Below are 57671 nucleotides of genomic sequence, written 5' to 3'. Positions count from 1 at the left end.
CCTCCGGAGTGAGCGGCGCGCTGGCGTACGTCTGGGGGGTCACGGCCAGCCGACTGGCGGACGCGGCGGTGAAGGACGCCGCCCGGGCCGCCGGGAGCGGAGACCGGTTCCCGTGCTGGTAGGTCCCAGTGACGGTGTCCACTTGGGCCACACCGGAGACGTAGGAGAGCCTGCGGGCGTATCCGTCGAGCGCTGCCCGGTCCCGTGAGCCCGCCTCCGCGTTCAAGCCGGGCAGTACGACGGAGGGGGCGCCAGACGCGGCGGAGCCGAACTCGGTGCGCAGGGTCCGGGCGGTCGCGGCGACCGGCGAGGAACCCGGGAGCGTCGCATCGGCGTACACACCGAACCGCACCTGAAGCGCCGGTACGGCGAGGAGGACCAGGAACCCGAACCCCGCGAGGGCGACGGCGGCCGGCCGCCTCACCACCCAGCGTGCCAGCCGGGCCCAGGAGTCGCTCTCCCGGCGCCCGCCGCGCGGTCGGCGCAGCCGGGCGAAGACGTCCCCGCGGTCGATACGGGAGCCGAGCACCACGAGCAGCGCGGGCACGACCACCAACGCCCCCACGGCGGAGGCGACGACGATCGCGGTTCCGCCGAAGGCGAGAGACCGCAGCAGCGGCAGCGGGACGACCAACAGCGTGCACAGAGCCGCCACCACGGTGGCGCCGGAGAACGCCACGGCGCGTCCGGCAGTGCGCAGCGTCACCTTCACCGCCGCGTCCGGGGTGTTGCCCGCGGCGACCTCCTCCCGGTAGCGCGAGACGAGGAGCAGGCTGTAGTCCACGGCCAGCCCAAAACCCAAGGCGGTGGTGACACTGACGCTGAAGGCCGACACCGGCACCACACCGTCCAGCAGCCGCAGGCATGCCCCGGCGATCACCACGGCGAACGCGCCCACCACGACCGGAAGCAGCGCGGCCACGGCACTGGCGAACACCCACAGCAGGATCAAGAGGATCACGGGCGCCGCGATGAACTCGGCCAGGTGCAGACCGTGTTCGCTGAGCCGTTCGCTCTCGGAGAGGACCGCGTCCTCGCCCCCGGCGGAGACCTTCAGCACTGCACCGGGGCCGGTCTTCCCGGTATACCGGGCCATCACATCGTTCGCTGCGGCGCGCACGGCCCGCTCGTCTCCGCGGAAGCGCACCAGTACCAGCGCGCGACGTCCGTCGGCTGTACGGAACTCGGAGAGCCGGAGCGGCCAGTAGCCTCGGACCCACTCGGTGCGCGGATCGGCGGCGAGACCTGCGAGGAGCTTCTGGCCGGCCCGGGTGGCGCGCGGGTCGTCGACCGACCCGGAAGAGGTGGCCACCAGCGCCAGATGAGGTTCACCGGTTGTGAACCGGGAGGCCAGGAATTCGTCGGCGCGCAGGGACTCGGCGGTGGGCGGCGTCCAACTCTCGGGGGAGGGACGGCTGCCGACACCTAGGAGGACCCAGACCGCACAACAAGCGGCCAGGCAGGCGAGGACGAGCACCCCAGCCGCACGACGTTTCGCAAGCCGTGCCGGGACCGTCTGTTCACCGAACTGCAGGACTGTCGTGTGCCCCTCCTGAGGGGCGGTCTTCACCACGCCTGGGGCAACGACGCCACGGTCCAAGGGTCACCGAGCCGGTCACCATTCATGAGGCTGTTTCCGAACTCCGCACCGCCGACGCGGAGGGTCGCGTCGGCGCGGGCCCCGTCAGGTTGTAGATCGTGTCCTGTGCGGTCCAGGCGGTCCATGTGAGTCGCTTAAGCGCAGGTCAGGTCCCTGTGGTCCAGGTGCGTCGACACTGTTGGTGATAGGCAGTGAGAGGTGGTTTACCCTCGTCGGCCGGTGCCGACGGGGGTTCTGCGTGTCGCGGCGGGTCTCGCTGTGGGGCGCTCGATGCGGCCTGTCGGGTTCCGGGGCGTGACGCCATTGCAGAGGCCAGCGCCCGGGCGGCCTCGCTCAGAGCGCCCAGCGCGCTCGCGGTGGACTGCTCGGCGCGCAGCCCGTCCATGGCCCGATACCGAGGTCAGCCGCGTCGGTTGACAGGCGTGATCTTTCCGCGCCGCTTCCACTGGCAGATCACATCAGGCGTGACGCCCGCTGCCCCAGCTGCCTCAGCAGTCGTCCACGTGGTGAGCGCTCCACTGCAGATGCCCAGCGCGGGCCGGACGTCGTCCGGTCCGCGCTGGGCCATCGAAGTCGGGGCGAGCGGGTCCAGCCTCGCCCCCCTCGCCTTCGGTTATCGCGCCAGAGGCGGTGTGCTGCGCGGTGGTTTCCGGGTCTTCGTGGCCTTCTCGTAGGCATGGGCGAGTGAGAGGAGCAGGGGCTCCTCGAATTCACGCCCGAGCAACTCCGCTCCGACCGGCACTCCGATGGGAGCTGTCGAGGTGGGGGAGGAGAATCCGCCGGGGAAGCAGACGGCCGGGAACCCCGTGCCGTTCGACAGGGTGCCGTTGCGCTCCGGCTGCGGCACACCGACCGGGGAGACGAGTACCTTCTGCAGCGGGTACAGGATCGCCTGAATGTCGAGCTCGGCCATCTTGGCCGACACCGCCAGCCGCAGTTTGTCGCGGTTGACGAAGTGGTCCTTGTAGGTCGCGTTGTTCAGGCCGTCGACGATGGCCAGTTCCTGCTCGAGCGCCGCCTGTGCCTCGGGCGTCGCGGTCTTGGAGGCGACCAGCTGGTCGAAGGTGTGCACCGGGGCGTCCGGGCCGAGGGTGGCGAAGTACGCGTCCATGGCCGTGTGCGCCTCCCACGTGGAGGTCACCACGGTGGACTGGAGGGTGTCGTACTCCGGCAGGCTGAACCGGATGATGGTCGCGCCCTGCGCCTGCATGGTGGAGATGACTTCCTCCATCACGCGATTGACCTCCTCGTGGCGCGCCTCCGTGCCGAACAGGTTGGTCATCACGCCGATGCGCGCGCCGCGGAGCGCGTTGCGGTCCAAGTGCTCCGTGTAACTGCGCGGAGCGCGGCCGACGCCGTACCCCGTGACGGGGTCGGTCGGGTCGAAGCCCGCCATGACGTCGAGCATCCGGGCCGCGTCCTCCACGGTGCGGGTGATGGGCCCCAGCTCGTCCTGGGTGATGCTGGCCGGTATGACGCCGCTCCGGCTGATCAGGCCCCTGGTGCAGCGCACTCCCACAAGGCTGTTGGCGGAGGCGGGGGAACGGACCGACTGGCCCGTGTCACTGCCTGTGCCCAGGACGGCGAAGTTCGACGCGATCGCCGCCCCGGTCCCGCCGCTGGATCCGCCAGGGGTACGGGTGAGGTCGTAGGGGTTGAGGACCTGTCCGCCCAGCGAACTGAGCGAGTTGCCGCCCCGGGCGAACTCCTGCAGGTTGGCCTTGGCGAGGATGATGGCCCCCGCCTTGCGCATTTTGGCGACCGTGAACGCGTCGGTGGGCGGCACGGAGGTGCGCATCGCCGTGTTGCCGCCGGTGGTCGGCATGTCGAAGGTGTCGTAGTTGTCCTTGAGGATCACCGGGATGCCGTGCAGTGTGCCGGTCAGGCCGGAACGCCGGTACTGGCGGTCGAGTTCGTCGGCGATCTCGAGGGCGCGCGGATTGATGGTGATGAGCGCCTTCAGGGCCGGGCCCTGCTTGTCGTACGCGGCGATCCGGTCGAGGTACTGCTGCACCAGCTGACGGCAGGTCAGCCGGCCGCGGCGGTAGGCGTCGTGGATGTCGGCGACGGTCGCCTCGATCAGCTCGAAGCCGCCGGAGCCGGACTTCGACCCGGACGTGCCGGCCGCCGCTCTCGGTGCGGCCGCCCCCTGGGCGGAGGCCGTCCCTGCGGTCTCGCCGACGATGCTCAGCGCACCGACCGCGCCCACGGCACCGATGAAACCACGTCTGTTCAGATTGCTGTGCTCGCTCACGCGTCCACTGGTCCTCTCTCGTACCGCCGTTGGGCGGTGGCAAGGAATGTGCATCGTGCTGAGTCCGCGGTGGCAAGCGCCGCGGACGGATGGGCACGGGACGACCGTCAACGGTTCGGCGGTGTCCCGTGTCCCCGGAATGCCGACGAGTGCGTGCTGTCGGCAGGGAAGTGCGGTCTGTGCGCGGCCGGCGCCCTTACGCGCGGTGCCGAGCGGGGAAGTGCGCCTTCTCGATGACGCCGTGTACGCCGACGGTGCGGTCCACGACCTGGGACACCTCGAAATCGGCGGCCGCCGACAGATACGCGTACGCCACGGCCCGGTCCATGCCGAGGTCGTGCTCGAGGAAGTCCAGCGCGTTGACCACCGCGCGCCGCATGGCGATGTTCAGGTCGTTGATCTGGCCGTTCAGGCCGCCGTCGGGGTCCGACAGACCCACGGCCACCCAGGCGTCCGCGGTCTCGGCGAAGGGGTAGTGGAAGGCGACGGACGGGGCGTCGCCGGAGCCCTGCCGGCACACGGTGAGGCGGAAGGTCGTGCGCAGGGAGCCCTCCATGGCCGTGAGGGCCACTTCGCCGTTGCCCATGGCCATGTGCGGGTCGCCGGTGTAGAACAGCGCGCCTTCGGAGAAGACCGGGAGGTAGAGGGTCGAGCCCTGCTGGAGCCGGTTGATGTCGATGTTGCCGCCGCCGAGGGTCGGCGGTATCGAGTTGAGCGCCGGTGCCGTGAGGGCATCCGCGGAGGTGAAGGCGACGCCCATCATGCCCATGTGGGGCTTGAGCGGGAAGGCGACTTCACCCGAAGTACCCAGCGGCACCACGCCGTTGAGGACGCCCGCGTCACCACGGCGGACCGGTGTGAAGACCGAGACATTGCCGTAGTGCTCCGGGTCTCCCGTGGACCGGCCGTCCGTCGCCACCGGAGGCATGACCTCGTCGAGCGTGATCCCCGTCGGGGCCGAGCCGCCGGCCTGGCGGGCAAGGGCGCCCTTGCCGTGGCGGCTCGACACGACGCCGTAGGGCACACGCGGCAGGAGCGAGAGAATCTCGATCTTCAGTACGTCACCGGGGCGCGCCCCCTCGACGTGGATCGGGCCGGTGACCACATGCGGGCCGTCCACGTCGAAGTTCCGGGTGGTACGGGTGTAGTCGCGGGCGATGGCGGCCGCGTCGTCGAGCACCTGATCGGCCGGGACACCGTGGCTCTTGAAGTAGGCGGCGGGGTCGCGCCCCTGATCCTCCAGGAGGCCCTCGTGGGAGACCGTGTCGACGGTCACCGACTCCCCGGATCGCATCCGCAGCACCGGCCGGCTACCGACCGAGGGAACGTACCCCCAGCGGACCTGCTCCGGCAGGGAAGGCACGTAGTGCTTGCCGTGGATGGGTCCCTTGCCGGGCTGGAGGATCTCCTTCGGAAGCGCGGTCGTCGGTTGCGCTGCCTGCGCCCGGCCGCTCGACAACAGTGTCGCCGCGGTGCTCGCCGTGGTCACGGCGGTGGCGGCGCGGAGGAAACCGCGGCGCCCGAGGCCGGAGATGAGCAGTTCCCGGGCGTCACCCGGGTTCAGGTCGGAGGTGTTCATGGGTACTCCAGAGTTCGTGTCGTTGGATCGGGTCTGCCGTCGGGGCCGTTTCCCCGGCATGGCTGGGGAACGCATCACAGCGCCGTGTGGGGGCAGCACGCGAACAGAACCGGTGAGGGACGTGCAGGGGGAATCACGCTGCCCGGGGCGGGGCGCAGCGGTTGAGAAGTGGGCCGGGCTTGTGGGGTGAGCCGTCAGGCCAGGTCGGTGAACGTAGGCAGGGGTGGGCCGAGGGTCAGGCCTGGTCGGCGGAGGATGCGCTGTCGTCGCGCGAGCGCCGGATCAGCTGGTCGACGTCGGCGAGGTGAAGGCTCATGGCGCGGGCTGCCGCCGCCGGGTCACGGGCCTCGATCGCGTCACGGATCGCCCGGTGGCCGGCCAGCGAGGCCCGGCGTCCTTCCGGCGTGCTGTGGGAGTCCTTGCGCACGGGGGTGGTCCAGGAACTGACCATCGTGGTGAGCGCGGTGAGCAACGGGTTGTGACTTGCCCTGGCCAGCGTCAGGTGGAACTGGATGTCGAGCTCGAGCGACTTGGCATCCAACAGGTTCTCGTCCGTGGCGTGCAGGATGTCGTCCATCTGCAGCAGGTCGGCGCTGGTGGCACGCAGTGCCGCGAATTCGGCGATCTTCGGTTCGATGACGGTCCGCAGCTCGGCCACGTTGGCCAGTTCCCGGTCGGTCTCGGCCAACTCGGCCAGATTGGCGTAGAGATCGCCGACCTGGGCGGGCGGGGCCAGCACCACGGTGCCTCTGCCCGGCCGCCGCTCGATGAGGTGCTTGGCCTCCAGCTGGTGCAGTGCTTCCCGCAGCGAGGTCCGCGAGACGGACAGCGACTCGGCCAGTTCGCGCTCCGACGGCAACCTGTCGCCCGGGGCGAGTTCGCCCAGCGCGATCATCTGTTCCAGATGGGCGACCAGCGCGTCACTGACGCTGTGAGCACGGGTGCGCAGCGGCGGAACTTTCGCCACTCCCATGCCCATTACCTCCTCGCCGAATGTGCAGCCAGCGTACCGTGTCCGATCAGCCAGGGCCTGGGCTTCCACCCACGGCCGGGCCCTGCTCCGGCAGTCTTCCACGATCATGTCCACGCGCCGAAGTCGCTTTTGCGGATCAGGCAGTGGACGCCCTTGACGTCGTCCACCACCTGGCTCACCACGAAATCCGCGGCGGCGCTCAGATAGGCGTACCCGATGTCCGTCGGCACCTCGTACAGGTCGGCAAGCACCCGGAGGGCCTCGCGGACCGCTTCGCGGAACGCCTCGTTCAGGTCGCGGTGCAGCCCGAGCGCGATCCAGTGCTCCGGGGTCTCACCGAAGGGCCGGCGCAGCAACCCCAGGAGAGCGCGGCTTTCCGCCGCCGGCAGCACCGTCGCGCGAAGGGTGGCACGCAGTGGGGCCTCCAACGCGGTCAGGGCCACCTCGCCGTGACCCTGGGCATAGTGCGGATCTCCCACGAACAGCCCGGCCCCGTCCACCTGTACCGGCAGATACAGGCTGGTGCCGGCGACGAGGTCCTTGACGTCCATGTTTCCGCCGAACGGGCCGGGCGGCACCGAGTGGAGCGGAGTGGTACTGGCGTGCGTCACCCCGACGAGCCCGAGGAACGGCGCGAGGGGGAAGTGCAACTCCCGGCCCCCCGGCACCGACATGCTCCCTGTACCGTCCGCCGATGCCCGGCAGAACGTGGAGACGGAGCCCGCCTTCTGCGGGTCGCCCGGATCGGGCACGAAGTCGGGGTGCGGCAGGGGTGGGAGCTCCCCGGCCAGGGCGCCGTAGCCGTGCCTGCTGGAGATGACGCCGTACGGGGCGCGCGGCACGAGTTCCAGGAAGTCGACCCGCAGTACGTCTCCAGGTCTCGCCCCGCTGACCGCGATGGGCCCGGTGGTGACGTGCGGTCCATCACCGGCGGCGTCGCGGGCGGGGTGACCGGCGGCGATGTCGACGGCGTCGCGCAGCACGTTCGCGGGGTCGATCCCGAACCGTCCGAAGAAGGCCACGGGGTCCCTGCCCTGGTCTTCCATGATGCCCTCGTGGGACACGGTGTCCACGGTGATCGTCTCCCCGGAGCCGATCCGGGCGACCGGTGCGGCCCCTTCGGCGGGAAGCCATCCCCAGGTGACCGTGTCACCGGTCGACGGCAGGTAGTGGCGGCCCGGGATGGGCCCCTCGTGGGGCTGAAGGAGGGGCAGGCTCATGAGTGGTTCCTCTCCGGGATGCCGGCGATGAGGTCGATCTCGATGGCGGCCCCCACGGCGAGGCCGGAGACGCCGACACAGGTGCGGCTCGGCAGGGGGCCGTCGAACCAGGTCGCGTAGGCCGTGTTGAAGTCGTCGAAGTCGTCGAAGTCGGTCAGATAGACCCGGACCATCAGCACGTCGTCGAGCGTGAGGCCGAGCTGTCGGAGCACGGCCACCAGATTGCGGCGTACCTGCTCCGCCTGGGCGAGCACGCCGCCCTCCACCAACCGGTCGGTCGCCGGGTCGGTGGGCATCTGGCCGGTGACGAAGACCAGCGATCCGAAGCGGGTCGCGTGCGCGAAGGGGCCGACCTGCGGAGGCACGCCGTCCTCGGCCGAGAAGACGAAGGTCTCCTTCCCCGCCGGGGCATCGAGCGGGAGTGTCATGCGGCCCCTCCGATGGTCTGCGCTGCCATGACCCGCAGGAACCGGGCGGTTGCCGGATGCCTGGGGCGGGTGAGGAGTTCCTCGGCGGGCCCCTCTTCGGTCACCGAGCCGTTGCTGATGAACACCACCCGGTCGGCGACCTCCTGGGCGAAGCGCAGCTGGTGGGTGGCGATGAGCATCGTCAGCCCGTCCTCTCGGGCAAGTCTGCGGATCACCTCGAGTACTTCGTGGACGAGTTCCGGATCCAGGGCCGAGGTCGGCTCGTCGAGCAGCAGCACCCGGGGACTGGGCGCGAGCGCGCGGGCGATGGCCACACGCTGCTGCTGCCCACCCGACAGATGCCGGGGCAGCGCGCCCGCCCGATGGGCGAGACCAACTCGTTCCAGCAGCTCGCGCGCCCTGCGTTCGGCGTCCGCGGCCGGCATCCGGTGCACCCATCGCAGCGGTCCCGCCACATTCTCCAGGGCGGTGAGGTGGCTGAAGAGATTGAAGTGCTGGAAGACCATGCCCACACCGGCCTCCGCGCGGGCCTGTGCGATCTTCGCGGGAGAGAGCGGCTTGCCGTCGTCGCGGTAGCCGATGCGGCGGCCGCCGATCAGGACAGACCCCGAGTCCGTCTCCTCCAGATGGTTGATGCTGCGCAGCAGGGTGCTCTTGCCGGACCCGCTGGGGCCCAGCAGAGCCACGACTTCGCCGGTGCGGACGGTCGTGTCCAGCCCGTCGAGTACGACGTGCTCTCCGTAGCTCTTGTGCAGAGCGTGGACCTCGACCGCGGCCGGTGCTCCGTCGAGTGCGGCCACGCGGGCCTCCCGCTCCCACGGCTCGGGCGGGGCCGGAGGCACCCACGGTTCGTCGTCGGCGACGGCGCCCTTCACCGCTGCCGCCACCGGCACGGGTGCGGCGGCGGGCCGACGGACCGGCAGCAGCCGGTGCACCCACGACCTGGAGGCGGGGCGGTCCAGATCGAGCGCGCGCTCGGCTGCCAGCTGGATGGCGCTGATGCCTCCGGTGAGGACGAGATACATGACGCCGGACGCGAAGAAGACGGAGAAGAAGTCGAAGGTGGACGAGGCGAGTTGAGTGCTGCGCAGGGTCAGTTCCTGGACGGCGATGAACGAGGCGAGCGAGGAGTTCTTGAGCGTCGTCACGGCCTCGTTGCCGAGAGCCGGGACCATGAGGCGTATCGCCTGCGGAGCGACGACACGCCTCATGGTCACGAGCGGAGTCATGCCGAGCGCCTGGCCGGCGACGACCTGGCCCTTGTCCACCCCGACGACGCCGGACCGGAAGACCTCCGCGATGAAGGTGGCCTCGTTGGCCGCGAGTGCGAGCCCGGCCGCCGTCAGGGGGCTGAGCGTCAGACCGGCGTGCGGCAGGGCGTCGTAGGCGAAGACCAGTTGGAGGATCAGCGGGGTGCCGCGGAAGATGATCGTGTATCCGCGCGCCACCGCGGACAGCGACCGGTGCCGGGACAGCTGCATGCTCGCCAGGACGAAGCCGAGTACCAGACCGCCGAGCAGCCCCAGCGCGGTCAGCTCCAGAGTGATGAGGATGCCCTGCAGCAGATACGGCAGTTCCACGTAGTGGAGGAACTGGGACATCAGCCGGTCACCAGCCGCGGTGCCTCCAAGGTGCCCGTCTCGAGCGACCAGTTCTTGAGCAGCTTCGTCTGTGTGCCGTCCTTCTGGATCTCCACGAGAGCGGCCTTGATGGCATCCCGGAACTGGGTCTTGCTCTTCGGTACGGCGATGCCGATGGAGTACGGCAGCGTCACGGCGGTCGCCTTGCCCAGCTCGTTCGGGTGCGCCTTGACCGCCTGGGTCACCGTGTTGACGTCGTTGATGTAGGTGTCCGCGCGACCGGCGAGGATCGCCTGGATGCACTGGGCGTTGTTGTCGTACAGCTGCACCTGCGGGGCGGGACGGCCGGCGGCCTTGCACGCGCCGGCCAGGTTCTGGACGAGGGGCACCTCGACGAACCCGGTGTTGAGTGCGGCGGTGGACCCGCAGAGGGACGTGTTGATACCTGTGAGCTTCTTCGGGTTCCCCTTCCGCACCAGCACCCCGTCGTAGACCTTCGAATAGGTGACGAAGTCCGCCGCCTTGGCGCGGTCCTTGGTGGCGTAGATGTCCGAGATCACGAGGTCGGCCTGGCCGCTCTGCAGCGTGGGCAGCAGCGCCGGGAAGGCCACCGGCTTGTAGGCGAGCTTGAAGCCCAGACACTCGCCCAGAGCCGTGCCGAGATCGATGTCGAACCCGACGTATCTGCTCGGATCCTTGGGGTCGAGCGCCTCGTAGCCGGGCGTGTGCGGATTGATCGCGTTGGTGAATGTCTTGCCGGCGAGATCCGGATGGGCGGTCTGCAGTTGCTTGCAGGCGGGCGAAGCCGTGGAGGTCGAGGCCGCGGAGTTCGACGTCGACCCGGCGCCGCAGGCCGTCAGGAAGGCGACTGAGGCGGCAGTCGTCGCTGCTATGGGCAGAATGTGGCGCATGGAGCGCATTCCTCTCGGTCACGGATCGGGGCGAAACGAGCTGGTCGGATGGTCCGACCAAGTTCGCGTCACCTTACGAGCGCCCCCATGCGCGCGTCAGTAGCCGCACCTAAACGTCATGGCGTTCTTACGGGGACGCAACAAACCCCGGCCGGCCCCGAGCCCCGGACATGCAGGAGAAATCGGAATGCCACGGGCGGTGGAGTTCAGGAATGCTGGAGGTCGTCCGGGGCAGCGTTGCCCAGGCCGAAGGGGGAGCCGACACCGTTCGGCGAAGACCCGCGGTGCATGGCGGAACTGGAGGGCGGCGTGCTCGCCCGACGCTGCGGCGCCCGTGAGCCGCGATGTGGCGGCCGCAGGGCCTGGCCTGGCGGGCGGCGTCGCTGGAGGGACCCCCGCGCCCCGCGCCTCATGGGGAAACGGCGGCGCGGTGTCCCACGCCCCGAACCATGCTCGCGGAGGGTGTGCGGAGAGCACCCTCACGGAGTGATGGACCTTCTCGGACTACGAGTTGCGGCACAGGACGTCCCTGAACCACGGAGAATCACCGGAGGTCAGACATCCTGTTCAGCCCAGATGACCTTGCCGTCGGTGGTGTGTGGCGCAGGAAACATCGGGGTTGCTGAGATGTTTCAGTTGAACCGTTGACCTCCGTCGATTCGGCACTTACTGTCCTCCTCAAGTCCTCTGACGTCTGAGGTGTAAGGAGCTGGGAATGGTTGAGCGACGGGATCTTGTCGACACGGTGGCTGACGCGCTGATCCGCGACATCACCTCGGGCACGTACCCCGCCGGTTCCACCCTTCCCAATGAGCAGGACCTCGCCAGTCGCCTGGGCGTGAGTCGACCGACCCTGCGTGGGGCCATCAAGAGCCTGGTCAGCAAGTCGGTTGTCCAGGTGCACCACGGCAGGGGAATGTTCGTCAATCCGGTGTCACAGTGGTCTGCGTTGGACCCGCAGTTGCTCGCCCACCGGGTCGGTTCCGACCCCTCGTTGCCCAAGCGCCTGATCGAGGCGCGACGGTTCATCGAGGCCGCCGCCTGCGAACTCGCGGCCACCCGATGCTCGGAGGAGGACCTCGCGGCTCTGGAGGCAAGCCTTTCCGACATGATCGCCGCGGCCAAGGCCGCGGATGTCGAGGGTTTCGTCCGCGCCGATCTCGGGTTTCACCAGATCATCCTGACCGCGTCGCACAACCCCTTTATCGCGGCGCTGTTCGACCCCATCAGTCAGCTGCTCCATGTCACGCGGACCCAGACCTCCTCTCACGCGGAGATCAGGGACCACGCCATCGAACAGCACCGGCACGTCCTGGCAGCGCTGAGCAGCCGGGATCCCGAAGCCGCCCGGCTGGCCATGATCGATCACATGTGCCAGACCGAAGACGACTTCGATCACTATGTCGCCTCCTCCGGCTGAGTGCCGACCGTCGACGCGACTGAATAACATGCACAACTGATACATACCTGTACGAGCCACGGCTTCCCACCCTGAAGCCACCTCGCACACACTCTTGAACACCGTTCCGTCCACACCGGTATAGCCATGCCTGGACCCCGGCACGTCGCCTCGCGACGCCCCCGGTCGGCGTGACGCTCCGGAAGTGGACCGTGCCCACCCGGCCATGCCGGGCGGCAAGCTCCCGCCGTCAGTGCGGGGCCCGTCTCTCCTTCTCTGCCCGCGCCGCTGCGGTGCGTGCCCCGCTGTGCCTGCCTGTCCTCGAGCCGATCCGGCACGGGGGCCGATGTCCCACACCCCGAAGGAGGCCCCGGTGTCCACCGGATCCTCGATTGCTGTGCTGCACACCAGCTTCGTGTTCGTCAACGTCGAACCAATGATCAACAACTATCTCGCGGAGCTGGCGCCCGACGCCAAGGTCATGCACTTCGTCGACAGTGACGTGCTCGCGACCGTGATGAGCGACGGGTTCATCTCGCCCGCCAGTGCCCACCGCATGGTGCACCTGGCCCAGGCCGCGGAAGCCGCCGGCGCCGAGGTCATCTTCTCCGCCTGTTCCTCGCTGGGGCCCGCCATCGACGAGGCCCGGCGAGTGGTGTCCGTGCCGATCATCAAGATCGACGATGCCATGACCGCTGCCGCGGTCGACGCCGGCGACGTCATCGGTGTCATGGCGACTGTCCCCACCACGCTGCCGCCCACCCGCGCACTGGTCGAGGAGAAGGCCCAGGCAGCGGGCCGTTCCATCACCGTCATCGAGCATCTGTGTGAAGGCGCCTTCGGTGTGCTGATGTCCGGTGACCGCGACCGTCACGACGCCTTGGTGCTGGAGGGGGCGCGCAAGCTGGCCGCCCAGGTCGACGCGATCGTGCTGGCCCAGGCGTCCATGGCACGGCTGGCCCCGGCCATCGCCGAGGCGGTCGGCAAACCCGTGCTCTCCAGCCCGCGCAGCGGTGTGGAGAACGCGGTGCGCGTACTGAAAGGGCAGTCGGCATGAGCCTGACCGCACCTCACCATCACGCCGAGCGGGGCCGGGCGCGCCGCGCGGACGTGCTGGCCGGCCTGCCCGGGCCGGCCGCCGCCGGCGTCTGGCAGGCGTCCTTGGAGGCGGCCTTCGCGGTGGACGGTCGGCGGATCGTGGTGCTGGACGACGACCCCACCGGGACGCAGACCGTTCACAACGTGCCGGTGGTGACCCGGTGGAGGGTGGAGGACCTGCGCTGGGTGCTGACCCGCGAGAGCCGGGTGGCCTACGTCCTGACCAACACCCGCAGCCTGGACGAGGCGGAGGCGACGGCCGTCAACTGTGAGGTCGTGGCGAACCTGCTGGTGGCCGCAGATGCCGAGGGTGTGCCCGTGAGCGTGGTCAGCCGTGGCGACTCGACGCTGCGAGGTCACTTCGCAGCTGAAACCTCAGCGATCATCGAGACGCTCGGGGCGGGAGGGCAGCGTGTCGACGGCGTGATCTTCTGCCCGTCGTACCTGGAAGCCGGCCGGGTGACCGTGGGCGACGAGCACTGGATCGTCGAGGACGACTGGCTCCGACCGGTCGCCGACTCGCACTACGCCACCGACGCGACGTTCTCCTTCTCCACCTCCCACCTGCCGACCTACGTCGAGGAGGTAACCGGTGGAGGGATCAGGGCGCAGGACGTGCTCAGCATCGGCCTCGATGACATCCGCTCCGGCGGCCCCGACCGGATCGCCGCACTGCTGCGTGAGCTGAGCGACGGACGGGTCGCCGTGGTGAACGCGCTCGACGCCACCGACCTGGACGCGGTCGTCCTGGCGGTCCTCCAGGTGGAGGCGGAGGGACGGCACTTCCTGTACCGCACCGGCCCGTCGTTCGTCAGGGCCCGGGGCGGCATCAGCGAACGCACGCCGCTGCGGGGCGAGGAGATTTACCCGGGCGGACCGCGTAGCGGGCATGGCCTGGTGGTGGTCGGTTCGCACGTCGCGCTGACCACCCTGCAGGTCACGACACTGCAGGACAGCGGCGACGTGGAGCGCGTCGAGCTCGACGTCCGCTCGCTGCTCGATCCGGCGGAAGCCGACCGCGCCGTCCAAGCGGCGGTGCGGCAGGTGCTGTCCGCACTGGAACGCCGAGACGTACTGCTGGTCACCAGCAGGGAGTTGGTCACCGGCGGCGACGGGCAGGAGAGCCTGGCCATCGCCCGGGCGGTATCCGAGGCGCTGGTCACCACCGTCAACCAGGTCGTCAGGGCCCGATCCCCGCGCTACCTGCTTGCCAAGGGCGGCATCACGTCCAGCGACGTGTTCACCCACGGCCTGTCCGGCAGCCGGGCCAAGGTGCTCGGCTCGCTGCTGCCGGGGATGGTCTCGGTCTGGCAGGCCGAGGACGGCATCGACGTCGGCCTCCCATACGTGGTGTTCGCCGGGAACGTCGGTGGCGGCGACGACCTGCTCGCCGCCGTCCGCATACTGAATGGAGACACCTCGTGCTGAGCGTCGACGCGGGCGAACTGATCGCCGCGCGCAAGGAGCGCCGCGCGGTCGGCGCGTTCACCACCTACAACCTGGAGACCACGATCGCGCTGTGCCGGGCCGCCGAGGCCGCCGGCCGGCCGGCCGTCCTCCAGCTCGGAGCGGGTGCCTTCCGCCACGTCGACCTCGGGGTGCTCACCCGCCTGGTCGTCGACGTCGCGGGCCTGTCGCCGGCCTCCCTGGGCGTCCACCTCGACCACAGCCGCGACCTCGCGGAGATCCAGGCGTGCCTGGACCTGGGGTGCTCCTCGGTCATGGTCGACGGCTCCCACCTGCCCTTCGAGGAGAACGTCGAGCTCACCAGGGCCGCCGTGTCCGCCGGACACAAAGCCGGGGTGTGGGTGGAGGGCGAGCTGGGTGCCATACCCGGCGAGGAGGACCGCTCGGTGTCCGCCCGGCCGGAGGCGCTGCTGACCGATCCGGCTCAGGCGGCTCAATTCGTGGAGCGCACCGGAGTGGACGCGCTGGCGGTGCAGATCGGCAACGTGCACGGATTCAGCGCCGCCGGCGGCCGACTCGACCTCGACCGGCTGGCCGCCATCGCCGCGGTCGTCCAGGTCCCGCTCGTCCTGCACGGCGCCTCGGGGATCGACGACGACGTACTGCGCGCGGCGATCCGCTGCGGCGTCGCGAAGATCAATGTCAATGCCGAACTGCGACGGGCCTGTTTCGGCGCCCTCGACCGGACCCTGGCCCCTGCCCGGGACGACGGCTACCACCTGCAGCGCGTGCTGAACGCCGCCCGGGACTCCGTCGCGGCCGCAGCCGAGGACCGCATCCGGCTGTTCGCCGGGCTGCCACAAGGAGGGCAGGAAACATGAGCAGCGTCACCACTCGAGAAGCCACCCGCTCCGGACGCGTTGCCGCCATTCCCGCGCCCGACCACGCGCTCCAGCAGGAGTACCTGGCCGAGCACGTGAGCAAGGCGTTCTCCGGCGTCACCGTCCTCGCCGACCTCTCACTCGCCTTCCGCCCCGGCGAGGTGCACACCCTGATGGGCGAGAACGGGGCGGGCAAGTCGACTCTGCTGAAGATCCTCTCCGGCATCTATCGGGCCGACTCGGGGCAGTTCAGCATGGACGGCACCTCGGTGCCGCTGGGGAGCCCGCGCGCCGCGCTGGAACAGGGCGTCTACCTGGTCCCGCAGGAACCCTCGCTGCTCCCGCATCTGTCCGTGGCCGAGAACCTCTACCTCGGCATCAGCCCGAAGCGCGGCCGCGGGTTGCGGGTCCTGGACTGGACACAGATGTGGCGGGGGGCGGAGGAAGTCCTGCCCCTGGTCGGCCTGTCGGTGGACGTCAAGACCCCGGTCGGCACCCTCACCATCGCCCAGCAGCAACTGCTCGAATGCGCACGGGCGTTGGTGCGCAAGTCCCGAGTGATCTTCTTCGACGAACCCACCTCCCCGCTGACCAGCCACGAGGTGGAGCGCCTTTTCGAGGTCATCGGCGAGCTGAAGCGACAGGGCTACGTGCTTGGCTTCATCAGCCACCGCATGGACGAAGTGCTCCAGATCAGCGACCGCATCTCCGTGCTGCGCGACGGACACCTGGTCGGCAGCGTCGAAGGTCCCGGGGCCGATCCCGCGGACCTGGTGCACAAGATGGTCGGCCGCGCCATCGACCTGGGCCGCCGCAAGGAGACCAGCCATGCCACCGACGAGACGGTCATCGAGGTCTCCGCGCTGAGCAGCCCTCCGGCGTTCTCCGAGGTCTCCTTCACGGTCCGGCGCGGCGAGGTGCTCGGCTTCGCCGGCCTGGTGGGCAGCGGACGCACCGAGATCGCCGAGACCATGGTCAACCTGCGGGGCCGCACCACCGGAACCGTGACGATCGACGGCACCGACCTGTCCTCTCTGCCGTTGCACCAGATCATCGACGCCGGCCTGGTCTACCTGCCGGAGGACCGGGCCAAGAACGGCGCCTTCCTGGACATGACGGTCACCCAGAACGTGTCGGCGAGCGTCGTCAACCGCCTTCGGTCATCGAAGTTCGGGCTCCTCGACCTCGGCCGCGAGCAGCGCGAGACGGCTGAGATGGCACAGAGGCTGAAAGTTCGCGCGGCCTCGCTCGACCTGCCCATCCGATCGCTGTCCGGCGGTAACCAGCAGCGCTGCCTGTTCGGCAAAGCGCTCCTGACCTCCCCGAAAGCCGCCGTCTTCGACGAGCCCACCCGCGGTGTCGACGCCGGCGCCAAGGAAGACCTCTACGAAGTCATCGACGGCCTGGCCCAAGAGGGTCTTGCGGTCGTGGTCATCTCCTCCGAGCTGGAGGAACTGGTCCGGCTCTGCGACCGCGTCCTGGCCGTCTACGAAGGCCGGATCGTCGGAGAGCTGACAGGCCAGGAGATCTCCATGGCGAACATCGGCCGGCTCATCCTCGGATCTGCTGATCCCGAAGCCTGACCCGCAGCGAGACCCAACTCCCCGTACCCGCAGCCCACCCGCGCCAGGAGCGCTCATGCAAGCAACAGCAACGCATCTCTCACCAGTGGCTCCGCCTCTGCGCCGGCAGTCGGCCCGGGCCATCCTGCGCAACCGCTCGGCGCAGCTCGTCGTGGCGCTCCTCGTCATCAGTGCCCTCGTCGGATCCGTCCACCCCGGGTTCCTCACCCGCGGCAACATCGAGTTCATCATGCTGAACTCGGTCGTCCTCGGGCTGATCGCGCTCGGCCAGACATTCGTCATCATCAGCCGGGGCATCGACCTGTCTGTGGCCCCCATCATGGGGCTCACCGCGGTGGTCACCGGCCTGATGTCGACACGCAACGGACTTGGACTGTGGCCCGCCGTCCTGCTTGCGCTGGCGATCGGACTGGTGCTCGGCGCGGTCAATGGCCTCCTGGTCAGCGTGGTCCGCATTCCGCCGATCATCGTCACCCTCGGGACCCTCGGGCTCTTCGGCGGCTTCCAGTTCCTCTACACCAACGGCGACCAGGTCACGAGCGTGCCCGCGTCGTACGCGGCATTCGGCAACAACACCCTCGTACCCGGTCTGCCCCGGCCCGTGCTGCTCCTCGTCGTCCTCACCGTGGTGTGCTGGGCGGTCCTGCGGTACACGGCCTTCGGGCGCAACGTCTTCGCGGTGGGCAACAACGAACGGGCAGCGAGGGCGGTCGGCATCCCCGTCCGGCTCACTGTCTTCAGCACCTACCTGGTCAGCGGACTCCTGGCGGGTCTCGCGGGGCTCGTCTACATCGCGCATACCGCCGCGGCGACCGCCACCACCGGCACCGCGGAGAGCATGCAACTGCAGTCCATCGCCGCGGTCCTGATCGGCGGAACCATGATCAGCGGAGGGCGCGGTGGCGTGCTGGGCGGTGTGCTCGGCAGCCTGTTCCTCTCACTGGTGCTCACCGCCCTCGTCTTCTCCGGCGTGCCGGCGATCTGGAACACCGCCGGCCAGGGCGTCCTCATCCTGATCGCCGTCCTGCTCGACGCCCGACTCTCCCGCCCTGCAACCGGCGCGGAAGGAAGAACATCATGACCGACCTGTCCACAGCCCCCAAGCCACCCGCGGACAGCGCAGGCGTCAGGCACCGGCGACCCGCCCGCGCCAGAGGCGTGATCAGCAGCTTCGGCGGCTGGGAATCCAGCCTGCTGCTCCTGTTCGTGGTGGAACTCGTCTACTTCTCGGTCAGCTCACCGGACTTCTTCAACGGCGGCAGCGGCCTGCTCTCCCTGTCCCAGCAGTTCGTCACGACCGGCATCGTTGCCCTCGGTCTCGCGCCGGTGGTGCTCAGCGGCGGCATCGACCTGTCGGTCGGCTCCACCGCGAGCCTGTCGGGCGTGGTGATGGCGGCACTGTGGAAGGGCGGCACGAACATCTGGCTCGCCGCGCTCGGCGGCCTCCTGGTGGCCCTTCTGGTGGGCCTGGTCAACGGCCTGCTGGTGGTACGGGGCCGACTGGAACCACTGATCGGTACCTTGGCCGTCGGCTTCATCGCCACCAGCATCGCCACCGGAGTCGCCGGCAATTCCCCGCCGTACGGTTTCCCCACGTCCTTCACCACCCTGGGCACCGGCACGATCGGCCAGGTCCCGCTTCAGCTGATCATCTTCGCGGTGTTGGCCACCGTGGTCCTCCTGCTCATGACCCGCACCGAATTCGGCCGGTCGATCACCATGATCGGGCACAGCGCCAGTGCCGCCCGGTACTCCGGGATCAAGGTCAACACTCAGCTGGTGCGGGCCTACATGTTCTCCTCGCTGATGGCCGGCGTGGCCGGGCTGATGCTCGGAGCGTTCTACAGCGCGGTCCGGGCCGACCTGGGCGACAGCCTGCTGCTGCCCGCCCTCACGATGATCGTCCTGGGCGGCGTGGACATCTTCGGCGGCCGGGGCAGGGCCATCGGCGTCATCGTGGCGGTCTTCGCCCTCGGCTACCTCACCCAGGGCCTGCTCATCTCCGGCTACTCCCAGCTCGCCAGCAACATGGTCGTCAGCGTGGTCATGCTGGCCGCCATCGCGGTGAAGATGTTCGCCGGCTCGGCCGAGGGCAGCCCCGCCGAGCAGCTGCGAAACCGGCTCCGAAACCTGCGCGGTTCCCATCCGCACCCGGTCACCTCCGGGCAGGCCCCGCACTAACCCACCCCTCGTCCGGCCCGTCCCCCCGAGCCGCGGCCGGCTCCAGTACAGCGCCGTACACCCCTGAGAAAGGCAGAACCATCATGACCCGTACCATGTCCCGCACCAGATGGGCGGCCATCGCAGCGGCCTCAGCCGCGACCATGCTGATCACCACCGCCTGCGGCAGCGCCACTGGTACCGCATCGTCCGGCGGCCAGATCAAGGTCGCGATGGTCCCCAAGCTCGTGGGCCTGGCCGTGTTCAAGGCCAACGAGCAGGGCGCTCAGTCGGCCGCGGCCAAGCTCAACATCAAGTTCAACTACACCGGGCCGGTCGACGCCTCGGCGCAGGGACAGGTCCAGGTCTTCAACAGCCTCATCGCCCAGCGCTACAACGTGATCACCACCACCGCCAACAACCCGTCGGTGCTCGCACCCACCCTGGTTCAGGCCAGGAAGCAGGGCATCAAGGTCATCTCGTACGACTCCGATGTGCTGCCGACGGCCCGGGACTTCTTCATCCAGAACACCGACCTCCCCGCCATGGGCAAGGCGCTGGTGGACTGCGTCGCGAAGCCGGCCGGACCGCAGGCCCAGATAGCGATCCTGTCGTCCACGCCCGACGCGACCATCCAGAACCAGTGGATCAAGGCCGTCAACGACAACCTCAAGGCGAACTACCCCAACATCAAGATCGTCACGACGCAGTACGGGCAGTCCAGCCCGTCGCACTCGCTCACCGCCGCGCAGAACATTCTCCAGGCGTATCCGAACGTCAAGGCCATCATCGCCCCCGACGGTGCCGCCGAGGCCGGTGCGGCCGAAGCGGTCCAGAAGCTGGGCAAGACCGGCAAGGTCTTCGTGACCGGAACATCCGACCCCGCGTCCATCCGTCAGTACGTCAAGTCGGGCATCATCGCCTGCTCACCGCTGTGGGACGAGACCAAGGAGGGCCAGCTCGTCATGCAGGTGGCACGGCTGGCACACGACAACAAGATCGGCCCCAACAGCACGTTCACCGCGGGCGACCTCGGCACCTTCACCGCGAAGAACGGCGTCATCACCTTCTCCAAGCCGCTGGTCTTCACCAAGAGCAATATCGACGACTACCAGTGGTGACCCACCAAACAGCCCCACCGGCCAGGGAGATTCCCGTCTTCCCGGCCAAGGAAAAGGAGGTCGCATGATGAAGGTCGGGTGGCTGGGACTCGGTGCCATGGGCCTGCCGATGGCACGCCGGCTCCACATCTCCGGTGCCGCCGCAGTCACCGCCTTCGACCGGGCGGCCGGCCCTCAGGCCCGGGCAGCGTCGGACGGCATCGCGGTGGCCGCGTCCCCCGCGCAGGCCACCCAGGACGCCGACCTGATCATGGTCATGGTCCGTGACACGGCCCAGGCTCGCCAGGCACTGTTCCCCCACGATGGCGCGGACCCCGTCCCCGCACCGGGCTCCACCGTCGTGGTGATGAGCACCATTGGACCCGACCCGGTGCGGGACCTGGCCGCCGCTCTGGCCGAGCGGGGAGTGGCCGTCGTCGACGCTCCGGTGAGCGGCGGCGTGGCCCGCGCCGCCACGGGGGACCTCGTCATCATGGCCGGCGCACCGGACGACGCGTTCGAGAAGTGCCGGCCGGTCCTCGATGTCCTGGGCAGCACGGTCGTCCAGGTCGGCCGCAGCGTCGGCGACGGACAGGCCGTGAAACTGGTCAACCAGCTGCTGTGCGGTGTGCACATCGCCGCCGCGGCCGAGGCGCTCGCCTACGCCGAATCCCTCGGACTGGACTCCACCGCCGTGTGGCGGACCATCCGGGGCGGCGCCGCGGGATCCTTCATGCTCGACGATCGCGGCCAACGGATGCTGCAGCGGACCTACGACCCGGTGCAGAGCGCGCTGTCCCTCTTCGTCAAGGACCTGGGCCTGGTCGTGGAACAGGCACAACGCGGGCACGTGCCCGTGCCGATGGCGTCCGCGGCCGCCCAGATGTTCACCGTGGGCGTCGGAGAGGGCCTCTCCGACGCCGACGACTCCAGCCTCATCGAGCTCTTCCGCCGGTGGAACACCAACCGGGCCGAGGGCCACACCCCACCGCCGGGTGAAACAACCCCCTGAAAGACCGCCCCACCGCCCTGTCCGGTACACATCCGGCCCGGGTACCTCGGCGGAACCCGAAAGAAAGAATGAGAGAAGCACCATGCGAATCCTCGTAACCGGCGCCCTGGGCAAGGTCGGGCGCGCCACCACGGAGGCCCTGATCCAGGCCGGGCACCAGGTGACGGCGTCCGACCTGTCCCGGCCGGACTTCGACCGGGCGGCCCCCGGCACTGCCGACTACCAGCAGGCCGACCTGACCGACGCGGGCGACGCGTACGCGTTGGTCCGCGGCCACGACGCCGTGGTCCACGTGGCGGCCATCCCCGAGCCCACCCACAACCCCCCGCACGTGGTCTTCCACAACAACCTGATGGCGACGTTCAACGTGCTCGAGGCGGCCGTCCGGTTCGGCGTCAAGCGCTTCGTCAACATCTCCTCGGAGACCGTTCCGGGATTCTTCTTCCCGGAACGGCCGTTCCTGCCGCAGTACGTGCCGGTGGACGAGGAGCACCCGGTCCGGCCGCAGGACCCGTACGCGCTGTCCAAGGTCTTCTCGGAGCAGTTGATGGACGCGGCGGTGCAGCGCTCGGACATCCGGGCCATCTCGATCCGGCCGAGCTGGGTCCAGCACAAGGGCAACTACGAGCGCAACCTCGGACCGCAGGTGCGTGACGCGTCGGTGCTCAGCCCGAACCTCTGGAGCTACATCGACGCCTACGACCTCGCGGACGCGATCGTCCTCGCGGCCGAGTCCGACCTGCCGGGCCATGAGGTCTTCTACATCGCCTCGCCCGACAACGTCGGCGGCCGCGACTTCGCGGAGATCGTCCGCAAGTACTACGGCGACCAGATCGAGGTCCGGGACCTGGCACGGGTGGACGCCTCCGGCATCTCGTGCGCCAAGGCACACCGCATGCTCGGCTGGCAGCCGAAGCGTTCCTGGCGCGACTACCTCGACGAGGACGGCAACGCCCGCGCCGAGGCCTGACGGGGCCGGGCTGCTGCGCCCGGTCTCCAACGACTTCGCCAAGCGCCGGCCGGGCAGCTCCGACGCCTGCACCCGTAGGAGGTGCCCGAGAGCAGCGTGTCGGCGAAGCATGGTGAGGACAGGGCTGCCTGACCCCGCCCTTCCTCATCACGGCCGTGCCCCGATCCATCGCGGATCGGGGCACGGCTTTCGTCGTGGTGTCCGGTATCGAGGGGTGACGTGAACGGCGGAGCGGCAGGTCACCGAGCTGGTGCCGCAACGTGACGACGGAGTCCGACCGGTTTCTCGTCCTCGGCCGACGCCCGGGAGCGGATCACTGGCGGGACAGGCCGCCTACGCTCCCGGGCGTCGGCCGAGCCCTAGATGGTGGTGACCCCGAAGCTTTTGAGCTTGCGGTACAGCGACGAGCGCGCGATGCCGAGTGCGGCGGCGGCCTCGACGCGGTTTTTGTCCGCCCGGACACGTACCGGATACGCGCTCAAGACCCTCCTGGCCGACGACAGGGTCGCCGGCCGCGCCGTCGAGCTGGCCAGTGTCGTAGCGCAGACCTCCGGGGCGCCACTGATCCTGCAGATCCCGTCACCGATGCACTGGCTGGCACGAACCCATGTGCTCAGTGACGCCGGCGCTGTGACCGACCTCGACGCTGAGGACGCGGAGAATGCCGCCATGTACGTCGCGGACTGGCTGCGGCGGCTGTCGGCCCTTCCGGTGTCGATGCTGCTTCTCGACGACCGCTGGACCGCTGCGCAACAGCTGCCGCCCGTGGAGGACTCGGCCTACAAGCCCATCTCCAACATCACCGACCACTACCGGTGGACCCTCGGCCGAAGGACCCAGGACGGCGTAGGGCTCCTCGGATCCGCCGTCACCGGAACCCTGATCCCGCACACGTACTGGTTCACCGACGACGCGTACGCGCCCTCGGGTGACTTCCTCGTCGCGGACATCCCCGCCGACGCCGTGCCCGAGACCGTTCTCGCCCAACTCGCCAAGCTCGCCTGAAACGTGAGACCTGAAAGGGGAACAGACCGTGGACAAGGTGGTCTCCACCGCCACTCAGGCCGTTGCCGGAATCGGCGACGGAGCGACCATCGCTTCGGGCGGCTTCGGCATCTGCGGGATTCCCGCCGTGCTCATCGACGCGATCGCGGACGCGGGCATCACGGACCTGGAGGTCTACTCCAACAACTGCGGGACCGACGGGATCGGCCTGGGAAAACTCCTGGAACGCAAGCAGATCCGGCGCATGGTCTCTTCCTACGTCGGTGAGAACAAGGAATTCGCGCGCCAGGTACCTGAGTGGTGAACTCGAGGTCGAACTCAGCCCTCAGGGCACGCTGGCCGAGCGCCTGCGCGCCGCGGGGGTCGGCATTCCCGCCTTCTACACCAGGACCGGCGTGGGAACCCAGGTCGCGGCCGGGGACTGCCCTGGCGGTACGCGGAGAACGGCTCGGTGGCCGATGCCTCGCCGCCGAAACCGGTCTCCGAATTCGAGGGGACATCATTCCTGCTCGATCGGGCGCTCGGCGCCGGCTTCGCCCTCGTAGCGGGCCTGGAGGGGGACCGCCACGGCAACCTCGTGTTCCGCATGGCCGCCCGCAACTTCAACCCCGTCTGCGCCATGGCCGGAAGGATCGCCGTCGCCGAGGTCGAGCAGCTGGTCGAGCCCGGCGACCTCGACCCCGACTCCATCCATCTCCCCGGGGTCTACATCGACCGGGTGCTGCTCCTGACGGCCGCTCAGGTCGCCGACAAGGGCATCGAACGACTGACCACCCGCTTCCGCCCGTCCGAGCTCCCGGGAGACTGACGATGTCACTGACCAGGGAACAGATGGCAGCTCGCGCGGCCCGGGAGCTGCGCCACGGCGACTACGTCAACCTGGGGATCGGCCTGCCGACACTGGTCCCCAACCACGTCCACGACGGCACCGAGCTGGTCCTGCAGTCCGAGAACGGCATCCTGGGCACGGGTCCGTACCCGTACACCGGTGACCAGGATCCGGATCTGATCAACGCGGGCAAGGAGACCGTGACTCTCCGGGCGGGCGCCAGCTTCTTCGACTCGGGCACGAGCTTCGGCATGATCCGCTCCGGCAAGATCGACGCGGCGATCCTCGGAGCCATGCAGGTCTCTGCGCAGGGAGACATCGCCAACTGGGCGATCCCCGGCAAGATGATCAAGGGGATGGGCGGCGCGATGGACCTGGTCCATGGCGCCCGCAAAGTCATCGTGTTGATGGAACACCTCGCCAGGGACGGCGCCTTCAAGGTCGTCAACCGCTGCTCCCTGCCGCTCACCGGCCAACGGGTCGTCCACCGGATCATCACCGACCTGGCCGTCCTCGACGTCACCGACCAGGGGCTGCGACTGGTGGAGTGCGCCCCTGGTGTCACCGAGGCCGAGGTACGGGCGGCGACCGAACCGGAACTGATCACGAGGCGCAGAGCCCATTCAGGACCTTCACCCGAACCCGTCGTGGCAGGCCGGCTCACGACGCAACCAAAGGACTCACCATGACGACGCAGCAGCCCGTATGGATCATCGGTGGCTACCAGAGCGACTTCGCCCGCAACATCACCAAGGAGTCGCTGGACATCAGCGACCTCGTCAAGGAGACCGCGACCGGCAGCCTGAGCGCCGCCGGTATCGCCGCCGAGCAGGTGGACGTCATCCATGTCGCCAATGCCATGGGCGAGTTCTACGTCAAACAGGGCCACCTGGGCGCCATGGTCGCCGGCGTCGTTCCGAGCCTGTCAGGTGTGCCCGCCACGCGACACGAGGCAGCGTGTGCGTCCGGGGGAGTGGCGGTGATGGCGGGCATGACCGACCTCGAGTCCGGCCGGTACGACGTGGCGCTCGTGCTCGGCGTCGAGATCGAGCGCAACGTACCCGGCTACGTGGGCGCGGGTTACCTGGCGTCAGCCTCGTGGGTCGGGCGCGAAGGAGAGGGGCAGGACTACGTATGGCCCTTCACCTTCTCGCGGATCACCGAAGAGTACGACCGGCGTTATGGACTTCAGGACCGGCATCTGCGCCTGATCGCGAGTCAGAACATCGCCCATGCCAAGACCAACCCCAAGGCACAGACCCGTGGTTGGATCACCCCCTCCGAGTGCTTCACCGACGACGACATGGTCAACCCCACAATCGTGGGCCGGGTGCGACGCTATGACTGCAGTCAGGTCACCGACGGCGGCGCAGGCATCCTGTTGGTCTCCGACCGCTGGCTGCGCCGGAACGCGGACGGCATCCGTGGACCGGTCGCGTGCATTGCCGGATGGGGACATCGCAGCGCCACGTTGCACCTCCAGGACAAGCTCGACGCGAGCGCCGACGGCGAATACGTCTTCCCGCATGTCCGCGAGGCGATCCACGACGCCTTCTCACGGGCCGGGATCGACGACGTCTTCGAGCTCGACGGCATCGAGACCCACGACTGCTTCACGGTCTCCCAGTACCTGGCCATCGACCACTTCGGCATCGCCAAGCCCGGCCGCAGTGGCGAAGTGCTCGACAACGGCATCACCCGACGTGATGGTGAGCTCCCCATCAACCCCAGTGGCGGACTCATCGGCGTCGGGCATCCCGTCGGGGCGACAGGCATCCGCATGATGCTCGACGGCTACCTCCAGGTGACCCACCAGGCGAAGGGGTACCAGGTCCAGGGCGCCCGGCGCTTCGGGACGCTGAACTTCGGAGGCAGTACCGCAACGGTTGTGTGCACGGTGATTTCCCAAACGGCCGGAGCGTGAATCGCTCAGACCCGTCCACCGGGGTCGTTACCGCACGGACTGCGAGGACGTGCGTGGCTGGGGAGAGTGTTACGCAGCCGAGTCTCCGCGTCCCCAGTGCCGCGAAATCCCCGGATTCTCCTCACGGACGCCTCTCTTCACGGTCCGGATGCGACCGTGCCCGGGACCGTGAGGAGAGCAATATCAGTCTCGGCGGGTGACGTCTGGACGGATCGACCGCAGGACGGTTCGCGCTCTCAGGCGCGGGTCGCGGCCGGCGGCAGGTTGGTGCGGCTTTCTGCCGGGTCGGCGCGGCTGCGTGGGGGATCGAGGGCCTCCTGCCTGACCGTGCACGCGACGCGGTCGCCGTTCATCCGGACGTGGACGGACACGGGCGCGTCCGGACGGGGCCGCTCGGTGGCCAGGGCTTCTGCGAGGGGCGTGAGCAGTTCCCTGCGGACAGTGCGCTTGAGGGCGCGCACGCCGAAGACCTCGTCGTAGCCGACTCGCGCCAGACGGGCGACGACGTCCTGAGCGACGTGGACGCGCACCGAGCGCTCGAGCAGGCGGTCGACGACGAGGAGGACCTCGCGCCCGGCGATCTCGACGACCGTCCGGCTGTCGATGCGACCGAACGCGACGATCTCGTCGAACCTGTTCAGGAACTCCGGATCGAAGAAGTCCTGCAGGGCGGTCGCGAGGATGTCGGCCTCAGCGTTGTGTCCGGCCTCCGCCGACGGGTGGACGAGCAAGCTCGCGAGCTCGCCGGCCTGAGACCGGGGTGCCGAGCGTCGGGACCACCGCCGCCTGTTGCTACCCCTGCGGTGCGCTGTGATCTTTCGGGAGCCGAGGTTGGAGGTCATGACGACGATGCAGTTACGGAAGTCGATCGTCTGAGTTCCGTTCGAGAGCGTGAAACGCCCGTTGTCGAGCACGTGCAGCAGTGAGCCTACGACCGTGGGGTGTGCCTTCTCGATCTCGTCGAAAAGCGCGATCCCGGGCCGGTCTCCGTCGGACTCGATGAGCGCGCGATCGAGAACGGTGAGCCCCTCCTTGCTCCCCGTGTATCCGGGCGGTGCCCCCGCCAGGGAAGCCGCGTAGTGCTCCTGCGCGAGCGCGCTCATGTCGATACGGCAGAAGTCCTCCGGACCCGAGCGCAGTACTTCCGCGAGCGCGCGCACCAGCTGTGTCTTGCCGACCCCGGTCGGGCCGACGAACAGCAGGCCGGCGAGGGGGCGGTCGGGCTCCAGGAGTCCCGACCGCCCGATTGTGACCGCTCGGACGAGTGCGTCGACGGCGTGATCCTGGCCGATCACGCGCGCTGTCAGCTGCTCCTTGAGGTCGCTCGCTTCGAGATGCATGACTCTTCTTTCGACGATCGATCGCGGTCCTACGCCTCCATGACCTTCTCGGTGGGCAGGTCGTAGACCGGGCAGTCGGCCACGCCGATGGTGTCGCGTGTGATCGCCTCCACCTGCTCCTGGGCCTTCTTCGCGTCGTTGACCCAGGTCTTGTAGAAGTCGAACGGGCAGTCGGCGATGCCCTTGTCGCCGTCTCCTGCGTTCCACACGCCCGTGTAACCGCGGTGCAGGAGCTTGAACAGGTGGTTCTGCGCCTGGTCGTTCTTGCGGGCGTCGCGGATCTCCGGAACCGACAGCTGCGCGTACTGGATGCCGTACTCCTCCTCGCCGGTCTCGCCGAGCGTGTGCCCGTCGAAGCCGATGATCGCGGAGTGGCCGAAGTAGGTGTAGACGCCGTCGAAACCGGCGCAGTTCGCAACCGCGACGTAGCAGTTGTTGGCCCACGCCATGGCTTTGGCCATGAGGACCTGCTGGTCCTTGGCCGGGTACATGTAGCCCTGGCACCGCACGATGAGCTCGGCGCCCTTCATGGCACAGTCCCGCCAGATCTCCGGGTAGTTGCCGTCGTCGCACACGATGAGCGAGACCTTCATGCCCTTGGGGCCCTCGGTCACGTAGGTCTGGCCGCCCGGATACCAGCCCTCGATCGGGTTCCAGGGCAGGACCTTGCGGTACTTCTGCACGATCTCGCCCTGGTCGTTGATCAGGACGAGCGTGTTGTACGGCGGCTTGTCCGGGTGGTCCTCGTGGCGCTCACCGGTGAGCGAGAACACCCCCCAGGTCTTGGCCTTCCGGCAGGCCTCGGCGAAGATGTCCGTCTCCGCGCCGGGAACGGTTGTCGCGGTCGCGAACATCTCGTCCTTGTCGTACATGATCCCCATCGTCGAGTACTCGGGGAAGACGATGAGGTCCATGCCGGGAAGCCCCTGCTTGATCCCGACGACCATTTCGGCGATCTTCCCGGCGTTCTCGAGGACCTCGGCGGTCGTGTGCAGGCGGGGGATCTTGTAGTTCACCACTGCGACGCCCACGGTGTCGGGGCTCGAGCTGATGTCTCCGTGACGCATGGGCGTCCTTTCCTCTGGCTCGGCGGTCGTGCTGCCGAGTGGTCGCTGGCAAGGGATGGGCAAGGGGGCGGGGCACGGATGGCGGGACGTCGGCGGTGCGACACGCGGCCGGGAGCCTCGGCCGTGCGGGGCGGCCCGTCGTCAAGGGCGGTGCCCGCGCCGGGTGTTCCTGGTCCAGCCCTTCCGGCGGTGCTCTCCGCTGCGGTTCGCGGCAGCGTCCGCAGGCGGTCTCGGCGTCCCCGGTCATGCCCTCCTCGTGCACCCCGGCGGGAAGCACGGGTGCCCCGCCCCCGCGGCGGCACCGTGCGGGTACCCTCTATTAGTTACTTCCTGCAGAAAGTATTTCTAACGGAAAGATATGTCAAGAGTGAGGCCGCCGCGAGTGGCGGCCAACGACACGAAGGGGCCGAACATCCAGGCAGTCAGGCGGCCATGAGTAAGCGTCAGAAGCGGTGCAGTACGTCGAACTGCAGGCCTTCAACGGTCGCGAGGAACACCCGCTGCTCCAAGTGCCGGTCTCGCAGGCGCACCGGGCCACGCGGGCTGTCGTAGGCAAGACCGTCCGACGACTCCCGGATCTGCCGCATGTCGGTGCTGCCCGCCCTGTTGAACAGCTCGACGAGCAGCCGCACCCCCTCGTAGCAGGACTCGCCCATGCTGTTGAGCACTGGGGCCAGGGGGCCGAACCGGCGGTGATAGCGGGCGCTGAAGTCGAGGCTGTCGGCGGTGACCAGCGTCTCGAAGAAGCCGGCCGCCGCGAACAGCCCCCTGGTGGCGGCGGCGCCGCTGCCCAGCACCATGGTCTCGTCCATGAGCGGCGAGAAACGCACGCACGCCTCATGCAGCCCGGCGTCGGCGAACGCGCGGTTGAAGGCCACCGCGTCCGCACCCACGAGCAACATCAGCACGCCCTGCGGGGTGGCCGCGCACAGGCGCCGGAGCACGTCGTCGTATGTTTCCGTGCCGAGCGCGACGAAGATCTCGTCGCTGACGATCCCGTCGATCTGCGCCAAATAGCGGCGCGCGGCCGCCGCGGTGCGCCGCGGCCATACGTAGTCGTCCCCGACGATCGCCCACCGGCGTACACCGAGTTCCTCCGCGAACCAGCCCAGGGCCGGACGCAGTTGGCGCCCGGGCGTCTCGCCCGCCAGGAAGACGCAGGGTGCGTGCTCGCCGCCCTCGTACAGCGGGGTGTAAACGTAAGGCACCCGGTCGGCGATGCGTGGTATCACGGCCTTCCGGACGCTGGAGATGTGCCATCCGATGACGGCGTCCACCGCACCTGCCGTGATCAGCAGGTCGACTTCGTCGGCCACCGCGTGCGGCGGTGCCCCGCCGTCGACCACGACGAACTCGATTGGTCGACCGAGCACTCCGTCGGCGGCGTTGACCTCCTCGGCGGCCAGCTGGGCGCAGGACTCACAGGACGGTCCGAAGATCCCAGCCGGGCCCTGCAGCGGCACGACGAGGGCGATGCGGATCGCATCGGACGACCGGCGGTGCCGGTCGAGGACCCTCTCTTGGCGGATCAGGCCGCCCCCCGCAAGGCCGTGGGCAGAGGTTGAGTCGATCAGGTTCACGAGCGACCTTTCGCTCCCGACGACCCCCGCCACCGTTCACCGGCGCTGAGGCCCTCTCGTGCTCCACGGCACGCTACTATCGAAGTGTTTCCGAAATGAAAATTTTCATGAGAAATGGGTATGGGTGGAGCGTATGGCATCATCGCAGACGGCGCCGCAGGTGCCCGATCCGGTCATCCGTACCGCCGGAGACCTTCCGCGGTTCCTGGCCGCGGTCGAGCGCAAGGTCTCGGGCCGGCTCGCCGCCGCCCTCCAGGCAGCGGGCAGCACTCTCGAACAGTGGCGGGTCCTGTCCCTCCTCGCGGACAAGCGCGGACACACCATGACGGAGTTGGCGGAGTACGCCCTTGTGCCGGCGCCGACGCTGACGAAGGTGGTCGATCGTATGGTGGCCGCCAACCTTGTTCACCGCAGGGTGGACGAGAGTGACCGGCGGCGTGTGCTGGCGCTGCTGACTCCTCGCGGCCGGAGTGTGTACCGCTCCTTGCAGCAGAGGATGGAGCAGGAGGAGTCCGAATTGTTCGTGCTGCTCGGCGGTGACGCGCAGGAGCTGTGCTCTCTGCTGGTCCGCGCCGACCGGCGGCTGCCCTGAAAAGGCAGCCACGCGCGCCCCTCGGCACGGCGGCCGCAGTGCGACAGGACCCCCGCGCCGGGTGACGATCCCGAACAAAGCTCGCGCCACCCCGTGGTGGTCGCTCCGTCCGGCGGTCGTCTGACCTGCGGTAGCCGGGCCACGTCCTGGAACAGGGTGCTGACGAAGGAGTAGTCGCGGTCGGCGCCCGGTCCCTGTGTGATCACATGCCGGGCGTCTCCAGGCATCCGGCGCCGCGCGAGGGCCACAGACTTCCTGCTCAGCCGCTGGGTCTGGCGCGGTGCTACCCAGTCGCAGGTAGGGCCGCTGCCTGCGCCGCGAGTGCGCGTGCCGCGGGGCAGCGGCGCCATGCGACCGGCCCCTGCGTGGCGACCACGTCAAGGCTTTCGGTGATGATGCACCTACGGCGTCGCCTCGGACTCCCTGGGCGATCGGCAGGTCAGCGGCGTTCGATTTACAAGCTGTTAATGATTTCGTCGCCCAAATAACCTTGATCGGCATCACGGTTGTCATCGTCCCTGCGGTGCGACGGTGCGTTGGTGGCACACACGGCCGACATCCAACCGCCCGAGCCTCCTTCAGGAGGGCGATCCGATGTCCCCTGTTCCCGAAGGCATCCAAGCCGGCGAGACCGGCGTCGGCAGCGTGCCGCACCGGTTCCGACAGTGCGCGGCCCGGAGGGCCGTCTGCCGTCGCCCACACCCGGCTCTTGACGCAAACTTTCTGAGGAAATAGTTTCTTACGGAAGTGTCGCCCCTCCGGTGCAACGGTGCGTCGGTGGCCAACGCAGTCGACATCCAACCGCCCGAGGCGTCTCCGAGAGGACGACCCGATGTCCCCTGTTCCCGAAAGCACCCAAGCCGGCGAGACCGGCGTCGGCAGCTCAGCCGAAGCACCGTCCGGCGTTCTCACCGCGCCGAACCGTACCTACGCCAAGGCAGCCGCGAGCGAGTCCCTGGAGGACTACTCACTGCGCTACGCGCCGCTGTCCTTCCGCAAGTGGACGCCGTACGTGGTGGCGACGACGGCCATCGGAGGCATCGCCTACCTCGCCGACTTCGCCATCGGTGCCTCCATCGTCCTGACGAACGGTGCCGCGTCCGGTATCACCGCGATCCTGGCAGCGGCCGTCATCATCTTCGTCACAGGCGTGCCCATCGCGCGGGCCTGCGCGAAGTACGGCGTCGACATGGACCTACTGACCCGCGGCACGGGATTCGGCTACTTCGGCTCGACCCTGACGTCGCTCATCTACGCCTCGTTCACCTTCATCTTCTTCGCCCTCGAGGGCTCGATCATGGCCCAGGGCTTCCTGTACGCCTTCGGCCTGCCCCTGCCCGTTGGTTACCTGGTCTCCTCGCTGCTGATCGTTCCGATCGTCGTCTACGGCATGAAAGCCCTCGCGAAACTGCACGTGTGGACCCAGCCGTTCTGGCTCATCCTGCTCGCCCTGCCGTTCGTCGTGGTGGCGATCCACAACCCGCACGCCTTCGGCCAGTTGGGCTCCTTCCCCGGTACCGACGGCGCGCACGGTTCCTTCTCCTGGCACGCCTTCGGACTCGGTATGGGAGTGGCGCTCAGCCTGATCGCACAGATCGGTGAGCAGGCCGACTACCTGCGGTTCATGCCGAAGAAGACCAAGGAGAACAGCCGGGCGTGGAACGTGGCCACGACCGTCGCCGGCCCGGGCTGGGTGATCCTCGGGGCCGCCAAGCAGATCGGCGGTGCCCTCCTGGCTGTCGCCCTCCTCAAGCTCGGTGGCACCGCAGTGGACGCGGTGGAGCCCATCCACCAGTACGCCGAAGCGATCAAGCCCTGGTTCGGCGGTGCCACCGTCGCGGTGGCCACGATCTTCGTCATCATGAGCCAGATCAAGATCAACACTACCAACGCGTACTCGGGGTCGTTGTCCTGGTCGAACTTCTTCTCCAGGATCACCCATCGCCACCCCGGCCGTGTCTACTACGTCGCGCTCAACGTCGGCATCGCCCTGCTGCTGATGGAGCTGAACATGTTCAGCTTCCTGAACACGATCCTCGGCTTCTACTCCAACGTCGGCATCGCCTGGGTGGGAGCTGTCTGCGCCGACCTGCTCATCAACAAGCCGCTCGGCTGGAGCCCGAAGCACATCGAGTTCAAGCGCGCCTACCTGTACGCGATCAACCCGGTCGGCTTCGGGTCCATGGCCGTCGCCTCGCTCATCTCCGTCCTGGCGTTCTTCAAGGTCTTCGGCGACGGCTGGACCTACGCGTTCAGTCCGTTGATCGCTCTGGTGCTCGCCATGACCCTCTCGCCGCTGCTGGCCTGGGCCACCAAGGGCAAGTACTACATCGCCCGGCCCAATCTGGTGGCGGGTCCCGAGGCCGGCGAGGTCGACATGGCCGAGGAACTGGCCTGTGGCACCTGCGGAACCGCCTACGAGCGCCCCGACATGGCTGACTGCCCGTTCACGCAGTCCCTGGTGTGCAGCCTCTGCTGCAGCCTGGAGAGCCAGTGCCACGACGAGTGCAAGAAGCCCGGGGCAGCAGTCGGACCGGTGCTACTCGGCACTCCCCAGGTCCACAAGTCCGTTTGACCACAGCCGGAGCGCCGACTGCGCCCGCCGATGCCCGGGGATCGCCGGTCCGCCTCCAGCCTGGCGATCCGGCGCCACGCGCAGCTCTCTGACGAGGGTTCATACCTCACGGGGACGCCGGGTCCGGCCCGGACACCGTGGGCGTCGCCGACGTCGATCGCACGACGCCGCGGCTGCGCACCACTGAGGATTTCCTCGCCCTCCGCCGTGCCTGGGCCGACGACGCGGACCAGGTCGCGCAGTCAGGTCGAAGGCTGACCAGGAACACCGTGGGGGGCCGAATGCCCGGTGGGTGGCCTGCCCACGGGCGTGAGCTGAAGGAGTAAGAGGACCGTGCCCACCTACGCGTTCCGCTGCGCGGCCTGTGGAGAGTTCGACGCCGCCTTCCCGATGGCCTCGGTTCCCGCGCAGCTTGACTGCCAGGCGTGCGGCGGCGCCGCGCGGCGGATCTTCTCCGCGCCCCACCTCGGCGTCGGCCCGTCGACCGCCATGAAGCTCCTCGACGCGACGAAGCGCACGGCGAGCGAGCCCGCTGTTACGGAGTCGCTGCCGGGCCGGCAGACCTCACCGCGGCCTGTCTCCCGCAACCCCCTGCACGCCAAGCTTCCCCGTCCCTGATGACCGATCCGCGTCGCCGCCCGCAACTCAGCGACCCGGCGACGCGTATGACACCCACCGCACTTCGTGCGCCGACCAGGAGCCGACATGCCAGATGTGATCTTCCCGCTGGACTCGACCAAGCCGTTCACCGAACAGAAGCTGCTGGGTCACAACAGGTGGCACCCGGAGATCCCGGCCGCCGTCACGGTCAAGCCCGGCGAGTCCTTCCGGGTGGACTGCCGCGAGTGGTTCGACGGCGCGATCAAGAACGACGACTCGGCGGAGGACATACTCAACGCCCCCCTCAACGCCGTGCACACCCTGTCGGGGCCGATCGGGGTCGAGGGCGCCAAGCCGGGCGACCTCCTCATCGTCGACATCCTCGACGTGGGCCCGATCCCGCAGGAGACCGGCCCCCTGGCCGGTCAGGGCTGGGGCTACACCGGGATCTTCGCCAAGGAGAACGGCGGCAGCTTCCTCACCGAGCAGTTCACCGACGCCTACAAGGCGGTCTGGGACTTCTCCGGGGGCGTGGCGACATCCCGGCACATCCCCCACGTCTCCTTCACGGGGATCGTCCACCCCGGCCTCATGGGAACGGCTCCGAGCAAGTCGCTGCTGACCTCCTGGAACACCCGTGAGGCCGCGCTCATCGCGACCGACCCCGACAGGGTGCCGCCGCTCGCCCTGCCGCCGCAGCCCGACTCCGCGATCCTCGGCGGCGCTCCGGCGGGCGAGACCGCCCGTATCGCCGGTGAGGCCGCGCGCACGGCACCGCCTCGGGAGAACGGCGGCAACCAGGACATCAAGAACCTGTCGAAGGGGAGCCGGGTCTTCTACCCGGTCTTCGTCGACGGTGCGAACCTGTCCGTCGGTGACCTGCACTTCTCGCAAGGTGACGGTGAGATCACCTTCTGCGGGGCCATCGAGATGGGCGGCTACATCGATCTGCGCGTCGACATCATCCCCGGCGGCATGGAGACCTACGGCGTCTCGGAGAACGCCATCTTCATGCCCGGCAACACCGATCCCCAGTACTCCCAGTGGATCGCGTTCTCCGGGACCTCCGTCACCCTCGAGGGAGAACAGAAGTACCTCGACTCGCACCTCGCCTACCAGCGGGCGTGCCTGCACGCGATCGACTACCTGACGAAGTTCGGCTACAGCCCCGAGCAGGCCTACCTCCTGCTGGGCGCAGCTCCCATCGAGGGGCGGCTCTCCGGCGTCGTGGACATCCCCAACGCCTGTGCGACGGTGTACATCCCCACGGCCATCTTCGACTTCCCCGTCGCGCCCAGCAGCAGCGGGCCGGTGACGATCGACCCGGGGCCGGGAGCGCCGAAGGCCTCATTCTGAACTCATCCTCCACTGACGGCCGAACGCCGGTCTCAGGGTCCCGGTACAGGCCCACGAGGTACAGGCCCACGAGACCGGCGTTCAGGCCGGCGGGCTGTGAATTCGGGGCAGCTTCACGGCAGCCCAATCCCGTGCAGCCAAAACCGAGCATCGGCATGACAGAAGCTGGGACCACCTTCGATGGCCCGGTCGACCTTCGACTTCAACCGCTGCTCGACCGTGACCATGACCGAGTCGGGCAGCCGGTGGGTGGCTCGCTTGCTGCGCACGAAGGCTGTGTACCGCTCCTTGCAGCAGAGGATGGAGCAGGAGGAGTCCGAATTGTTCGTGCTGCTCGGCGGTCGCGCGCAGGAGCTGTGCTCTCTGCTGGTCCGCGCCGACCAGCGGCTGCCCTGAAAAGGCAGCCATGCGCGCCCCTCGGCACGGCGGCCGCACCGCGGCAGGATCCCCGCGCCGGGTAGCGACCCGAACGGAATTGACTCCGGACGTTGATGGCTCCCTGGGGCCTGCCTACGGCAGCTGACGAGGGCGGCCGGTGGCGATGGTCAGACCGGCGGCGTCCTGGAACAGAGTGCTGACGAACGAGTAGTCGCGGTCGGCGCCAGGACCCTGCGTGAACATGCCGTACAGCTCGTGCGCCAGGTTGGCCAGCGGCATGGGAACCCCGGTGCGGCGCGCCAGGTCCCGGACCAGCCCGGCATCCTTGTAGCGGCGCTGACGGCGTGGCAGGACGGCCTTGCCGCACGGTGCGCACCGCGGCGGCGAGGATGTTCTGGTAGCCGGTGCAGCGGCACAGGTTGCCGGACACCGCGTGCCGCAGCTCCTTCTCCGTCGCATCAGGGTGCTCGGCCAGGTGCGAGGTCAGAGTCAGCAGGATCCCGGGCGTGCAGAAGCCGCACTGCAGGCCGTGCTCGGCGCGGAAGGACTCCTGCAACGGATGGAGCCCGTCCGGCCCCGCGAGACCCTCGACGGTGGTGATCTCCCGCCCGTCGGCCTGGACGGCGAGCATCAGGCACGAACGGACCGGCTGGCTGTCCACCAGCACGGTGCACGCCCCGCACACCCCGTGCTCGCACCCGACGTGGGTGCCGGTCAGGCCGCAGCCGTCGCGCAGTGCGTCCGAGAGCAGGGTGCGCGGCTCGACGTCCACCCGGTAGGGGCGCCCGTTGACGTTCAGATCCACGCGCGTCATGGCGTAGCCTCCCTTGCTCGGCCGACCGCGTCCGCCAATGCCCGAAGCGCCAGATGGCGCACCATGCGGCGGCGATACGCGGCGCCGGCCCAGCCGTCGCTCACGGGGTCGGCGCTCCCGGACAGCCGGTCGGCGACTTCGCCGGCCCACTCCGGGCCCGGCTCCCGGCCGGTCAGTGACCGCGTACTCTCCAGCGCGTACGGGATCGGCCCTGCGCCCGTCACGGCGGTCCGCAGCGACGCCACGGTGCCGTCGTCCGACAGGGCCACCACGGCGGCCACGCTCACCAGCGGGAACGCGTAGGCGCCGGGCCGGCTCAGCTCGTGAAAGCCCCAGCCGTCGCGAGCGGACATCCGGGGGAAGGTGACACTGACCAGGACTTCGCCCGGCCCGATCCCACCGCGCCGCAGCAGCGCGGTGACCGGGGCCGTACGGGTGTCCCGTGCCGTGCGCAGTTCCGCGTGGGCGTCCAGCAGCACCGCCACGCCGGGCAGTTCGGCGGCCGGGTCGCCGTTGGCGATGCTGCCGCCCAGCGTTCCGCGGGTGCGCACGGCGGCGTGTCCCACACGGGCCGCGGCCGCCGACAGCACCGGCACCGCGGCGCGCACCTGCGGGCTCGCGGCCAGGGTGGCGTGCCGGGTGACGGCGCCGAGCACCAGCGCGTCCGGGCCGGCGTCGAGGTGCCTCAGCCCCTCGGTGCCGTTGATGTCCAGCAGACGTCGCGCGCTGCGCCGGCGTTCATTGAGGTCCGGCAGCAGACTCTGCCCGCCGGCCAGCAGGACGTCGCCCTCGCCGAACGCGTCCAGGAGCTCGGGAAGGTCCCGCGGCCGTGCGTAGCCGAAGGGCGCCGGCTTCATTCCGCCGGGCCGAAGGCGGTTCCGCGCTTGGTCAGGCCGTCCATGCCCTCGCCGCCTTCGGCCACGGCCAGGACCTCGAACTCCTCGACGACGTCCGGGCCGTGACCGACGATGTCCGTCACCTTGGACGGCACCGTGGCCAGGGCGGCCACGAACTCGCGGCGGGCCTCCTCGGTCGCCCACAGGTAGGTGCCGGCGAAGAAGGAACCCGGCTTCATGGTCCAGATCTTCTCGATGAGGCCGGGCCGACCGGTGAACCGTGGCTGCGACTCGTCACGCACGTAGTCGCGCAGGGTGTCGCTCACCCGCGTTCCGGTGCCTTCGAGGGACCACCGGGTGGTGAGTCCGAACATTCCTGGACCTCCAAGTCCGCTTCCGCACGGGGCGGGTGCTGGCGGGCCGCGTCCTGCGCCGCTACGCCGGGGCGCCCTGTGCCGGTTTGCTGTCGGTTCGTGAGGGGTGGCGTTGTCCCGCCCTGCCCCGTGCCGGAGCGACACCGCGTTCTCGGCCGACCTGCTGATCGCGCTCGCGGAGCGGCGGGTGCGGACCGGGCGCCGGCCTGTCCGCGGCGCCCGTTCGGGCGGGACAGGTCAGTGGGACAGCAGTTCCTTCAGGGCTGAGTCGATGAACGCCACGTCCACCGGGTTGCTGCCGCCGCCCGCGAAGTGGCCCCACACACCGGGGATCACGCGCAGTTCCGCGTCGGGGATGAACCCGCAGGCCCACTTCTCGTCCTCCGGCGGGAAGTACAGATCCTTCTCGGCCGGCATGACCAAGGCCTTGGCCTTGATGGACGACAGCGCCCGCTCGGTGTCGCCGTCGAAGTCCGGAGTGAGACCCACATCGGCCTTCTGCCAGGTCCACAGCATCGTGAGCAGGTTGTTGGCGTCCCGGTTGTCGAGGAAGAAGCCCTCCCAGAACCCGACCAGGAAGTCCTCGAGCGAGGTGAACCCGAGCTGCTGGTACACCTGCTGCCAGTAGAACGCCTGGGAGAATCCCCACCCTGCGTAGACGCGGGCGGCGGCCCGTAGGCCGAGTGTCGGCTGCTTGTCGTACCAGCCGCCGCGGAAGGCCTCGTCGGCGGTCAGTGCCGCTTTGACGCCCTCGAGGAACACCTGGTTGTGCTCGCTGGTGACGCTGGACCCGCAGAACGGCGCGATGCGCTCGACCATCTCCGGATAGGCGACCGCCCACTGGTAGGTCTGGCCGGCGCCCATCGACCAACCGGTCACCAGCGAGAGGCGCTCGATGCCGAAGTGCTCGGTCACCAGGCGGTGTTGGGCGTGCACGTTGTCGTACATGGTGACGCGCGGGAAGCGGGCGCGGTCGTACGGCGCGGGCGTGTTGCTGGGGGAGCTGGACAGGCCGTTGCCGAACATGTTCGGCACGATGATGAAATACTTCTTCGGATCCAGGGCCATGCCCTCGCCGATCAGCCACTCGTTGTCCCAGTGCCGGCCGGAGTACCACGTCGGGTAGACGATGGCGTTGCTCTTGTCGGCGCTGAGGGTGCCGTACGTCTGGAAAGCCAGCTTCGCGCCTCGCAAAGTCGCGCCGTGCTGGAACGTGAAGTCACCCAGATCAAACACGTGGTACTCAGTCATGCCGTGAACTCCTGACGCAGGGCTCCGTATGCCGGCCGTGCCGTCACAACAGCCGAGCTCGAGACACGATCAGGGCAGTTCACAGCACGCCGACGACCCGAAAAACTTTCTGTAGAAAGTAATTGTGTCCGGGTGAATCTGTCAACCCCAACCATTTCCCCCCTTCGACGGCGACCGAGTGCGGCAGGTCGCATGCCGGGGGGCTGGAGGCCCGCCCCTGTTCATGCACGGGGGGAGCGCGGTGCGGCGAGAGTGGGCGTGGACGGCCGGTGATGTGGCTCCGGCTGACCGCGCCGTGGAGGTTCAGGGCAGAGCGCGGCCTGCCCCGCCGGGTCTCGTCGGTGCCCAGCACCTTCACCTGGGGCGGCGGCGCCTCGGGTCACCTCTCTCGCGGCGGTGCGGAAGGCGTCCATCACGGCCGGCCAGGACACGCGCAGATCGCGGGCAGCGTGGATGACGGTGGACCCGCCATCGCGCACCCGCGTGCGGATGCGGCCCGCAGCCGGGCCGTGAGTCGGGCTGACGACAGCTGTCTGCTTGGGCCCCTTCGACGCGCACCCAAGACCCAGATCGGCGGCCCTTCAAGGGGCACTTACCTGGGGAGATCGGTGGTTGCTGGCTGGTCTGGCAGGGTGTGTCCGAGGACACGTACCGCCCACGGCTGGGCGGTCGGTCGGCGGTACGCGCCAACCTCGCTCAGTGGATCCGGCCGAGGACCGCGGAACGGGCGAGGTGCTGAACGACCCAGGCCGCTGGTCGAGCGGGGAGGCTCACCGAAAACGACGCGTCGCTTCCTCAGGCCTTCACCGAACGGGACGTGGAGACTCCCACCGACGCAGGCCGTGACCGGTCCCGATCACTCGTCGATCTTGAGCTCGCCCATTGCGCTCCAGCCGTCCGCGCCCTCGATGGTCGTGCTCACGATGTCGGGTGTGCGACGGAGGAGGGGACGCATGGTCTCCAGCCCCGCGCGGAAGTGGTCGGAGTTCACGTGTGCCGCGGCCGCGCCGTCCTCGAACGCCTCGACCAGCACGTAGGTGGTGGGGTCCTCGATGCTGCGGGACCACTCGAACCACTTGTTGCCCGGCTCGGACCTGGTGCCGGTGGTGAAGTCGGCGACGCGGTCCGGCCACTCGTCGGCGTACTCGGGTTTCACCGGAAACTTGACAACGATGAAGATCATTGAGTCATTCTATGCGCGCTTCGGCGTGCAGGGACGGGAGCCGCCCGCCCCTGCACGCCGGCCCAGGCGGCTCGGCACCTGCTGACGACCGGGTCACCACTGGTAGGGCAGGTGCTTTCCGCCCAGCGTGACGACGACACGGTCCCCGGCCGGGTCGGGGACCCGCTTCACGGTGAGGCGGAAATCGACGGCTTCGATGTCCGCGCACGTTCATCCGCGTCTACTTCCCTGACAGCAGCGAAGGACCGACTGATTGCATACGTCATCGGGACAGGCTCGGCACGGGAATCGATTCCTCTATGCCGGTGCCTGCGGGGCGGGTGAGGGCATGTATCCGAGTCGCGCCGTGAGGGTTTTCGCCGCCTCACTCACCATGTCGCCGAAAAAGCCTTGGGATTCATCGGTCAGGCGGCTCATCGGAATGTTGACACTGAGGCTCGCGACGGGCTCCTCGACGCCGCCCATGACGACTGCCGCGACCGAGCCGACGTCGGAGCGCCACTCTCCACTGTTGGTCGCGTACCCCTGCGCCCGTACCTGGTCCAATTCGGCGAGCAACCGGTCCGGATCGGTGATCGTCGTGTCGGTGTAGCGCGGCAGCCCCTTGGCGAGCAGCCGCTCGATCACCTCGGGAGAGCTGTTCGCGAGGACCGCCTTGCCGTTGGCGGAGGCATGAAGCGGAAGGGCATGGCCGAGGGCCATGCTGGTCCGTACTGGTTTGGCCGTCTCCAGCCGCTCGATCAGCACCATCTTGTCGTCCTCCGGAACCGTCAGGTGAATCGTCTCCTCGGTGCGCCGGCGCAGGTCCTCCATGAGAGGTACGGCCGCGTCGCGCAAGCCGAGATCGCCGCTGGCATGCCGGCCCACGTCAAGCGCCTTGGTGGTCACCACCCACCGGGTGATCTCGCCCCTCGCAGGCCGGATCCACCCCGCCTCATGGAGGGTGGTCAGCGAGCGCTGGACGGAACTCTTGGGCATCTGCAGCACTCGTGCCAGTTCGCCGACGCCGATCGGCTGTCGCGTCGCGACCTCCTCCAGCACCCGCAGGGTGTTCAGAACAGCGCGCATCCATTGACTCCTCGGTTGATCGATCCTAGCATCCCCGTACCTTTTTACGGCACAGCGTGCCGTGTAACGGCACGATAGAGGGGACGAGTATCAGTGACCACTCGCAGTGGACGGCATTTTCTTCAGATCCCTGGACCGACCAGCGTCCCCGACCGAGTGTTGCGGGCCATCGCGCAACCCACCATCGACCACCGCGGGCCGGACTTCGCGGAGCTGGGACTGGACGTCCTGGAACGAGTCAAGCCAGTGTTCGGCACTAGCGGTCCCGTCATCATTTTCCCCTCCTCCGGGACCGGGGCGTGGGAAGCGGCTCTGGTCAACACTCTGAGCCCCGGCGACCGTGTGCTGGCGTTCGAGACGGGCCATTTTGCCACCCTGTGGCGCGGCATGGCCGAGGACCTCGGGCTGGAGGTCGACTTCGTTCCCGGAGACTGGCGCCGCGGCGTGGACCCGAAGGTTGTCGCCGAACGGCTGGCCGAGGACAAGACCCACTCCATCGCGGCGGTGATGGTTGTCCACAACGAGACCTCCACCGGGGTCACCGGCCGTGTGCCGGAGATCCGGGCGGCCATCGACAACGCGGGCCATCCCGCCCTGCTCTTTGTCGACACGATCTCCTCGCTGGGGTCGATCGACTACCGGCACCAGGAGTGGGGCGTCGACGTCACCATCAGCTGCTCACAGAAAGGCCTGATGCTGCCCCCGGGCCTGGGCTTCAACGCGGTCAGCGAGAAGGCACTGGCCGCCGCCGAGCGGGCACGCCTACCGCGCTCCTACTGGGACTGGACACCCATTCTCGAGGCGAACCAGCGCGGCTACTGGCCCTATACCCCAGCCACCAACCTGCTCTACGGGCTGCGGGAGGCCCTGCTCATGCTCGAAGAGGAGGGCCTGCCAGCCGTGTTCGCACGGCATGACCGCCACGCCGAGGCCACCCGGGCCGCTGTCCGGGGCTGGGGCCTGGAGGTGCTGTGCGCCGACGAGCGGGAGTACTCCAGTGTCCTGACCGCGGTGCTGCTGGGCGAGGAGCACGACGCGGACAAGGTCCGTCACATCATCCTGGACCGCTTCGACATGTCGCTCGGTACCGGCCTGGGCAAGCTCGCGGGGCGGGTTTTCCGGATCGGCCACCTCGGTCACTTCAACGACCTGACCCTGGCCGGAACCCTCGCCGGCGTGCAGATGGGGCTCGAACTGGCAGGGGTGGCGATCGACCCGGGCGGCCTGAGTGCCGCACTTGACCTGTTGCGCACACACCCGGTGAATCGCCCGGAGCGACGATCGGAAGGAGGAGGCGAACAGTGACCACGGTCAGCAATTCCGTGCCCACCACCGAAAACGTTGCCGGTCAGGACCTGGCCCGCAGGCTCCGGCAGGAACTCGAAGGCGAGGTTGCCTTCGACGACTACACCCGGCACCTGTTCGCACGGGACGCGAGCATGTATGCGATAACTCCGGTGGGCGTGGCGTTTCCGCGCCATGCCGGGGACGTGGCGGCCGCGGTCGCGGCGGCTGCCGAGTTCGGGGTGCCGCTGGTGCCCCGGGGTGCCGGCACCAGCCTCGCCGGCCAGACCATCGGACCGGGCCTGGTGCTGGACCTGTCCCGGCACATGAACCGCATCTTGGAGATCGACGCCGAGAACCGCACCGCTCGGGTCGAGGCGGGTGTGGTGCAGGACCAGCTCAATCAGGCGGCCGCACCGCAGGGGCTGATGTTCGGCCCGGACACCTCGACCAGCAACCGCGCCACGATCGGCGGGATGATCGGAAACAACTCGGCTGGCAGCGGATCGGTCCGCTACGGCATGACCATCGATCACGTGCGTGAGCTCGACGTGGTCCTCTCCGACGCGAGTTATGCCCACCTGGCCCCCGTGGACGAGACCGAGCGGGCACGCCGGGCGCAGGCGGCCACGCTCGAGGGCGACATCTACCGCCAGCTGCCGGAGATCGTGCGAGCGAACTCCTCCGCCATCGCCGAGGGATTCCCCACGTTCTGGCGCCGGGCCGGCGGCTACCGGCTCGACCGGCTCCTCGGGGACGGCCCGTTCGACCTGGCGAAGTTCGTCGTCGGCTCCGAGGGCACGCTCGTGGTCACCACCGAGGCCGTCGTCGACCTCGTGCCCAAGCCGCGCCGGACGGTAATCGCCGTCGGGCACTTCACCTCGACGCCCGCCGCCATCGCGGCCACCGAGGACGCCCTGTCCTGCGATCCGGCCGCCGTCGAGCTGATGGATCGTACGATCCTGGATCTGTCCCGGCAGAAAATCGAGTACGCGTCGCTGGGCACCATCCTCGAAGGCGACCCCGAGGCACTGCTCTTCGTGACCTTCACCGGGGACGACGAGCAGCAGCTCCTCGGTCGGCTGCAGCGGGTGAGCGCACTGTGGCGGCGCCACGGCCACGGTTACTTCACGCTGCAGGCCGTCACTCCCGACCAGCAATCGGCCGTGCTCAAGGTCCGCAAGTCAAGCCTGGGCCTGTTGATGGCCGCCAGCGTCGGCACACGCCGTCCCCTGGCGTTTGTGGAGGACACCGCGGTCGACCCCGCGCACCTCGCCGACTACACCCAGCGCTTCAAGGCGGTGCTCGACCGGCACGACATGACGGCCGGCTTCTACGGGCACTGCTCGGTCGGCTGCCTGCATATCCGCCCCTTCGTCGATCTCACCGATCCGGCGGAGGTGCAGAAGATGCGCGCCGTCGCGGAGGAGATCAAGGACCTGGTCACCGAGTACGGCGGCGTCAACTCCAGCGAGCACGGCGACGGACTGGCCAGAAGCGAGTTCAACCGGGAGCTCTTCGGCGACGAGCTCTACGAAGCCATGCGCCAGGTCAAGCGGGTCTTCGACCCGGACGACCGGATGAACCCGGGCAAGATCGTGAACGCCCCCTCGATGACGGACAACCTGCGTGACCCGGCGCTGCCACCGGCAACGCCGATCCGGACGCGGCTGGCCTTCGAGGTGGTCGGCGGAATGCGCGGCGCCGCGGACCGCTGCATGAACATCGGGTTGTGCCGCAAAGGCACCACCGGCGCCATGTGCCCGTCGTACATGGCCACCCGCCAGGAAGAGCACTCCACCCGCGGACGCGCCAACGCTCTGGTCAAGGCGCTGTCGCAGCCCGACCCACGGGAGGCCCTCGGCGACGAGCGGCTGCACGAGATCCTGGATCTGTGCCTCGGGTGCAAGGCATGCAAGAGCGAGTGCCCGCTCGGCGTGGACATGGCCGCGCTCAAGAGCGAGACGCTGTCGCACCATCATGACCTGCACGGGACTCCCCTGCGGTCCCGGATCTTCGGCGCGATCCGGTCGCTGAACCGGCTGGGCTCGGCGACAGCACCGCTGTCCAACCTGCCCGGACGGAGTCGGCCGCTGCGCCTTCTGATGGACCGGCTGATCGGCATCACGCCCGCCAGGCCACTGCCGAAGTTCGCGCGGCTCAACCTGCTGCGCTGGTTTCGCCGGCACACACGTCCGGCGCACGCCGTCACCCAGGGAACGGTCACTTTCCTCGCCGACTCCTTCACCACGTTCACCGAGCCCGACATCGGCCGGGCGGCCATCGAATTGCTGGAACGGGCCGGATGGCAGGTCCAACTGGAGAGCGGTGGCTGCTGCGGTAGGTCCAGCCTGTCCAAGGGGCTGGTCGACGACGCCAAGGACAAGGCACGCAAGCTCGCCCATTCACTGAGCGCCACCGGGCAACCGGGCTCACCGATCGTGGGCTGCGAACCGTCCTGCCTGATGACCCTGCGGGACGAGCACCTGGCACTGCTGCCCGACGACGCGGCAGTCAAGGACGTCGCGGGCCGCGTACGGCAGGTGGAGGAGTTGCTGGGCGAGGCCATCGACGACGGTCGGCTGCGGCTGCGCGCGGATTCCTGGCTCGTCGGGCGCAGGCTGCTTTATCACGGCCACTGCCACCAGAAGGCAGAGGTCGGCACCGCCGCGACCATGGCACTGCTCAAGCGGATCCCGGGGGTTCAGGTTGACGAACTCGACGCCGGATGCTGCGGCATGGCCGGATCTTTCGGATTCGAATCCGAACACTACGACGTGTCGATGACCGTAGGAAACGACCGCCTCTTCCCAGCCGTCAAAGCGGCCTCCGAAGACACCGTCCTTGTGGCCACTGGCGTGTCCTGTCGTCAGCAAATTGCCCACGGCGGCGGACGTCGTGCCAGCCACCCCGTAGAACTCATTCGCTCCGCGCTCGAGTCGCCTGATCAGCCCGGACGTTCCGGCTGAATTCCTCCCAGTGAAGGTGCGCACGATGATCTGCGCCTTCGCCGAACCCACACGCCCGCCTGTCATTTCATTGTCCGCCCTGCAGCGGCGGCACATTGAAAATATCTCGGCCGCTCGTGGCCAGAGTATTGAATTCGACCTACAGGCCACCTGTCCGCCGAATGCGGAATTCGATCCCATCGAAAGACCGCCGAGCGGAACCGCCCGAGAAAACTATTGCTCGCTGCAGAGGAGGCTTATTCCATCGGAGACGTCTTTCCCAGCGCTCGGCATGAAGTCGAGCAGCGACTGTGCAAATACAACCTACAAGGAGGTAGGTCGTTGGCCACCCAGACATCAATTTTCCGGCGCCGGTCCGAAATGAAGCGATGGACCAGGATTCTTCCGGTCATCGTCATCATCTACGTGATCTGTTACATCGACCGATCAAACATCAGTTTCGCTCTGCCCCACCTGCAGAAGGACATGCACCTCAGCGGGGCTCAAGCGGGCTTCGCGACCGGCATCTTCTTCTGGGGCTATCTGCTGCTTCAGGTCCCCGGCGGCTACATGGCCGAGCGGTGGAGCGCACGGCGGTGGATCGCGATTCTGATGGTGCTGTGGAGTGCAGCCGCGGTCGCGTCAGGGTTTACGCACAACCTCACCGAACTCGTGCTCGTCCGTTTCCTGCTCGGGGTGGCCGAGGGCGGCGTGCAGCCCGCGCTGATGGCCACCATCCGGTCCTGGTTCCCGTTCGCCGAACGCAGCCGGGCATATGCGATCTTCAAGCTGTACACACCGATCGCGGCCATCATCGCCGCACCGTCCGCAGGCATGATCCTGACATATGCGGACTGGCGCTGGATGTTCATCATCATGGGCGGCGCCCCACTCGTCGTCGGGCTCACCGCGTGGCTCTTCCTCATCCGCGACACGCCGGCGAAAGCGGAGTGGCTTTCGGACAACGAGCGTCACTACATCGAGCAATCTCGTACCGAGGAAGGCGAGCCACTCAAACACCGCGGCACTTTCAAGGCTGCGTTCGGCAGCCCGATCGTGTGGCTGTTCGCTCTCATCTACACGTTGACCCAACTGGGCCTGCTCGGACTCTCGATGTGGTTGCCGAGCGTACTCAAGACGGCCTTCCACACCGATATGAAGGTCGGTCTTGTCGCCATGCTGCCGCAGATTGCCGCCGGCCTCGCGATCATTCTGATAGGTCGGTCGGCGGACCGTCACGGCAGGCACATCACTCATATGTCCGCCGTCCTCGGCGTCGGAGCCGTGGTTCTCGCCGGTGCGGGACTGATCTCGGCTCAACAGAAATGGCTCGTTCTCGGAGCGATGATCGTGGGCACCGCGGCGTCGATTGCCTGGTACGGCCCCTTCTGGGCGACGGTCACCAAGCTCACGCCGGTGGCCGCCGCCGGCGCCGGCATCGGCATCATCAACGGGGTCGGCAACCTCGGCGGCTTCATCGGGCCCTACATCGGCGGATGGCTCAGCGATATCAGCGGGGGCGGATACGCACTCACTCAGGTCTTCTTCGGCCTGGTCTTCGGTGTGGCCGCGCTACTCGTCCTCACGCTGCGAAAGAAGTTGCGCGAGGCCACGAGCGCTCCGCCCGACCGTACCGGAACGGCGGGGACGGAGGATGCACCCGCCGTCACCTCCGCCTGACGGTTCAGAACCTGCGGCACCAGACCGTCGGCTCCTGACGGCCTGGTGCTCGCGGCGTCCACGATTTCAACGGCCCGGAGGGCTCGGAGAGGAGAGATGATCGATGCGGTTGATCAGATATCGGAAGGGAGAGCACACCGGTGTCGGTGCGCTAGTGGGCGAGTGCGTCCATGACGTGGGGGACGGCCCGCTCGGCCGCAGGAGGCCCGGCCCGAGGGTCGCGGCCCTGGACGAGGTCGAGCTGCTCGCGCCGTGCGACCCGCGAGTGATCGTGTGCGCGGGGAGCAACTACGCAGGCCAGATAGCCGAAAAGCAGCGGCCGTGGCCGACCCAGCCGCCGTTGTTCCTCAAGGCCCCCAACGCTGTGGTCGGGCCGGGTGCGGCGGTGATCCGCCCGGCGGGGCTGCGGCGGCTGGAGTACGAGGGGGAACTGGCCGTCGTGATCGGCCGCACCGCCTACGGGGTCCCCGCGGCATCGTTCGCCGACTACGTGCTCGGGTACACCTGTGCCAACGACATCACCGCGGACGACTGGCGCGCGGACGGGCAGTGGACCAGGGCCAAGAGCGCGGACACCTTCTGCCCGCTCGGGCCGTGGATCGAGACCGAGATCGCCGACCCGGCATCACTGCGGCTGAGCACCCTGGTCAACGGCCGGACGGTCCAGGACGGCTCCACCGCGGAGATGGTGTTCGGCGTGGGGGAACTGCTGGCCTTCGTCACCCGCTGGATCACCCTTCAACCAGGTGACGTGCTGCTCACCGGCAGCCCCGCAGGCGTCGGACCGCTGGTCCCCGGGGACCGGGTGGAGGTCCGGATCGAGGGCGTGGGCACGCTCTCCAACCCGGTGCTGGGACCGCAGGCCCCCGACGTGTGAGGCGCGGCAGGCGCCCCGGAAGCCGCAGGGCGCAGCCGACGGCGTCTTCGACGCTCGGGCTGTCGCCCTGGCGGAAGGCCGCTGGGAACGCCTGGCCCCGAGCGCGCGGCGGGTGTGTTGCTCCCACTCCTCGCGAAAGGAGGTGCGGGTGGTGGGTCGGCCCCCGGTGCGGCGGGTGGGTCTTCCCGTGAGGAGTGCCCGGCCGCCTGCATTGGGCGGCCTGGCGCCGGAGCACGACAAGTTGATGCCGCAACACAGGGATCTCGATGCGTTGGTCGACGCAGCTGCGCCGCAGGATTCGCATGAACCCGAAGACGTGGAGGGTGGCGAGGTAGGCCAAGCGCAGCAGCAGACCGGTCGTTATCGCCTCCTGGCATGGGCCGCCTGTGGTTGGTTTCGGAGAACGCGCACGTCACGCCACGGATGGCGTTTTCGGCACCCCACGGTCCGCGGTGGCCGAGCGGGACCGGTCACCTACCCGCGGCGGCCCCGGCACCTGCTCGGGTGTCAGGACCGCAGTGCTCGCGAGGAGTCGTAGGAGCTGTCAGAAGGACGTTGTCAGGAGCCGGCGGAGGCGTCTGCTCCGCGGTAGCTGCGGGTCGGCGCCGGGAAGCCGGAGCTGGTGCCGTCCGTCACTTGGACCTCGTCCTCCCACGGCAGCCGGTACCGCCCGGCGACCATGTCCCGCATGTAGGTGTAGGGGCAGTCCTGGGCGCCGCCGCGTACCGCCGTGAAGCCGCGGTGGCCGAACTGGTAGATGTTGTTCTCCACGCCCCACACCCGGCGCGCCTCGTCGGCCAGCCGTGGCCGCACCTCGGCGGTGATGATCTCGTCCGGGCGTCCGCCCCCGGTCACGATCGGCACGCCGTCGAAACCGACGACCATGCCCTCACCCATGGAATCGAAGGAGTACACCAGCAAGTCCCAGGACGCGAACGGCACGTCGGCCGACGGTAGTTGGCGGCAAGCGACGGCTGACCACCGCCCCGCCCCATCCCGGGCCGTGCCCTCGACCTATCGCGGGTCGGGGGCACGGCTCGCCGTACAGCAGCCGGCCTTCGATGTCCCCGAAAGGGCGTCCGACCCCATCGTCTGGGTGGAACGGGTGTGGGTCAGTGGAGCCGGCGCGAGTCCGGGCCCTCGGAAAATCCGGGTCCTTCGGAAAAGGCAGAAAACGGAAGGTAAGAAAACGGAAGGTAGTATGTCATTGTTGTCATACCGTGCTAAGTGCACCCAAGCGTTCACCCAGCGTGGCTGCGGTGATCAGAGGCGACGGAGCGCCCGTGAAATGGCGGAAGCAACCTCCAGACCCCCGAGAGAGCTCCGCAATCCGTCCCGCGGAAGCCGAGCACGATGTCACGCCCTCCTGGGCCGGGACGACCGGTGCTTTCCTGGGGGAGTGGTCGCACGCCGGCAGGGATGCCGCTGAGCCACTTGTGCGGACACTCCAGCATCTCTCGTCCCGGACGGATTCGCTGGGAGCCGCCATCCACTTCCTGGAGCCCCAGCGGATGTGCCTGCGGCTGTTCGCCATGGTCGGCCTGCCCCCGGTGTTCGCCGAAGCGTGGAACCAGCTGCCCGTCGACCAGGATCTCGCGCAGGCGCAAGCGGTGCGAAGTGGCCATCCGGTAGGGCCCCTGGACGTCTCCGGCCAGCTCGGGAGCCGTCCAGGCCCCGGGGCGGCCTGCCCTCACGGCGCCCGTGTCCTGGTCCAGCCGTTGGGCCCGCGGACGGCCCCGGTGGGAGCGCTGTCGGTGCTGCTCGACCGCGCCGAGGCCCTGGGCGAGGCCTGGATTTCCCTGAGGGCGGCGGCCACCCGGCTCGACAGCCACCTCGCAGGTCTGGCCCGCAGCGAGGACAGGACGACAGCCGACACGCCGTCCGAACCCGGCAAAGCGCCGCGGTGGATGATCGACGCGGCCCAGGTGGGCACGTTCGACCGCAACGTCCGCACCGGTCAGCTCTGTCTCGACGACCGTTCCTGCCTGATCTTCGGCTTGAAACCGGAATCTTTCGACTCCAGTTACGAGACCTGGGCACGGATGGTGCACCCGGACGACCTCCCCTTGGCTTCGTTGCCCAGGGCGGTACTCGAGCGTTACGACGGCGAGTACCGGATCGTGCGCCCGGCCGGTGACATGCGCTGGGTGCGGTTCAGCGGCCTGGTCCTGCCCGGACCCGATGATGAGCCGGGTCGTGTGGTGGGGACGCTTTTCGACAACACCAGGAGCCACACGACCCGGCACGGCCATGGATACGTGCTGAGGCGTCCGACCGACGGCGTGGTCATGGCGGGCGGCGACGGGCGGATCGTCTACGTCAATGCCCAGGCCGAGGGGATACTCCATACCTCCCGGAGCGATCTGCTGGGTCGGACAGTGTGGGAGGCCGTTCCGTACAGCGGGGAGCCCGATCTGGAAGCCCGCTGCCGTCAGGCCGCCGCCTCCGGGCTGCCCACGGATCTCGACGTGCACCTCCCGTCTCTCAGTACGTGGTACCGCCTTCGGCTCACCTCGCACGACGATGGACTGACGCTGTCGTTCAGCGACATCACCGAATCGCATGTGCGCGATGCGGAGCGGGGCCGGGTCGAGCACGGGGCGGCGCTGCGCACTACCAGGACCCAGGAACTGACCGCGGCACTTTCCGAGGCGGTGACCGTGCAGGACGTCGTGAGTGCCGTCGGCGATCATCTCCTCGCCCCGTTCGGAGCGACCGGGCTGGCAGTCCAGACCCTGGAAGGGGACCAGCTGCGTGTCGCCGGTCACGCCGGATACTCGGATAGCTTCCTGAGCGTGCTCGAAGCGGCTCCAGTGACCCAGGTGTCGCCGACCTCCGAGGCGCTGCGCACCCGTACCCCCGTCTTCATCGGCTCGGCCGGCGAATACGGCCGCCGCTACCCCCACCTGAAATGGCGGATCGAGCCATCGGGCATGCGGTCATGGGCCTTCCTGCCCCTGATCGCATCCGGCAGGCCCATCGGCTGCTCCATCATCGCCTTCCCGGAGCCGGGCGCACTCGACGAGGACGAGCGCACCCTGCTCGCCGCCCTGAGCGGACTGGTCGCACAGGCCCTGGAGCGGGCCCGGCTCTACGACGCCGAACATGCTCGTGCCGTAGAACTACAGCGCGGCCTGCTTCCCCAGGGCCTCCCGCAGCTGCCCGGCGCGATCACCGCGGTGTCCTACCTGCCCGCCAGCGAGGGCCTGGAGGTCGGCGGCGACTGGTATGACGTGATCCCGCTCTCGGGAGAGCGGGTCGCCCTGGTCATCGGCGACGTGATGGGGCACGGCCTGTCCGAGGCGGCGACCATGGGCCGGCTCCGTACCGCGGTCCACACACTCGCGGACCTGGAATTGCCGCCCGATGACTTGCTCACACACCTCAATGACCTCGTCGCGCGCCTCGGCGAGGACTTCTACGCCACCTTCCTGTACGCCGTCTACGACCCCACGGCCGGCAGCGCGATCTTCGCGCGGTGCGGGCATCCGCCCCCGGAGCTCGTGCGCCCGGGTGGCGCCATCGACATCCTCGATCTGCCGAACAATCCGCCCCTTGGGGTGGGGAACCCGCCGTTCGAGACGGTCGAGCTGGAGCTGCCCGAGGACAGTCTGCTCGTCTTCTACACCGACGGACTGGTGGAAACCCGCGGCCGGGACATTGACAGCGGCATCACCGCGCTGACCGCGGCCATCACTGGCGCGCTGGCCGACCCCCTGACACGTGCGGAGACCACTCCCGGGCTGGACCGCCTGTGCGACACCCTGGCCACCGCGCTGACCACCCCGGACGGTGCCGATGACGACGCCGTGTTGCTCCTCGCCAGGCCGCGCCGCCTGGCCCGCGAACATATTGCCGACTGGCCGCTGCCCGACGGCCCCATCGCCGCCGGCGAGGCACGGGCCCTGGCCGCCGACCAGCTGAGGGCCTGGCGGCTGGAGCCCCTGGGCGACGTCACCGAACTGCTCGTGAGTGAACTGGTCACCAACGCCGTCCGGCACGCCCGGGGGCCGGTCCGACTCCGCCTCCTCCACAGCCAGTCCCTCATCTGTGAGGTGTCCGACGGCAGCGCCACCACTCCCCGGGTCCGCCGCGCCGCCGAGACCGATGAAGGCGGACGCGGCCTGGCCATGGTGACCCTGCTGGCCCAGCGCTGGGGAACTCGGCACAGCACCCACGGCAAGACCATCTGGGCCGAGCAACCTCTACCGCCCGCTGGGTGAGGCGGAGACGCACGGGTCGTCGGAACCGACGGAGGCCCAGGTGCAGGTCCGGTCGAGCACGGCCAGTTCGTGCAGCGCCGTGCGGCAGTGCGGGCATCCGGCGTGTCCGGCCCCCGGCGCCCAGTCCACCCACAGCGAGCGGTTTCGGCACCCCTGGGTGCTACGAGAGCTGCATGGTGATCACGATCGGGGACAACCCGGAACGCCTGCGCAGTGAGGCGTCCTTCCGCCGCGCTGTGCGGGGTCAGCCCTGTCGAGCGTTCCTCGGGCAGTCGGCAGTTCCGTCGCCTCAACCGTCGCCGCAACCTTGGCGGCGACCGGCAGTCCAACGCCGCCCTGCACCGGATCGTGCAGACTCGTCTGCGCTTCGACCCGCGCACCCAGAACTACTATGAACGCCGCATCAAGGAGGGCAAGACCCGACGCGAAATCGTCCGATGCCTCAAACGCTACGCCCGCCCGGGAGGTCTTCCACCTGGTCAGGCCCACACAGCCCGCCCCCCGTCATAGGGGCAGTCGTGAGATGTGAGAGCGTGCAAGGCGTGAGTGAGAGTGCGACGAACACCCTGCAATACCGCTTTGACGGGCCAGAAGACGCTCCCGTCCTGATCTTGGGTCCCTCCCTTGGTACCACATGGCACATGTGGGACAGGCAGGTTCCGGAGCTCGCGAAGAGCTGGCGGGTGTTCCGGTTCGACCTGCCGGGACACGGCGGAGCGCCCGCCTATCCGGCGGGTTCGGTCGGTGAACTCGCCGGGCGGCTGCTCGCCACGCTCGACGGGCTCGGCGTGCAGCGTTTCGGGTACGCCGGCTGCGCGTTCAGCGGGGCCATCGGGATCGAGCTGGCGCTGCGCCACCCGGAGCGCCTCGCCTCGCTCGCGCTGATCGCCGCCTCGCCGCGGTTCGGTACGGCCGACGAGTTCCGGCAGCGCGGTGTGATCGTGCGCGCGAACGGCCTCGACCCGATCGCTCGTACCTCGCCCGAGCGCTGGTTCACCGGCGGGTTCGCCGCGGCCCAGCCCGCGATCACCGAGTGGGCCGTGCAGATGGTGCGCACCACCGACCCCGGCTGCTACATCGCTGCCTGCGAGGCACTCGCCGCGTTCGACGTACGGGCCGAGCTGGGCCGTATCGGCGTCCCCACGCTCGTCCTGGTCGGCTCCGACGACCAGGTCACCGGGCCCGCAGAGGCGCGCACGCTGGTCGCCGGGATACCGGACGCCCGCCTCGCGGTCGTGCCCGGCGCCTCGCATCTGGTTCCCGTGGAGCAGCCCGCCGCCGTCACGGATCTGCTCGTACGGCATTTCTCCACCGCCTGGCAGCCCGCCTTCGACTCGACCACCGGCCAGATGGCGATCCCGGCCGCCCCCGTCAAGCCGGTGCTGGCCGCACCCCCGCCGGTCGCACCCCTCGCCGAGATCGCCCCGGCTGTCGCGCAGCCCGAGGTCATGGGGGGCCGCCCCGATCCCTACGACGCGGGGATCAAGGTACGGCGCGAGGTGCTGGGGGACGCGCACGTCGACCGGGCGCTGGCCTCGGCGGACGAGTTCTCGGGGGACTTCCAGGAGTTCATCACCCGGTACGCGTGGGGCGAGATCTGGGACCGGCCCGGGCTCGACCGGCGTTCGCGCAGCTGTGTCACCCTCACCGCGCTGGTCGCGGGCGGCCACCTCGACGAACTCGCCTTCCACACCCGCGCCGCCCTCCGCAACGGACTCACCCCGGTGGAGATCAAGGAGGTGCTGCTGCAGGCCGCCGTCTACTGCGGCGTACCGGCCGCCAACAGTGCCTTCAAGGTGGCACAGCGGATCATCCGCGAGGAGACCACTCCCCAGGAGTGAGCCCCCGGGCGGGGCGCCGCCCAGGAGTGAGCCCCCGGGCCGGTACCGGGGCAGGATGGATCTATGAAACTCACGAAGAAGTCGCATGCCTGCGTTCGTCTCGAGAAGGACGGGCGGACGCTCGTCATCGATCCCGGCGGTTTCAGCGAGGAGGACGCCGCCGTGGGCGCGGACGCCGTCCTCGTCACACACGAGCACGCCGACCACTTCAGCGAGGAGCGGCTGCGGGCGGGCATGGAGGCCAATCCGGCGGCCGAGATCTGGACCCTGAGGTCCGTCGCCGAGGCGATCTCCGCCGCCTTCCCGGGCCGGGTGCACACGGTCGGCCACGGCGACACATTCACCGCGGCGGGCTTCGACGTCCAGGTGCACGGCGAACTGCACGCCGTGATCCACCCGGACATCCCGCGCATCACCAACGTCGGCTTTCTCATCGACGGTGGCCGCGTCTTCCACCCCGGCGACGCCCTCACCGTCCCCGACCAGCCGGTCGAGACGCTGATGCTCCCGGTCATGGCCCCCTGGAACAAGATCTCCGAGGTCATCGAGTACGTCCGCGAGGTCAAGCCGCAACGCGCGTACGACATCCACGACGCCCTGCTCACCGACCTCGCCCGGCCGATCTACGACCAGCAGATCGGCGCCCTGGGCGGCTCGGAGCACCTGCGGCTCACACCGGGGTCGTCGGCCGAGGTCTGAGCGCCACCCCTTCAGCAGCGCCGGCCCCTCGTCGGTCATCGCCGGCGGGGGAGCAGGTGACCCGGACCCGTGCCACCGCCGGACCCGTTGTCGTACCCGGCCGGTAGGTTGTGGGACATGCGTATCGCCACCTGGAACGTGAACTCGATCACCGCCCGTCTCCCAAGGCTGCTGGCCTGGCTGGAGAGCAGCGGCACGGATGTGCTGTGCCTCCAGGAGGCCAAGGTCGCGGCCGACCAGTTCCCCGCCGACCAGCTGCGCGAGCTGGGCTACGAGGCGGCGGTGCACGCGACGGGACGGTGGAACGGCGTCGCGGTGCTCTCCCGAGTCGGCGTGGAAGACGTGGTCAAGGGCCTGCCCGGTGATCCCGGATTCGACGGCGTCGAGGAGCCCCGGGCCATCTCCGCCACCTGCGGCCCGGTCCGCGTCTGGTCGGTGTACGTGCCGAACGGCCGCGAGGTGGACCACCCCCACTTCGCGTACAAACTCCAGTGGTTCGAGGCCCTGAAGGCCGCGATCGCCGGTGACGCGGCGGGCAGCCGGCCGTTCGCGGTGATGGGGGACTACAACGTGGCGCCGACGGACGACGACGTCTACGACGTGGCCGCCTTCGAGGGCCTCACCCATGTCACCCCGGCCGAACGCGCCGCGCTGGCCGCCCTGCGCGAGGCGGGCCTCTCGGACGTGGTCCCGCGCCCGCTCAAGTACGAGCACCCCTTCACCTACTGGGACTACCGCCAGCTCTGCTTTCCCAAGAACCGCGGCATGCGCATCGACCTCGTCTACGGGAACGAGGCGTTCTCGAAGTCGGTCACCGACGCGTATGTCGACCGCGAGGAGCGCAAGGGCAAGGGCGCCTCGGACCACGCGCCGGTCGTGGTGGACCTGGACATGTAGCTCAGGGCAACTGCGGTCCGAGGCCCAGCGGTGCGGCGCCCGTCGAGCGGGGGACGCGCGCCCGCGCGCCGTAATGGACGGGGCCGAGCGTCCCAGCGGTGCGGCGCCCGTCGAGCAGAGGAGAGCCCGGCGCCGAGGCGACGGGCGTCAGCGACTCGACCACGGGGTGCGGCAGCCCGGCGTCCATAAAACATCGGCTGGGTCGGCGCCCGATGTCCGGTGTCGCGCCGGTGACCCGAAGGACGTCCGAGAGCAGCCGGTAACTCCCGTCCCAGACCGGGCACTTCGGCCACGACGGCGACGCGTTCGTCACGTCGAAGTCGCGGAACACCACGATCCCGCCGGGGCGGACGCAGTCGACGAAACGCCGCAGGGCGGCCGCCGGGTCCCGCTGACAGAGCGGCACGTACCGGCCGATCACGGCGTCGAACTGCCTCGGCGCCGTGAACTCCTGGAGGTCGGCGACCTCGAACCGGACCACGTCCGCCAGTCCCTCGCGCGCCGCGCGCGCCCGTGCCTTCTCGGCGATCACCGGGTCCCTGTCGAGGCCGAGGACCCGGCCCCGGGGACCGACGATCTCCGCTGCCAGCAGAGAGACATCGCCGATCCCCGAGCCGAGATCGAGCACCGACATGCCGGGGCGCAGGCCGCCGCGGCGAAGGAAGCGCTCGGTCCAGGGGCGCAGAATGCGGGCCTGCGCCGTCAGCCTCCGGTGCTCCCGGTCGGAACTGCCGAGCGGGTACGGCGGTGTCATGCCGTCGGCAGCGGCGCGTTCGCGACCACGGGGTGGTCGCGCTCGAGGGGACCGAGACCGGAGGCACCGCCCGGCGAGCCGAGCTCGGCGAAGAACTCGGTATCTGCCTTGCGGAAGTCCGCCCACTCCTCGGGAGTGTCGTCCTCGAAGAAGATGGCCTCGACGGGGCAGACGGGTTCGCAGGCCCCGCAGTCCACGCACTCGTCCGGATTGATGTACATCTTGCGGGCGCCTTCGTAGATGCAGTCGACGGGGCATTCGTCGACGCAGGCCTTGTCCTTCAGATCAACGCAGGGCTGCGCGATGACGTAGGTCATGAGTGCTCTCCACGTTCCAGGTGTCGTTTCCGGTCAGGAGGGCGGCGAGGTCGCCCTTGCCGTTCTGTTCGATGGCGGTGTCGAGCTGGTCGGCCATCTGTGTGTCGTAGACCGGGCGGTCGACGGAGCGGAAGACGCCGATCGGGGTGTGGTGGAGGGTGTCGGGGTCGGCTAGGCGGGAGAGGGCGAAGGCGGTGGTCGGGGATGCCGAGTGGGCGTCGTGGACCAGGACGTGGGCTTCGTTCTGCGGTGTCACGGTGATCACCTTCAGGTCGCCGGTCTGCTGGTCGCGTACGACTCCTCGGGTGCCGTCGGTGCCGAAGCGGATGGGTTGTCCGTGTTCGAGGCGGATGACGGCTTCCTCGGCCTGCTGTTTGTCCTTCAGGGCTTCGAAGGCGCCGTCGTTGAAGATGTTGCAGTTCTGGTAGATCTCGACGAGGGCGGTGCCGGGGTGGGCGGCGGCCTGGCGCAGGACGCCGGTGAGGTGCTGGCGGTCGGAGTCCACGGTCCGCGCCACGAAGGATGCTTCCGCGCCGATGGCCAGCGACACCGGGTTGAAGGGCGCGTCGAGTGAGCCCATCGGTGTCGACTTGGTGATTTTGCCGACTTCGGAGGTGGGGCTGTACTGGCCTTTGGTGAGGCCGTAGATCCGGTTGTTGAAGAGGAGGATCTTCAGGTTGACGTTGCGGCGCAGGGCGTGGATGAGGTGGTTGCCGCCGATGGAGAGGGCGTCGCCGTCACCGGTGACGACCCAGACGCTCAGGTCCCGTCGGGAGGAGGCGAGTCCGGTCGCGATGGCGGGGGCGCGGCCGTGGATGGAGTGCATGCCGTAGGTGTTCATGTAGTACGGGAAGCGGGAGGAGCAGCCGATGCCGGAGACGAAGACGATGTTCTCCTTGGCGAGGCCGAGTTCGGGCATGAAGCCCTGGACGGCGGCGAGGATCGCGTAGTCACCGCAGCCGGGGCACCAGCGCACTTCCTGATCGGACTTGAAGTCCCGTGCGGTGAGGGCGACTTCGCTCCTCGGTATCAGGGACAGTTTCTCAATGGGCATGGAGGGCCTCCGAGAGAGCCTGCGCGAGCTGTTCGGCCTTGAACGGCATCCCGTTGATCTGGGTGTGGCTGCGGACGTCGACCAGATACTTCGCCCGGACGAGTGTGGCGAGCTGGCCGAGGTTCATCTCGGGGATCACGACGCGGTCGTAGGAGCGAAGGACGTCACCG

50 protein-coding genes and 3 pseudogenes (1 of these 53 running past the window's edge) are annotated in these 57671 nt (G+C 68.9%); 28 read left to right on the top strand and 25 right to left on the bottom strand.

Annotated features, from left to right (window positions below; translation table 11 throughout):
• From AB0D27_RS06770 to AB0D27_RS06735, 8 genes are all read right to left on the bottom strand, one after another.
• A protein-coding gene (locus AB0D27_RS06770; RefSeq protein ID WP_362503036.1) for an MMPL family transporter crosses the window boundary here: on the bottom strand, positions 1-1570 show its 5' portion. It extends 680 nt beyond the left edge of the window; only the first 1570 of its 2250 coding nucleotides appear in the window; its start codon is at positions 1568-1570; the stop codon falls past the left edge of the window.
• A 643-nt stretch (positions 1571-2213) separates the two neighbouring features.
• Positions 2214-3854, bottom strand: coding sequence for an amidase family protein (locus AB0D27_RS06765; RefSeq protein WP_362503033.1), 1641 nt, complete (start codon positions 3852-3854; stop codon positions 2214-2216).
• 196 nt (positions 3855-4050) lie between these two features.
• Positions 4051-5433, bottom strand: coding sequence for an acetamidase/formamidase family protein (locus AB0D27_RS06760; RefSeq protein ID WP_362503031.1), 1383 nt, complete (start codon positions 5431-5433; stop codon positions 4051-4053).
• Positions 5434-5668: 235 nt separating this feature from the next.
• Entirely contained in the window at positions 5669-6406 is a 738-nt protein-coding gene (locus AB0D27_RS06755; protein ID WP_362503028.1) for a FadR/GntR family transcriptional regulator, read from the bottom strand.
• A 104-nt stretch (positions 6407-6510) separates the two neighbouring features.
• Positions 6511-7626: an acetamidase/formamidase family protein gene (locus AB0D27_RS06750; protein WP_362503025.1), complete on the bottom strand. Its 1116-nt coding sequence runs from the start codon at positions 7624-7626 to the stop codon at positions 6511-6513.
• The gene (locus tag AB0D27_RS06745) at positions 7623-8054 is read right to left on the bottom strand and encodes a Rid family hydrolase (protein ID WP_362503022.1); all 432 of its coding nucleotides are present in this window, start codon (positions 8052-8054) and stop codon (positions 7623-7625) included. Before AB0D27_RS06745 ends, AB0D27_RS06750 begins: the two co-directional genes overlap by 4 nt.
• Complete coding sequence (locus AB0D27_RS06740; protein WP_362503019.1) at positions 8051-9655, bottom strand: amino acid ABC transporter permease/ATP-binding protein; 1605 nt, start codon at positions 9653-9655, stop codon at positions 8051-8053. The genes AB0D27_RS06745 and AB0D27_RS06740 overlap by 4 nt, the downstream gene beginning before the upstream one ends.
• On the bottom strand, positions 9655-10545 hold the full coding sequence (locus AB0D27_RS06735) for an ABC transporter substrate-binding protein (RefSeq protein WP_362503016.1): 891 nt from the start codon (positions 10543-10545) through the stop codon (positions 9655-9657). The genes AB0D27_RS06740 and AB0D27_RS06735 overlap by 1 nt, the downstream gene beginning before the upstream one ends.
• Before the next feature lie 745 nt (positions 10546-11290).
• Between AB0D27_RS06735 and AB0D27_RS06730 the strand changes: the two genes are divergently transcribed.
• The 10 genes from AB0D27_RS06730 to AB0D27_RS06685 all read left to right on the top strand — a co-directional run bounded on the left by AB0D27_RS06730 (position 11291) and on the right by AB0D27_RS06685 (position 22155).
• Positions 11291-11965: a FadR/GntR family transcriptional regulator gene (locus AB0D27_RS06730; RefSeq protein ID WP_362503014.1), complete on the top strand. Its 675-nt coding sequence runs from the start codon at positions 11291-11293 to the stop codon at positions 11963-11965.
• Positions 11966-12317: 352 nt separating this feature from the next.
• The gene (locus tag AB0D27_RS06725) at positions 12318-13001 is read left to right on the top strand and encodes an aspartate/glutamate racemase family protein (protein WP_362503012.1); all 684 of its coding nucleotides are present in this window, start codon (positions 12318-12320) and stop codon (positions 12999-13001) included.
• Positions 12998-14470: a four-carbon acid sugar kinase family protein gene (locus AB0D27_RS06720; RefSeq protein ID WP_362503010.1), complete on the top strand. Its 1473-nt coding sequence runs from the start codon at positions 12998-13000 to the stop codon at positions 14468-14470. The genes AB0D27_RS06725 and AB0D27_RS06720 overlap by 4 nt, the downstream gene beginning before the upstream one ends.
• Positions 14464-15330 (top strand): class II fructose-bisphosphate aldolase, encoded by an 867-nt coding sequence (locus AB0D27_RS06715; protein WP_362503007.1) that lies wholly within the window; start codon positions 14464-14466, stop codon positions 15328-15330. Before AB0D27_RS06720 ends, AB0D27_RS06715 begins: the two co-directional genes overlap by 7 nt.
• Positions 15327-16913 (top strand): sugar ABC transporter ATP-binding protein, encoded by a 1587-nt coding sequence (locus AB0D27_RS06710; RefSeq protein WP_362503004.1) that lies wholly within the window; start codon positions 15327-15329, stop codon positions 16911-16913. Before AB0D27_RS06715 ends, AB0D27_RS06710 begins: the two co-directional genes overlap by 4 nt.
• A 55-nt stretch (positions 16914-16968) precedes the next feature.
• On the top strand, positions 16969-17994 hold the full coding sequence (locus tag AB0D27_RS06705; protein WP_362503001.1) for an ABC transporter permease: 1026 nt from the start codon (positions 16969-16971) through the stop codon (positions 17992-17994).
• Positions 17991-19094: an ABC transporter permease gene (locus AB0D27_RS06700; protein WP_362502999.1), complete on the top strand. Its 1104-nt coding sequence runs from the start codon at positions 17991-17993 to the stop codon at positions 19092-19094. The genes AB0D27_RS06705 and AB0D27_RS06700 overlap by 4 nt, the downstream gene beginning before the upstream one ends.
• A gap of 95 nt (positions 19095-19189) precedes the next feature.
• A complete protein-coding gene (locus AB0D27_RS06695; RefSeq protein ID WP_362502996.1) occupies positions 19190-20194 on the top strand; it encodes a substrate-binding domain-containing protein in 1005 nt (334 codons plus the stop codon).
• Positions 20195-20258: 64 nt separating this feature from the next.
• Entirely contained in the window at positions 20259-21185 is a 927-nt protein-coding gene (locus tag AB0D27_RS06690; protein WP_362502994.1) for an NAD(P)-dependent oxidoreductase, read from the top strand.
• 82 nt (positions 21186-21267) lie between these two features.
• Entirely contained in the window at positions 21268-22155 is an 888-nt protein-coding gene (locus tag AB0D27_RS06685; protein WP_362502991.1) for an NAD(P)-dependent oxidoreductase, read from the top strand.
• A gap of 359 nt (positions 22156-22514) precedes the next feature.
• On the opposite strand, the gene AB0D27_RS06680 is transcribed toward AB0D27_RS06685, so the two are convergent.
• Complete coding sequence (locus AB0D27_RS06680; protein WP_362503415.1) at positions 22515-22571, bottom strand: hypothetical protein; 57 nt, start codon at positions 22569-22571, stop codon at positions 22515-22517.
• Here AB0D27_RS06680 and AB0D27_RS06675 point away from each other — a divergent pair.
• From AB0D27_RS06675 to AB0D27_RS06660, 4 genes and pseudogenes are all read left to right on the top strand, one after another.
• A complete protein-coding gene (locus AB0D27_RS06675; RefSeq protein ID WP_362503452.1) occupies positions 22546-23160 on the top strand; it encodes a hypothetical protein in 615 nt (204 codons plus the stop codon). The genes AB0D27_RS06680 and AB0D27_RS06675 overlap by 26 nt on opposite strands.
• A 28-nt stretch (positions 23161-23188) precedes the next feature.
• Positions 23189-23968 (top strand): annotated as a pseudogene (locus AB0D27_RS06670) (CoA transferase subunit A).
• A 2-nt stretch (positions 23969-23970) separates the two neighbouring features.
• On the top strand, positions 23971-24678 hold the full coding sequence (locus tag AB0D27_RS06665; protein WP_362502988.1) for a CoA transferase subunit B: 708 nt from the start codon (positions 23971-23973) through the stop codon (positions 24676-24678).
• The gene (locus AB0D27_RS06660) at positions 24675-25913 is read left to right on the top strand and encodes an acetyl-CoA acetyltransferase (protein ID WP_362502985.1); all 1239 of its coding nucleotides are present in this window, start codon (positions 24675-24677) and stop codon (positions 25911-25913) included. The genes AB0D27_RS06665 and AB0D27_RS06660 overlap by 4 nt, the downstream gene beginning before the upstream one ends.
• 236 nt (positions 25914-26149) lie before the next feature.
• Here AB0D27_RS06660 and AB0D27_RS06655 read toward each other — a convergent pair whose 3' ends face one another.
• The 3 genes from AB0D27_RS06655 to AB0D27_RS06645 all read right to left on the bottom strand — a co-directional run bounded on the left by AB0D27_RS06655 (position 26150) and on the right by AB0D27_RS06645 (position 29849).
• Positions 26150-27253, bottom strand: coding sequence for an AAA family ATPase (locus AB0D27_RS06655; protein ID WP_362502982.1), 1104 nt, complete (start codon positions 27251-27253; stop codon positions 26150-26152).
• Between the two features lie 29 nt (positions 27254-27282).
• The gene (locus tag AB0D27_RS06650; RefSeq protein WP_362502979.1) at positions 27283-28320 is read right to left on the bottom strand and encodes an aliphatic amidase; all 1038 of its coding nucleotides are present in this window, start codon (positions 28318-28320) and stop codon (positions 27283-27285) included.
• Positions 28321-28763: 443 nt separating this feature from the next.
• Positions 28764-29849, bottom strand: coding sequence for a substrate-binding domain-containing protein (locus AB0D27_RS06645; RefSeq protein WP_362503413.1), 1086 nt, complete (start codon positions 29847-29849; stop codon positions 28764-28766).
• Positions 29850-30033: 184 nt separating this feature from the next.
• Between AB0D27_RS06645 and AB0D27_RS06640 the strand changes: the two genes are divergently transcribed.
• From AB0D27_RS06640 to AB0D27_RS06620, 5 genes are all read left to right on the top strand, one after another.
• Positions 30034-30492 (top strand): MarR family transcriptional regulator, encoded by a 459-nt coding sequence (locus AB0D27_RS06640; protein WP_362502976.1) that lies wholly within the window; start codon positions 30034-30036, stop codon positions 30490-30492.
• A gap of 832 nt (positions 30493-31324) precedes the next feature.
• Positions 31325-33067, top strand: coding sequence for a hypothetical protein (locus AB0D27_RS06635; protein ID WP_362502973.1), 1743 nt, complete (start codon positions 31325-31327; stop codon positions 33065-33067).
• A 333-nt stretch (positions 33068-33400) separates the two neighbouring features.
• Entirely contained in the window at positions 33401-33685 is a 285-nt protein-coding gene (locus tag AB0D27_RS06630; RefSeq protein ID WP_362502970.1) for a zinc ribbon domain-containing protein, read from the top strand.
• Between the two features lie 87 nt (positions 33686-33772).
• Entirely contained in the window at positions 33773-35023 is a 1251-nt protein-coding gene (gene fmdA / locus AB0D27_RS06625) for a formamidase (protein WP_362502967.1), read from the top strand.
• 180 nt (positions 35024-35203) lie between these two features.
• On the top strand, positions 35204-35419 hold the full coding sequence (locus AB0D27_RS06620) for a hypothetical protein (RefSeq protein WP_362503449.1): 216 nt from the start codon (positions 35204-35206) through the stop codon (positions 35417-35419).
• A 114-nt stretch (positions 35420-35533) separates the two neighbouring features.
• Here the strand turns inward: AB0D27_RS06620 and AB0D27_RS06615 are convergent, their stop codons facing one another.
• From AB0D27_RS06615 to AB0D27_RS06580, 8 genes and pseudogenes are all read right to left on the bottom strand, one after another.
• Positions 35534-35680 carry a hypothetical protein gene (locus AB0D27_RS06615; RefSeq protein WP_362503446.1) on the bottom strand — a complete coding sequence of 49 codons (147 nt, stop codon included), beginning with the start codon at positions 35678-35680 and terminating at the stop codon, positions 35534-35536.
• 109 nt (positions 35681-35789) lie between these two features.
• A pseudogene (locus AB0D27_RS06610) lies at positions 35790-36215 on the bottom strand ((2Fe-2S)-binding protein); the annotation flags it as partial.
• On the bottom strand, positions 36212-37072 hold the full coding sequence (locus tag AB0D27_RS06605; protein WP_362502964.1) for an FAD binding domain-containing protein: 861 nt from the start codon (positions 37070-37072) through the stop codon (positions 36212-36214). The pseudogene AB0D27_RS06610 and the gene AB0D27_RS06605, both read right to left, overlap by 4 nt.
• Positions 37069-37425 (bottom strand): hypothetical protein, encoded by a 357-nt coding sequence (locus AB0D27_RS06600; RefSeq protein ID WP_362502962.1) that lies wholly within the window; start codon positions 37423-37425, stop codon positions 37069-37071. Before AB0D27_RS06600 ends, AB0D27_RS06605 begins: the two co-directional genes overlap by 4 nt.
• Positions 37426-37662: 237 nt before the next feature.
• Positions 37663-38676 carry an alpha/beta fold hydrolase gene (locus AB0D27_RS06595; RefSeq protein WP_362502959.1) on the bottom strand — a complete coding sequence of 338 codons (1014 nt, stop codon included), beginning with the start codon at positions 38674-38676 and terminating at the stop codon, positions 37663-37665.
• Positions 38677-39532: 856 nt separating this feature from the next.
• Positions 39533-39859: a putative quinol monooxygenase gene (locus AB0D27_RS06590; RefSeq protein WP_362502956.1), complete on the bottom strand. Its 327-nt coding sequence runs from the start codon at positions 39857-39859 to the stop codon at positions 39533-39535.
• Between the two features lie 93 nt (positions 39860-39952).
• Positions 39953-40057, bottom strand: a complete 105-nt coding sequence (locus AB0D27_RS06585) for a hypothetical protein (RefSeq protein ID WP_362503411.1) — start codon at positions 40055-40057, stop codon at positions 39953-39955.
• A 99-nt stretch (positions 40058-40156) separates the two neighbouring features.
• Positions 40157-40927 (bottom strand): IclR family transcriptional regulator, encoded by a 771-nt coding sequence (locus AB0D27_RS06580; RefSeq protein WP_362502953.1) that lies wholly within the window; start codon positions 40925-40927, stop codon positions 40157-40159.
• A gap of 93 nt (positions 40928-41020) precedes the next feature.
• Here AB0D27_RS06580 and AB0D27_RS06575 point away from each other — a divergent pair, with 93 nt between their 5' ends.
• The 4 genes from AB0D27_RS06575 (at position 41021) to AB0D27_RS06560 (ending at position 47716) form a co-directional block, all read left to right on the top strand.
• Positions 41021-42232: an aminotransferase class V-fold PLP-dependent enzyme gene (locus AB0D27_RS06575; RefSeq protein ID WP_362502950.1), complete on the top strand. Its 1212-nt coding sequence runs from the start codon at positions 41021-41023 to the stop codon at positions 42230-42232.
• Entirely contained in the window at positions 42229-45180 is a 2952-nt protein-coding gene (locus tag AB0D27_RS06570) for an FAD-linked oxidase C-terminal domain-containing protein (protein WP_362502947.1), read from the top strand. Before AB0D27_RS06575 ends, AB0D27_RS06570 begins: the two co-directional genes overlap by 4 nt.
• Positions 45181-45501: 321 nt before the next feature.
• Positions 45502-46839 (top strand): MFS transporter, encoded by a 1338-nt coding sequence (locus AB0D27_RS06565; RefSeq protein ID WP_362502944.1) that lies wholly within the window; start codon positions 45502-45504, stop codon positions 46837-46839.
• A gap of 103 nt (positions 46840-46942) precedes the next feature.
• Entirely contained in the window at positions 46943-47716 is a 774-nt protein-coding gene (locus AB0D27_RS06560) for a fumarylacetoacetate hydrolase family protein (protein ID WP_362502941.1), read from the top strand.
• Positions 47717-48274: 558 nt separating this feature from the next.
• Here the strand turns inward: AB0D27_RS06560 and AB0D27_RS06555 are convergent.
• Positions 48275-48658, bottom strand: a complete 384-nt coding sequence (locus AB0D27_RS06555; protein ID WP_362502938.1) for a hypothetical protein — start codon at positions 48656-48658, stop codon at positions 48275-48277.
• Positions 48659-49152: 494 nt separating this feature from the next.
• Here AB0D27_RS06555 and AB0D27_RS06550 point away from each other — a divergent pair, with 494 nt between their 5' ends.
• The 5 genes and pseudogenes from AB0D27_RS06550 to AB0D27_RS06530 all read left to right on the top strand — a co-directional run bounded on the left by AB0D27_RS06550 (position 49153) and on the right by AB0D27_RS06530 (position 55376).
• Positions 49153-51939, top strand: coding sequence for a SpoIIE family protein phosphatase (locus AB0D27_RS06550; protein ID WP_362502935.1), 2787 nt, complete (start codon positions 49153-49155; stop codon positions 51937-51939).
• A 173-nt stretch (positions 51940-52112) separates the two neighbouring features.
• Positions 52113-52468: pseudogene (locus tag AB0D27_RS06545) on the top strand (transposase); the annotation flags it as partial.
• A 13-nt stretch (positions 52469-52481) separates the two neighbouring features.
• Entirely contained in the window at positions 52482-53780 is a 1299-nt protein-coding gene (gene pcaC, locus AB0D27_RS06540) for a 4-carboxymuconolactone decarboxylase (protein WP_362502932.1), read from the top strand.
• 63 nt (positions 53781-53843) lie between these two features.
• Positions 53844-54479 carry an MBL fold metallo-hydrolase gene (locus tag AB0D27_RS06535; RefSeq protein ID WP_362502929.1) on the top strand — a complete coding sequence of 212 codons (636 nt, stop codon included), beginning with the start codon at positions 53844-53846 and terminating at the stop codon, positions 54477-54479.
• Between the two features lie 117 nt (positions 54480-54596).
• A complete protein-coding gene (locus AB0D27_RS06530) occupies positions 54597-55376 on the top strand; it encodes an exodeoxyribonuclease III (RefSeq protein ID WP_362502926.1) in 780 nt (259 codons plus the stop codon).
• 1 nt (position 55377) lies between these two features.
• Here the strand turns inward: AB0D27_RS06530 and AB0D27_RS06525 are convergent, their stop codons facing one another.
• From AB0D27_RS06525 to AB0D27_RS06510, 4 genes are all read right to left on the bottom strand, one after another.
• Positions 55378-56130, bottom strand: coding sequence for a methyltransferase domain-containing protein (locus tag AB0D27_RS06525; RefSeq protein WP_362502923.1), 753 nt, complete (start codon positions 56128-56130; stop codon positions 55378-55380).
• On the bottom strand, positions 56127-56447 hold the full coding sequence (gene fdxA, locus AB0D27_RS06520; RefSeq protein ID WP_362502920.1) for a ferredoxin: 321 nt from the start codon (positions 56445-56447) through the stop codon (positions 56127-56129). Before fdxA ends, AB0D27_RS06525 begins: the two co-directional genes overlap by 4 nt.
• On the bottom strand, positions 56416-57501 hold the full coding sequence (locus AB0D27_RS06515) for a 2-oxoacid:ferredoxin oxidoreductase subunit beta (RefSeq protein WP_362502917.1): 1086 nt from the start codon (positions 57499-57501) through the stop codon (positions 56416-56418). The genes fdxA and AB0D27_RS06515 overlap by 32 nt, the downstream gene beginning before the upstream one ends.
• The coding region (locus AB0D27_RS06510; protein WP_362502914.1) for a hypothetical protein at positions 57491-57671 on the bottom strand (181 nt) is incomplete at its 5' end. The genes AB0D27_RS06510 and AB0D27_RS06515, both read right to left, overlap by 11 nt.

The sequence above is a fragment of the Streptomyces sp. NPDC048415 genome, assembly GCF_040651675.1.
In the GTDB taxonomy this organism is placed as follows: Bacteria; Actinomycetota; Actinomycetes; order Streptomycetales; family Streptomycetaceae; genus Streptomyces.
Note: the sequence above shows the minus strand (reverse complement) of the source record. Positions and strands in the feature narration are given on the sequence as shown.

Coding starts and splice junctions, on each gene's coding strand:
- AB0D27_RS06745 (WP_362503022.1), bottom strand. CDS start 8,054: ATGACACTCCCGCTCGATGCCCCGGCGGGGAAGGAGACCTTCGTCTTC.
- AB0D27_RS06705 (WP_362503001.1), top strand. CDS start 16,969: ATGCAAGCAACAGCAACGCATCTCTCACCAGTGGCTCCGCCTCTGCGC.
- AB0D27_RS06720 (WP_362503010.1), top strand. CDS start 12,998: ATGAGCCTGACCGCACCTCACCATCACGCCGAGCGGGGCCGGGCGCGC.
- AB0D27_RS06690 (WP_362502994.1), top strand. CDS start 20,259: ATGATGAAGGTCGGGTGGCTGGGACTCGGTGCCATGGGCCTGCCGATG.
- AB0D27_RS06665 (WP_362502988.1), top strand. CDS start 23,971: ATGTCACTGACCAGGGAACAGATGGCAGCTCGCGCGGCCCGGGAGCTG.
- AB0D27_RS06605 (WP_362502964.1), bottom strand. CDS start 37,072: ATGAAGCCGGCGCCCTTCGGCTACGCACGGCCGCGGGACCTTCCCGAG.
- AB0D27_RS06530 (WP_362502926.1), top strand. CDS start 54,597: ATGCGTATCGCCACCTGGAACGTGAACTCGATCACCGCCCGTCTCCCA.
- AB0D27_RS06695 (WP_362502996.1), top strand. CDS start 19,190: ATGTCCCGCACCAGATGGGCGGCCATCGCAGCGGCCTCAGCCGCGACC.
- AB0D27_RS06560 (WP_362502941.1), top strand. CDS start 46,943: ATGCGGTTGATCAGATATCGGAAGGGAGAGCACACCGGTGTCGGTGCG.
- AB0D27_RS06750 (WP_362503025.1), bottom strand. CDS start 7,626: ATGAGCCTGCCCCTCCTTCAGCCCCACGAGGGGCCCATCCCGGGCCGC.
- AB0D27_RS06615 (WP_362503446.1), bottom strand. CDS start 35,680: ATGCCGCTGGCCAACCTGGCGCACGAGCTGTACGGCATGTTCACGCAG.
- AB0D27_RS06740 (WP_362503019.1), bottom strand. CDS start 9,655: ATGTCCCAGTTCCTCCACTACGTGGAACTGCCGTATCTGCTGCAGGGC.
- AB0D27_RS06660 (WP_362502985.1), top strand. CDS start 24,675: ATGACGACGCAGCAGCCCGTATGGATCATCGGTGGCTACCAGAGCGAC.
- AB0D27_RS06535 (WP_362502929.1), top strand. CDS start 53,844: ATGAAACTCACGAAGAAGTCGCATGCCTGCGTTCGTCTCGAGAAGGAC.
- AB0D27_RS06600 (WP_362502962.1), bottom strand. CDS start 37,425: ATGTTCGGACTCACCACCCGGTGGTCCCTCGAAGGCACCGGAACGCGG.
- AB0D27_RS06650 (WP_362502979.1), bottom strand. CDS start 28,320: ATGCGTCACGGAGACATCAGCTCGAGCCCCGACACCGTGGGCGTCGCA.
- fmdA (WP_362502967.1), top strand. CDS start 33,773: ATGCCAGATGTGATCTTCCCGCTGGACTCGACCAAGCCGTTCACCGAA.
- AB0D27_RS06700 (WP_362502999.1), top strand. CDS start 17,991: ATGACCGACCTGTCCACAGCCCCCAAGCCACCCGCGGACAGCGCAGGC.
- AB0D27_RS06525 (WP_362502923.1), bottom strand. CDS start 56,130: ATGACACCGCCGTACCCGCTCGGCAGTTCCGACCGGGAGCACCGGAGG.
- AB0D27_RS06620 (WP_362503449.1), top strand. CDS start 35,204: ATGGCCCGGTCGACCTTCGACTTCAACCGCTGCTCGACCGTGACCATG.
- AB0D27_RS06735 (WP_362503016.1), bottom strand. CDS start 10,545: ATGCGCCACATTCTGCCCATAGCAGCGACGACTGCCGCCTCAGTCGCC.
- AB0D27_RS06590 (WP_362502956.1), bottom strand. CDS start 39,859: ATGATCTTCATCGTTGTCAAGTTTCCGGTGAAACCCGAGTACGCCGAC.
- AB0D27_RS06580 (WP_362502953.1), bottom strand. CDS start 40,927: ATGCGCGCTGTTCTGAACACCCTGCGGGTGCTGGAGGAGGTCGCGACG.
- fdxA (WP_362502920.1), bottom strand. CDS start 56,447: ATGACCTACGTCATCGCGCAGCCCTGCGTTGATCTGAAGGACAAGGCC.
- AB0D27_RS06685 (WP_362502991.1), top strand. CDS start 21,268: ATGCGAATCCTCGTAACCGGCGCCCTGGGCAAGGTCGGGCGCGCCACC.
- AB0D27_RS06760 (WP_362503031.1), bottom strand. CDS start 5,433: ATGAACACCTCCGACCTGAACCCGGGTGACGCCCGGGAACTGCTCATC.
- AB0D27_RS06640 (WP_362502976.1), top strand. CDS start 30,034: ATGGCATCATCGCAGACGGCGCCGCAGGTGCCCGATCCGGTCATCCGT.
- AB0D27_RS06515 (WP_362502917.1), bottom strand. CDS start 57,501: ATGCCCATTGAGAAACTGTCCCTGATACCGAGGAGCGAAGTCGCCCTC.
- AB0D27_RS06655 (WP_362502982.1), bottom strand. CDS start 27,253: ATGCATCTCGAAGCGAGCGACCTCAAGGAGCAGCTGACAGCGCGCGTG.
- AB0D27_RS06755 (WP_362503028.1), bottom strand. CDS start 6,406: ATGGGAGTGGCGAAAGTTCCGCCGCTGCGCACCCGTGCTCACAGCGTC.
- AB0D27_RS06710 (WP_362503004.1), top strand. CDS start 15,327: ATGAGCAGCGTCACCACTCGAGAAGCCACCCGCTCCGGACGCGTTGCC.
- AB0D27_RS06635 (WP_362502973.1), top strand. CDS start 31,325: ATGTCCCCTGTTCCCGAAAGCACCCAAGCCGGCGAGACCGGCGTCGGC.
- AB0D27_RS06595 (WP_362502959.1), bottom strand. CDS start 38,676: ATGACTGAGTACCACGTGTTTGATCTGGGTGACTTCACGTTCCAGCAC.